At 72.0% G+C, this 57671-nt stretch carries 47 protein-coding genes and 1 pseudogene; 19 read left to right on the plus strand and 29 right to left on the minus strand.

All coding sequences use genetic code 11. From position 1 onward, the window contains the following. Positions 1-206 precede the first annotated feature (206 nt). The 5 genes from FYX01_RS01205 to FYX01_RS01230 form a co-directional block, all read right to left on the minus strand. Positions 207-479, minus strand: coding sequence for a helix-turn-helix domain-containing protein (locus tag FYX01_RS01205; RefSeq protein WP_150236627.1), 273 nt, complete (start codon positions 477-479; stop codon positions 207-209). A 569-nt stretch (positions 480-1048) separates the two neighbouring features. Then, a complete protein-coding gene (locus tag FYX01_RS01210) occupies positions 1049-1684 on the minus strand; it encodes an MBL fold metallo-hydrolase (protein ID WP_150236629.1) in 636 nt (211 codons plus the stop codon). 74 nt (positions 1685-1758) lie between these two features. Next, on the minus strand, positions 1759-2745 hold the full coding sequence (locus FYX01_RS01215; RefSeq protein WP_150236631.1) for an adenylate/guanylate cyclase domain-containing protein: 987 nt from the start codon (positions 2743-2745) through the stop codon (positions 1759-1761). Between the two features lie 146 nt (positions 2746-2891). Next, the gene (locus FYX01_RS01220) at positions 2892-3752 is read right to left on the minus strand and encodes a biotin--[acetyl-CoA-carboxylase] ligase (protein WP_150236633.1); all 861 of its coding nucleotides are present in this window, start codon (positions 3750-3752) and stop codon (positions 2892-2894) included. A gap of 279 nt (positions 3753-4031) precedes the next feature. Further along, on the minus strand, positions 4032-6593 hold the full coding sequence (locus FYX01_RS01230; RefSeq protein WP_150236986.1) for a phosphoenolpyruvate carboxylase: 2562 nt from the start codon (positions 6591-6593) through the stop codon (positions 4032-4034). 336 nt (positions 6594-6929) lie between these two features. On the opposite strand from FYX01_RS01230, the gene FYX01_RS01235 reads away from it, so the two are divergent. The 3 genes from FYX01_RS01235 to FYX01_RS01245 all read left to right on the plus strand — a co-directional run bounded on the left by FYX01_RS01235 (position 6930) and on the right by FYX01_RS01245 (position 10613). Continuing rightward, positions 6930-8540, plus strand: a complete 1611-nt coding sequence (locus tag FYX01_RS01235; protein WP_150236635.1) for an acyl-CoA carboxylase subunit beta — start codon at positions 6930-6932, stop codon at positions 8538-8540. Then, positions 8537-8755, plus strand: a complete 219-nt coding sequence (locus tag FYX01_RS01240) for an acyl-CoA carboxylase subunit epsilon (protein WP_150236637.1) — start codon at positions 8537-8539, stop codon at positions 8753-8755. The genes FYX01_RS01235 and FYX01_RS01240 overlap by 4 nt, the downstream gene beginning before the upstream one ends. A 91-nt stretch (positions 8756-8846) precedes the next feature. Next, the gene (locus FYX01_RS01245) at positions 8847-10613 is read left to right on the plus strand and encodes an acetyl/propionyl/methylcrotonyl-CoA carboxylase subunit alpha (RefSeq protein ID WP_150236639.1); all 1767 of its coding nucleotides are present in this window, start codon (positions 8847-8849) and stop codon (positions 10611-10613) included. A gap of 63 nt (positions 10614-10676) precedes the next feature. Here FYX01_RS01245 and FYX01_RS01250 read toward each other — a convergent pair. Continuing rightward, positions 10677-11290, minus strand: a pseudogene (locus FYX01_RS01250) (Uma2 family endonuclease). 470 nt (positions 11291-11760) lie between these two features. Here FYX01_RS01250 and FYX01_RS01255 point away from each other — a divergent pair. After that, positions 11761-13200, plus strand: coding sequence for a dicarboxylate/amino acid:cation symporter (locus tag FYX01_RS01255; RefSeq protein ID WP_150236641.1), 1440 nt, complete (start codon positions 11761-11763; stop codon positions 13198-13200). 182 nt (positions 13201-13382) lie between these two features. Next, positions 13383-14627 (plus strand): chemotaxis protein CheA, encoded by a 1245-nt coding sequence (locus tag FYX01_RS01260; protein ID WP_150236988.1) that lies wholly within the window; start codon positions 13383-13385, stop codon positions 14625-14627. Between the two features lie 118 nt (positions 14628-14745). On the opposite strand, the gene FYX01_RS01265 is transcribed toward FYX01_RS01260, so the two are convergent. The 3 genes from FYX01_RS01265 to FYX01_RS01275 form a co-directional block, all read right to left on the minus strand. Then, positions 14746-15387, minus strand: coding sequence for an AAA family ATPase (locus FYX01_RS01265; RefSeq protein WP_150236643.1), 642 nt, complete (start codon positions 15385-15387; stop codon positions 14746-14748). A gap of 43 nt (positions 15388-15430) precedes the next feature. After that, a complete protein-coding gene (locus tag FYX01_RS01270) occupies positions 15431-15787 on the minus strand; it encodes a TFIIB-type zinc ribbon-containing protein (RefSeq protein ID WP_223830257.1) in 357 nt (118 codons plus the stop codon). A gap of 119 nt (positions 15788-15906) precedes the next feature. Beyond that, a complete protein-coding gene (locus FYX01_RS01275) occupies positions 15907-17286 on the minus strand; it encodes an NAD(P)H-quinone dehydrogenase (RefSeq protein WP_150236647.1) in 1380 nt (459 codons plus the stop codon). A 157-nt stretch (positions 17287-17443) separates the two neighbouring features. On the opposite strand from FYX01_RS01275, the gene FYX01_RS01280 reads away from it, so the two are divergent. Both FYX01_RS01280 and FYX01_RS01285 read left to right on the plus strand, forming a co-directional pair. Next, positions 17444-18004: a gamma-glutamylcyclotransferase family protein gene (locus FYX01_RS01280; RefSeq protein WP_150236649.1), complete on the plus strand. Its 561-nt coding sequence runs from the start codon at positions 17444-17446 to the stop codon at positions 18002-18004. A 94-nt stretch (positions 18005-18098) separates the two neighbouring features. After that, positions 18099-18920: a purine-nucleoside phosphorylase gene (locus FYX01_RS01285; RefSeq protein WP_394350423.1), complete on the plus strand. Its 822-nt coding sequence runs from the start codon at positions 18099-18101 to the stop codon at positions 18918-18920. Between the two features lie 448 nt (positions 18921-19368). Here FYX01_RS01285 and FYX01_RS01290 read toward each other — a convergent pair whose 3' ends face one another. The 5 genes from FYX01_RS01290 to FYX01_RS01310 all read right to left on the minus strand — a co-directional run bounded on the left by FYX01_RS01290 (position 19369) and on the right by FYX01_RS01310 (position 24961). Next, the gene (locus tag FYX01_RS01290; RefSeq protein ID WP_190394139.1) at positions 19369-19998 is read right to left on the minus strand and encodes a PH domain-containing protein; all 630 of its coding nucleotides are present in this window, start codon (positions 19996-19998) and stop codon (positions 19369-19371) included. After that, positions 19998-21095: an adenosine deaminase gene (locus FYX01_RS01295; protein ID WP_150236654.1), complete on the minus strand. Its 1098-nt coding sequence runs from the start codon at positions 21093-21095 to the stop codon at positions 19998-20000. Before FYX01_RS01295 ends, FYX01_RS01290 begins: the two co-directional genes overlap by 1 nt. Positions 21096-21233: 138 nt before the next feature. Continuing rightward, complete coding sequence (locus FYX01_RS01300; RefSeq protein ID WP_150236656.1) at positions 21234-22472, minus strand: M20 family metallopeptidase; 1239 nt, start codon at positions 22470-22472, stop codon at positions 21234-21236. A gap of 24 nt (positions 22473-22496) precedes the next feature. Then, positions 22497-23669, minus strand: coding sequence for a glutamate--cysteine ligase (locus FYX01_RS01305; protein WP_150236658.1), 1173 nt, complete (start codon positions 23667-23669; stop codon positions 22497-22499). A gap of 188 nt (positions 23670-23857) precedes the next feature. Continuing rightward, positions 23858-24961, minus strand: coding sequence for a YihY/virulence factor BrkB family protein (locus tag FYX01_RS01310; RefSeq protein ID WP_223830268.1), 1104 nt, complete (start codon positions 24959-24961; stop codon positions 23858-23860). A gap of 247 nt (positions 24962-25208) precedes the next feature. On the opposite strand from FYX01_RS01310, the gene FYX01_RS01315 reads away from it, so the two are divergent. Then, positions 25209-26330: a galactokinase family protein gene (locus tag FYX01_RS01315; RefSeq protein ID WP_150236663.1), complete on the plus strand. Its 1122-nt coding sequence runs from the start codon at positions 25209-25211 to the stop codon at positions 26328-26330. A gap of 144 nt (positions 26331-26474) precedes the next feature. Beyond that, positions 26475-27734 carry an LCP family protein gene (locus FYX01_RS01320; protein ID WP_150236665.1) on the plus strand — a complete coding sequence of 420 codons (1260 nt, stop codon included), beginning with the start codon at positions 26475-26477 and terminating at the stop codon, positions 27732-27734. A 569-nt stretch (positions 27735-28303) separates the two neighbouring features. On the opposite strand, the gene FYX01_RS01325 is transcribed toward FYX01_RS01320, so the two are convergent. Both FYX01_RS01325 and FYX01_RS01330 read right to left on the minus strand, forming a co-directional pair. After that, positions 28304-29521: an NADP-dependent isocitrate dehydrogenase gene (locus FYX01_RS01325; protein WP_150236667.1), complete on the minus strand. Its 1218-nt coding sequence runs from the start codon at positions 29519-29521 to the stop codon at positions 28304-28306. A gap of 182 nt (positions 29522-29703) precedes the next feature. Beyond that, positions 29704-30153, minus strand: a complete 450-nt coding sequence (locus FYX01_RS01330) for a DUF3017 domain-containing protein (RefSeq protein WP_150236990.1) — start codon at positions 30151-30153, stop codon at positions 29704-29706. Positions 30154-30672: 519 nt separating this feature from the next. Here FYX01_RS01330 and FYX01_RS01335 point away from each other — a divergent pair. After that, complete coding sequence (locus tag FYX01_RS01335; protein ID WP_150236670.1) at positions 30673-31278, plus strand: FHA domain-containing protein; 606 nt, start codon at positions 30673-30675, stop codon at positions 31276-31278. Between the two features lie 252 nt (positions 31279-31530). Here FYX01_RS01335 and FYX01_RS01340 read toward each other — a convergent pair whose 3' ends face one another. From FYX01_RS01340 to purN, 3 genes are read right to left on the minus strand one after another with little or no spacing between them, the layout of a single operon-like run. Then, the gene (locus FYX01_RS01340; protein WP_150236672.1) at positions 31531-32388 is read right to left on the minus strand and encodes a bifunctional methylenetetrahydrofolate dehydrogenase/methenyltetrahydrofolate cyclohydrolase; all 858 of its coding nucleotides are present in this window, start codon (positions 32386-32388) and stop codon (positions 31531-31533) included. Between the two features lie 14 nt (positions 32389-32402). Further along, positions 32403-33971, minus strand: coding sequence for a bifunctional phosphoribosylaminoimidazolecarboxamide formyltransferase/IMP cyclohydrolase (purH, locus tag FYX01_RS01345; protein WP_150236674.1), 1569 nt, complete (start codon positions 33969-33971; stop codon positions 32403-32405). Further along, positions 33968-34603, minus strand: coding sequence for a phosphoribosylglycinamide formyltransferase (gene purN, locus FYX01_RS01350; RefSeq protein ID WP_150236992.1), 636 nt, complete (start codon positions 34601-34603; stop codon positions 33968-33970). The genes purH and purN overlap by 4 nt, the downstream gene beginning before the upstream one ends. 378 nt (positions 34604-34981) lie before the next feature. Between purN and FYX01_RS01355 the strand changes: the two genes are divergently transcribed. From FYX01_RS01355 to FYX01_RS01390, 8 genes are all read left to right on the plus strand, one after another. Next, positions 34982-35374, plus strand: coding sequence for a DUF4190 domain-containing protein (locus tag FYX01_RS01355; protein WP_150236677.1), 393 nt, complete (start codon positions 34982-34984; stop codon positions 35372-35374). Positions 35375-35615: 241 nt separating this feature from the next. After that, on the plus strand, positions 35616-37598 hold the full coding sequence (locus FYX01_RS01360; protein WP_150236679.1) for a lipopolysaccharide biosynthesis protein: 1983 nt from the start codon (positions 35616-35618) through the stop codon (positions 37596-37598). Next, positions 37598-39034, plus strand: a complete 1437-nt coding sequence (locus tag FYX01_RS01365) for a ligase (RefSeq protein ID WP_394350420.1) — start codon at positions 37598-37600, stop codon at positions 39032-39034. The genes FYX01_RS01360 and FYX01_RS01365 overlap by 1 nt, the downstream gene beginning before the upstream one ends. Continuing rightward, on the plus strand, positions 39031-40254 hold the full coding sequence (locus FYX01_RS01370) for a phosphotransferase (RefSeq protein ID WP_150236681.1): 1224 nt from the start codon (positions 39031-39033) through the stop codon (positions 40252-40254). The genes FYX01_RS01365 and FYX01_RS01370 overlap by 4 nt, the downstream gene beginning before the upstream one ends. A gap of 28 nt (positions 40255-40282) precedes the next feature. Beyond that, positions 40283-41164, plus strand: coding sequence for a sulfotransferase domain-containing protein (locus FYX01_RS01375; RefSeq protein ID WP_150236683.1), 882 nt, complete (start codon positions 40283-40285; stop codon positions 41162-41164). Next, entirely contained in the window at positions 41134-42663 is a 1530-nt protein-coding gene (locus FYX01_RS01380; protein WP_150236685.1) for a lipopolysaccharide biosynthesis protein, read from the plus strand. The genes FYX01_RS01375 and FYX01_RS01380 overlap by 31 nt, the downstream gene beginning before the upstream one ends. 155 nt (positions 42664-42818) lie before the next feature. Next, the gene (locus tag FYX01_RS01385) at positions 42819-43277 is read left to right on the plus strand and encodes a glycosyltransferase family 28 protein (protein WP_150236687.1); all 459 of its coding nucleotides are present in this window, start codon (positions 42819-42821) and stop codon (positions 43275-43277) included. Then, a complete protein-coding gene (locus FYX01_RS01390; protein ID WP_150236689.1) occupies positions 43274-44800 on the plus strand; it encodes a glycosyltransferase in 1527 nt (508 codons plus the stop codon). The genes FYX01_RS01385 and FYX01_RS01390 overlap by 4 nt, the downstream gene beginning before the upstream one ends. On the opposite strand, the gene FYX01_RS01395 is transcribed toward FYX01_RS01390, so the two are convergent. The 9 genes from FYX01_RS01395 to FYX01_RS01435 form a co-directional block, all read right to left on the minus strand. After that, positions 44797-45981 carry a glycoside hydrolase family 26 protein gene (locus FYX01_RS01395; RefSeq protein WP_190394140.1) on the minus strand — a complete coding sequence of 395 codons (1185 nt, stop codon included), beginning with the start codon at positions 45979-45981 and terminating at the stop codon, positions 44797-44799. The two genes, FYX01_RS01390 and FYX01_RS01395, sit on opposite strands and share 4 nt — an antisense overlap. 136 nt (positions 45982-46117) lie before the next feature. Beyond that, a complete protein-coding gene (locus FYX01_RS01400; protein ID WP_150236996.1) occupies positions 46118-47008 on the minus strand; it encodes a sulfotransferase in 891 nt (296 codons plus the stop codon). A 118-nt stretch (positions 47009-47126) separates the two neighbouring features. Beyond that, on the minus strand, positions 47127-48395 hold the full coding sequence (gene cysN / locus FYX01_RS01405; RefSeq protein WP_150236693.1) for a sulfate adenylyltransferase subunit CysN: 1269 nt from the start codon (positions 48393-48395) through the stop codon (positions 47127-47129). Positions 48396-48573: 178 nt separating this feature from the next. Further along, positions 48574-49506 carry a sulfate adenylyltransferase subunit CysD gene (gene cysD, locus FYX01_RS01410; RefSeq protein ID WP_150236695.1) on the minus strand — a complete coding sequence of 311 codons (933 nt, stop codon included), beginning with the start codon at positions 49504-49506 and terminating at the stop codon, positions 48574-48576. 51 nt (positions 49507-49557) lie between these two features. Next, positions 49558-50349 (minus strand): 3'(2'),5'-bisphosphate nucleotidase CysQ, encoded by a 792-nt coding sequence (locus tag FYX01_RS01415; RefSeq protein WP_150236697.1) that lies wholly within the window; start codon positions 50347-50349, stop codon positions 49558-49560. Between the two features lie 3 nt (positions 50350-50352). Next, a complete protein-coding gene (locus FYX01_RS01420; RefSeq protein ID WP_150236699.1) occupies positions 50353-51876 on the minus strand; it encodes a sugar transferase in 1524 nt (507 codons plus the stop codon). Positions 51877-52299: 423 nt separating this feature from the next. Beyond that, the gene (locus tag FYX01_RS01425) at positions 52300-53607 is read right to left on the minus strand and encodes an SGNH/GDSL hydrolase family protein (RefSeq protein WP_150236701.1); all 1308 of its coding nucleotides are present in this window, start codon (positions 53605-53607) and stop codon (positions 52300-52302) included. A gap of 23 nt (positions 53608-53630) precedes the next feature. After that, positions 53631-54395 (minus strand): polysaccharide deacetylase family protein, encoded by a 765-nt coding sequence (locus tag FYX01_RS01430; RefSeq protein WP_150236703.1) that lies wholly within the window; start codon positions 54393-54395, stop codon positions 53631-53633. 139 nt (positions 54396-54534) lie between these two features. Beyond that, the gene (locus FYX01_RS01435; RefSeq protein WP_150236705.1) at positions 54535-55551 is read right to left on the minus strand and encodes a LacI family DNA-binding transcriptional regulator; all 1017 of its coding nucleotides are present in this window, start codon (positions 55549-55551) and stop codon (positions 54535-54537) included. Between the two features lie 164 nt (positions 55552-55715). Between FYX01_RS01435 and FYX01_RS01440 the strand changes: the two genes are divergently transcribed. Beyond that, positions 55716-56891, plus strand: a complete 1176-nt coding sequence (locus FYX01_RS01440) for an endo-1,4-beta-xylanase (RefSeq protein WP_150236707.1) — start codon at positions 55716-55718, stop codon at positions 56889-56891. Positions 56892-56987: 96 nt separating this feature from the next. Here the strand turns inward: FYX01_RS01440 and pth are convergent, their stop codons facing one another. Then, a complete protein-coding gene (pth, locus tag FYX01_RS01445; RefSeq protein ID WP_150236709.1) occupies positions 56988-57650 on the minus strand; it encodes an aminoacyl-tRNA hydrolase in 663 nt (220 codons plus the stop codon). Positions 57651-57671 lie beyond the last annotated feature (21 nt).

Consider the following 57671-nt stretch of genomic DNA (forward strand, 5'->3'; position numbering starts at 1 on the left):
CTGCTCGTAGGTGTAGCCCTCAGACCACAGCGTCTGGATCTGGACCCGCTCATCTCGATTCAGTCGCTTCCCTGCCACAACCCTCTCCCCTGACCAGGAACGTTGCAACAAACACTAGAAACCACCCGCTCCAACCTTGCTATAAGTACAAGATCATCCGGGGGTGGAGCACTCCAGTCACACCGGGAACGTATCCGGTCGGCCCACTAACGTGCGGCGGCGTGTACCAGAGCGGCCCACTCCGCGCGGTCGAAGGTCAGGTGTCCGGCCTCGCGGTCCTGGGTGGCCAGCAGCTTTCCGCTCGCTCCCAACTCGGCGTCCAGCATTTCCGCCATGGGAGGTCGGGGCAGCGCGTGCCCGTTCGTCCATCGGGAATCCGGCGCCGCGGACGCGTTGACACGGCGCGCGAGCTGCTTCTGGGAAATCCCGTTCAGCTCCCGGAACCTGGTGAGCGCATCGGGGAAAGGGGGTTCCGCCATGCGCGAAAGGTTACGCCCGGATTCCTCGCCGAGTCAGGTGTTCGCCGAGGCCCCGCAGATGGTGGAGGGATCCGTTTCCGAAGTCACATGCTGATTCCGTGACGGGTCGCGGCGACCGAACGCCCTTCGGCGAACCCGGACGTGAGCAGAGGGAGAACGGTGAGCGCAGTCGTGACTGCTGTGGAGCCGGGTGTGCCGCTGCGGGTCGGAATCATCACCACCAACGGCCTCGGCGTGGAGAAGAGAAGCGGTCATCAACCCGTTCGTGCGCGCCAGTGCGCGCCAACGCCCGGCCGCACCAGTGGTTCGTTGGGATACGCCCTGACGAGGACCGGCTCAGAGCGGTGCTCGGCGCCGCCGAGGCGTGGGCACATCACCGTGACGCTTGGTGAACGTTCAGGTCCTTGGCTCTGGTGGCGTGAAGAGGCCCCGGAGCTCGAACCCGGGGCCTCTTCGACGCCGGTCGGGTCGGTTGCCCCACAGAGACCGCTTACCAGGTCCCCGGGTTCGCCGACGAGGTCGCGGAACGGTTCGCCCACGGCCTTTCGACGCGGGGCGGTGGGGCCGGGTCAGAACCCCCGTGCCGCCCAGTCGTCGAGGTGCTCGGCGGCCTCGGCGACGGTGGTGGACTCGCCGTGGCCGGGGTGGACGACCGTGTCGCCCGGCAGAGCCACGAGGCGGTCGCGGATCGAGGCGATGATCGTCGGGAAGTCCGAGAAGGGCTGACCTGTGGCACCGGGGCCGTCGGCGGAGAGGGTGTCCCCGGTGAGGACCACCCCGAGCCCGGGTGCGTACAGGCACACGCCGCCGGGGGTGTGCCCCGGTGTGTGCAGGATGTCCAGCTCCACACCGCCGACCACGAGCGCCTCACCGTGGAGCAGCGGGGCGTCGGGCTCCTGGTACGGATACACGCGGTGCCACAGCTCGGCGTCGTCGGGGTGCAGCAGGATCGGGCAGTCGGCGAGGTCGGCCAGGGCGACGGCCGCGTTGACGTGGTCGCTGTGCCCGTGCGTGGACACGATCGCCATCAGCTCACGGTCGCCCAGGGCCCGGGCGATCGCCTCGTGGTCGTGCGCGGCGTCGACGACGATCGCGCTGTCCTCGTCTCCGACGATCCACACGTTGTTCTCGACACCGAACTCGCCTCCCTCCAGGCTGACGACTCCAGAGGTACGCAGGCGCTGGACGGGGGAAGGAACGCTCACGGTTCACCACCTGGTCTCTCGTGGGCTGGTCCGACGTCTCCGAGCCTATCCCGCACACGCGTGCCGGACGCGGTTCAGCCCCCGGGCTCGAAGTTGCGGCGCAGCGCGTAGGGCTGGATGAGCCCGAGTCCGTGCGCGTGGCGGGCGCGCACCCTGACCACCTGCAGGCCCTCCTCGTCGGCGAGGCTCTCGGCGAGGTTGTCGTCGATCAGGACCGTGCCGGGGCGGGCGAAGGAGGTCAGACGGCTGGAGCGGTTGACGGTCGTGCCGAACACGTCGCCGTGCAGGGTCAGGACCGGGCCGGAGGCCAGGCCCACCCGGACGTCGGGCACCTCCACGTGGGTCTTGACACCCGAGGCCAGGCGCAGCGCGATGTCGGCGGCCTCGGCCGGGGAGTCGGCCACGTAGAGGACCTCGTCGCCGAGGGTCTTGACGACGCGGCCGCCCCCGGAGGCGACGATGTCGGCGGCGGTGGCCTCGAAGCCCTCGACCACCCCGGCCAGCTCGACCTCGTCCAGTTCGCGGCTCAGCGTGGTGAAGGAGACCAGGTCGGCGAACCCCACGATCAGCGGGTAGTAGTTGGGCACGCTGTCCTGGCCGTTGGACATCACCGCGAGGGTGCGGGCCGCGGAGGCGGAGAGCTGTCGGCGCCAGATGTGCAGCAGGAGCCGTTCGACGTCCGGCAGCAACTCCTTGACCCGGCCCATCAGCGGACTGACGGAGTCCTCGCCCTCCCGGAAGATGAGCGTGCTCAGGATGCTGGTCTGCCAGTCGGCCAGGCGCGCCATGGTCTGGCCCATCGCGCGGGCGAAGCGGACCACGCCCTCCTCGTCCAGGATCCCCTCCTGGAGCAGGCTGTTGGCGATGCGCAGCGACTCGACGTCGCTCTCGGCGAAGACGATCGTCTCGTCGCCCTGGCTGGGAAAGCCGAGGGCGCGCCAGATACGTCCGGCCAGCTCGGCGTCGGCACCGGCGAGTTCGACCGCCTGCTCCCTGGTGTAGACCGCCTCACCGCCGAGCAGGGCGGACTCGATCGCTTTCGGGTCGGGACGCGACGACATACGTTCTCTTTCACGGGCCATCCCCGCCGGAACGGGGAACAGTCACTTCGTCACCGGCCGATGGCACGGCACTGGGTTCCCCTCCAGCTTACGCCCGCGTCCGCCTCCCTGGAGGGGCGGGCGGTCGTCCGCTTCGTACGGGCCGGTCAGGAGCCGGGACGTACGTGCACGACGTCGCCCGCGCTCAGGGCCCGTTCTCCTTCGGGGCCCTCCACCAGGAGCCGGGCCCCGGAGTCGACACCGGTCGCGGTGCCCTCCAGGAACCGCTCACCGGGCAGGTGCACCCGCACACGGCGGCCGATGGTGGCGCACATACCCCGGTAGAGGGCGGCCAGGCCGCTGGCCTCGGCGTCCCCGCCGGCGGCGGTCCACACCGTGTACAGCTCCTCGAACCGGTCCAGGACGGAGGCGAGAAGGGCGCCCCGGTCCAGGCCGCCGACGCCCTCACCGCGCAGGGAGACGGCGGTGTCCACGGGCAGTTCGGCCCGGTCCTGGGAGACGTTGATCCCGATCCCCACGACCACGCCCGCCGTGCCCGAGGAGAAGTCGATCTCGGCCAGGATCCCGGCGAGCTTGCCGTCGGCCGGTCCCGGCTCGGCGCGCAGGTGCGCGGGGACGATGACGTCGTTGGGCCACTTGAGGGCCGCCTCGGCCCCCGGCACCCGGCGCACCGCGTCGACGGCGGCCACGCCCATGAGCGCGGACAGCCAGCCCAGCCTCGCGGTGGGCACCCCGGGCCGGACCAGGAGGGAGAAGGTGAGTGCGGCGCGCGGCGGGGTGGAGAAGCCGCGTCCGAGACGGCCGCGCCCCGCGGTCTGGTGCTCGGTGACCAGCACGCTCCCGTGCGGGGCGCCCCGCCGGGCCCGTCCGGCCAGCTCGGTGTTGGTGGACCCGGCCTCGGGGAGCACCTCGATCCGGTGCCACATGCCGCCCGGGCGGACGAGGGCGGCGTCGAGCGCCGCGGTGTCGAGCGGAGGGCGCGGGAAGGGGTCGGTCGTGCTGGCCATACCTCCCATTACAGCAGCGCCGAGACCCCGTTCGGGAACCCGTGTGCCCGACCGTTCCCCCGACCGCTCCGCGGCTGACGCTCTCCTCCGATCCCAGGAACGGTGCGTACACCCGGATGACGAAACCGCCGTTCGGCAAGGAGATCCACCTCCCCGAACCGTTCGGCCCCACGCTCGACGCCTCCGGCTTCCCGGCCTGACCGGCCTGACCGGCAAGGCACCGAACGCACGGCGCCCCGCACCGGGAAGGGTGCGGGGCGCCGTCGCGCGCGGGCGGGGTCAGCCGGTGTTCTGCAGACCGGCGGCCACACCGTTGACCGAGAGCAGCAGCAGCCGCTCCAGGTGCTGCTGGTCCTGCTCGGACAGCGCGTCGGCCTCCTCGCCCCGCAGGGCTTCGAGGGCGCGCAACTGCAGGTGGGACAGCGCGTCCACGTACGGGTTGCGCAGGTCGACCGCCCGGGAGAGCACCGCGCGGTTCTCCAGCAGGCGGCTGTGCCCGGTCACCTTCAGCACCAGTTCCCGGGTGCGGTCGTACTCGGCGAGCACCAGCTCGGTCAGCTCCGGCCGACCGCCCAGGGCCAGGTAGCGCTCGGCGATGGTGCGGTCGGTCTTGGCCAGGCTCATCTCGGCGTTGTCCAGCAGGGACGAGAACATGGGCCACTCGCGGTAGGCGGCCTGGAGCACGCCCAGGTCCTCCACGGCGGCCAGGCCCGTGCCGAGTCCGAACCAGCCGGGCAGGTTGACCCGCGTCTGGGTCCAGGCGAACACCCACGGGATCGCGCGCAGGTCACCCAGCCCCCGGGCCGCGCCGCGCCGCGCGGGGCGCGAGCCCAGACGCAGTTCGCCCAGCTCCTCCAGCGGGCTGACCCGGGAGAACCACACCGCGAAGTCCTCGGTGTTGATCAGTTCCAGGTAGGCCTCCTGGGCGGCGCCGGCGATGGCGTCGGCGTACTCCCGGTACCTGCGCTCGGCGGAGCGCTCGCGCTCCTGGACGGCGTCGGTGGAGGCCATCAGCACCGCGTGGCCGACCTGCTCGATGTGGCGGCGGGCGATCGCGGACTGCCCGTAGCGGGCGAAGATGACCTCGCCCTGCTCGGTGACCTTGAACCGGCCGCCGACCGAGCCGGGCGCCTGGGCCAGCAGGGCGCGGCTGGCCGGTCCGCCGCCGCGGCCGAGCGAGCCGCCGCGGCCGTGGAACAGGGTCAGGCGCACGTCGTGCTCGCGCGCCCACGCGGCCAGGCGGGCCTGGGCGTCGTACAGGCGCAGGGTGGCGCTGACCGGGCCGACGTCCTTGGCCGAGTCGCTGTAGCCGAGCATGACCTCCACACGGCGCCCGGTCTCCTCCAGCCGCCTCTGCATCGGGGGCAGCTTCAGCATGCCGTCGAGCACGTGGGGCGAGGCGTCCAGGTCGGCGCCGGTCTCGAACAGCGGGATGACGTCGAGGACGGGCACGCGCTCGGGCGGCAGCGCGTGCGAGGCCAGCTCGTACACGGCCGCGATGTCCTCGGCCGAGCGGGTGAAGCTGACGATGTAGCGGCGGCAGGCCTCCACGCCGAAGCGCTCCTGGATCCAGGCGATGACCCGGATGGTGGCCAGGACCTCCTCGGTGCGCTCGGAGGGTGTCCTGCCCTCGCGCAGCTCGGCGAGCGCCGCGGCGTGCACCTCGCTGTGCTGGCGGATCTCCAGCTCGGCGAGGTGGAAGCCGAAGCTCTCCGCCTGCCAGACCAGGTGCTGCAGCTCGCCGTAGGCCTGGCGGAGGGCGCCGGCGGCGACCAGGGACCCCTGCACGGTACGCAGGTCGGCCAGGAAGGTGTCTGCGTCGGGGTAGGCCAGGTCGGCGTCGCGCTCGCGCGTGGCACGCAGGCGGGCGGTGGCCAGCATCAGCATCTGGCGGTGCGGCTCGTTGGGCGAGCGCTTCTCGACCTCCGCCGTCAGCGTGGGATGCCCGGCCTTGGCCACGGAGATCGCGTCGAGCAGCGCGGGGCTGGCGGGGGTGAGGTTGGAGTAGGCGGTCAGGGTGCGGGCCACCTTGTCGCAAGCCGTCTCCAGGCCGCGCAGCACGTGCTCGGACTGGATGATCATGGCCTCGCGGGTCACGTCGTGGGTGACGTAGGGGTTGCCGTCGCGGTCGCCGCCGATCCAGCTGCCGTAACGGACGAAGGGCTTGGCGCGGGGCGGGCGCGCACCGGTGCCCTCGGGGTCGATGGCCGTGTCCAGGCTCCGGTAGACCTGCGGGATGACGGAGAAGATCGTCTCGTCGAAGGCGGCCAGCGCGGTGCGCACCTCGTCGAGCGGGTCGAGCTTGGTGTAGCGCAGCTGGGAGGTGCGCCAGAGCAGGTCGACCTCCTCCATCAGGCGGCGGTGCGCCTCGGCGGCGGTGCTGCTGCCCTCGTGGGAGGTGTGCCAGGCGTCCAGCTGGGCGCTGATGCGCAGGATGGAGGTGGAGACGGCACGGCGGCGGGCCTCCGTGGGGTGCGCGGTGAGCACGGGGTGGAACTCCATGCCCGCGACCAGCTCGTTGAGGCGCTCCTCGCCGCCGTCGGCCTCGCGGATGGCGCGCACGGCCGCCGCGAGGGACTCACGGGGCGGGTTGGCGGCGTCGTCGCGCTCGCGCAGGGCCCGCATCCGCTGGTGCTCCTCGGCCAGGTTGGCCAGGTGGAAGTAGACGGTGAAGGCGCGGGCCACCTGCTTGGCCCGCTCCAGCGGCCACGCGGCGACGATCGCGGTGATCTCCTCCCCCGTGACGGATCCGTCGCGGGCGCCGATCACCGCGCGCCTGAGCTTCTCGACATCGGCGAGCAGGTCCTCGCCGCCGCTTTCGGCGAGGACCGTTCCGAGCATCTCGCCGAGCAGTTTGACGTCATTCCTGAGTTGTTCGGGAACTTCCTGCCGGGCACTGTCACGTTCTGCGCTTACCGCTGTCATGGCCCCGACCCTACAGAGATCGCACCGGCCGCCAGGTGCGCGGGGGCACATTTCCGATGTTTTGCCCGAGCGTTAAGAATTGTTGCTCCAAGGAAAGGAGTGCACATTCCCTCACGCCGTTTCCCCGGAGTCCGCCCCTTCGTTTCGCGCGCCGCGCCGGCTCGGGGGCCGGCCGCGCCGAAGCCACCTACCAGCGAGTAACACAGGGCTCGGTTCCCTGCCGCGGGCGGCGCGCGGTTAACCTGCGTAGTTATGGCCACCGAAGCCCCTGAACCACTGTCCCCGGACGAGATCGACATCCACACGACCGCGGGCAAGCTCGCCGACCTGCGGCGGCGCCGCTACGAGGCCGTGCACGCGGGATCGGCCCGAGCCGTCGAGAAGCAGCACGCCAAAGGCAAGATGACCGCCCGCGAGCGGATCGACGCACTGCTCGATCCCGGCTCGTTCGTGGAGTTCGACGCCCTGGCCCGACACCGCTCCACCAGCTTCGGGCTGGAGAGCAACCGCCCCTACGGCGACGGCGTCGTCACCGGCCACGGCACGGTCGACGGACGCCCCGTCGCCGTGTTCAGCCAGGACGTCACCGTCTTCGGCGGGTCGCTGGGCGAGGTCTACGGCGAGAAGATCGTCAAGGTCCTCGACCACGCCCTCACCAACGGGTGCCCCGTCGTGGGCATCAACGAGGGCGGCGGAGCGCGCATCCAGGAGGGCGTGGTCGCGCTGGGCCTGTACGCCGAGATCTTCAAGCGCAACACCCACGCCTCGGGCGTCATCCCCCAGATCTCCCTGATCATGGGTGCCGCCGCGGGCGGCCACGTCTACTCCCCCGCCCTCACCGACTTCATCGTGATGGTCGACGAGACCTCGCAGATGTTCATCACCGGTCCCGACGTGATCAAGACCGTCACCGGCGAGGACGTCTCCATGGAGGAGCTGGGCGGCGCCCGCACCCACAACACCAGGTCTGGCGTGGCGCACTACATGGGCGCCGACGAGCAGGACGCGATCGAATACGTGAAGACGCTGCTCTCGCACCTGCCCGACAACAACCTGGAGGAGGCGCCGGTCCTGCCGCCCGAGGACGCCCCGGGCGACGAGGCCACCGACGCCGACCTGGCCCTGGACTCCTTCATCCCGGACTCGGCCAACCAGCCCTACGACATGAGGACGGTCGTCGAGAGCGTCCTGGACGACGGCGACTTCCTGGAGGTCCACTCCCAGTTCGCCACCAACATCGTGGTGGGCTACGGCCGCGTGGACGGCCGTTCCGTCGGCGTCGTGGCCAACCAGCCCATGAGCTTCGCGGGCTGCCTGGACATCGACGCCTCCGAGAAGGCCGCGCGCTTCGTGCGCACCTGCGACGCCTTCAACGTCCCGGTGCTGACCTTCGTGGACGTGCCCGGCTTCCTGCCCGGCACCGACCAGGAGTGGGACGGCATCATCCGCCGCGGCGCCAAGCTGCTGTACGCCTACGCCGAGGCCACTGTCCCCCTGATCACCGTGATCACGCGCAAGGCCTTCGGCGGCGCCTACGACGTCATGGGCTCCAAGCACCTGGGCGCGGACGTCAACCTGGCCTGGCCCACCGCGCAGATCGCGGTCATGGGCGCCCAGGGCGCGGTGAACATCCTGCACCGGCGCACCCTGGCCGCGGCCGACGACGTCGAGGCCGAGCGCACCCGGCTCATCGGCGAGTACGAGGACACGCTCCTCAACCCCTACTCCGCCGCCGAGCGGGGGTACGTGGACGGCGTCATCATGCCCTCCGAGACCCGTGTCCAGGTCGCCAAGGCCCTCAGGGCGCTGCGGAACAAGCGCAAGCAGCTGCCGCCCAAGAAGCACGGGAACATCCCGCTGTGAGCGCGCCGAAGGACCCAGCGCACCTGGCCGTGGTGCGCGGTGAGCCGACCGCCGAGGAGATCGCGGTCCTCACCGCGGTGCTCAGCGCGCGCGCCGCCGCCCGTTCCGCCGAGAGGCCGGAGCCGGAGCGCCCGCCCGGGTGGCGGGACCGCTCGCGGGCGCTGAGCGCCCCCCTGCGGCCCGGCCCCGGTGCCTGGCGGATGAGCATGAGATGACCCCGGTGCCTCCCCGTTCCCAGTTCCCAGACTCCTCACGGCGCGGCCGGCGCGCTGTCCGCCCCACGCCACAGCAGAAGGACTTCCCACCGTGCGTAAAGTACTGATCGCCAACCGCGGCGAGATCGCCGTGCGCATCGCCCGCGCCTGTCGCGACGCGGGGATCGAAAGCGTCGCCGTCTACGCCGAGCCCGACCTGGACGCCCTGCACGTCAAGGTCGCCGACCAGGCCCACGCCCTGGGCGGTACCACCCCGGCCGACTCCTACCTGGACATCGCCAAGCTCCTGGACGTGGCCCGCCGCACGGGCGCGGACGCCGTGCACCCCGGGTACGGGTTCCTGGCCGAGAACGCCGGCTTCGCCCAGGCCGTCATCGACGCCGGCCTCACCTGGATCGGCCCCCCGCCCGCGGCGATCACCGCCCTGGGCGACAAGGTCCAGGCCCGCCACATCGCGCAGAAGGTCGGTGCCCCGCTGGTGGCGGGCACCCCCGACCCGGTCGGGTCGGCCGAGGAGGTCGTGGCCTTCGCCGAGGAGCACGGCCTGCCCATCGCGATCAAGGCCGCCTTCGGCGGCGGCGGGCGCGGCCTCAAGGTCGCCCACACCCTGGAGGAGGTGCCCGACGCCTACGAGTCCGCGGTGCGCGAGGCCGTCACCGCGTTCGGGCGCGGGGAGTGCTTCGTGGAGCGCTACCTGGACCGGCCCCGCCACGTGGAGACCCAGTGCCTGGCCGACACCCACGGCAACGTCGTGGTCGTCTCCACCCGCGACTGCTCGCTGCAGCGGCGCCACCAGAAGCTCGTGGAGGAGGCCCCGGCCCCGTTCCTGAGCCAGGACCAGATGGATCGGCTCCGCTCCTCCTCCAAGGCCATCCTGGCCGAGGCCGACTACGTGGGCGCCGGTACGTGCGAGTTCCTCGTCGGCGTCGACGGCACCATCTCCTTCCTGGAGGTCAACACCCGCCTGCAGGTCGAACACCCGGTGAGCGAGGAGGTCACCGGTATCGACCTGGTCCGTGAGATGTTCCGGATCGCCGACGGCGAGGAACTGGGCTACGGCGATCCGGCCGTGCGCGGGCACTCCTTCGAGTTCCGGATCAACGCCGAGGACGCGGGCCGGGGCTTCATGCCCGCCCCGGGCACCATCACCGGGCTGAGGCTGCCCACCGGTCCGGGCGTGCGCGTGGACACCGGCTGCGAAGCGGGGTTCACCGTCCCGCAGGCCTTCGACTCCATGGTCGCCAAGCTGATCGTGACCGGCCGTACCCGCACCGAGGCGTTGCAGCGCTCGCGGCGGGCGCTGGCCGAATTCGAGGTGGGCGGGATGCCCACGGTCATCCCCTTCCACGAGGCCGTGGTGGAGGATCCGGCGTTCGCCCCGGCCGACCCGGCCCGGGAGTTCGGGGTCCACACCCGGTGGATCGAGACCGAGTTCGACAACCGGATCGAGCCCTGGTCGGGCGTCCCCGGCGAGGCCGGGGAGGCCGAGCGGGAGACCGTGACCGTGGAGGTGGGCGGCAAGCGCGTCGACGTGGTGCTGCCCGCCGGCCTGGGCGCCTCGGCCGCCGCCCCCGCGGCGGGTGGCGGCAGCAGGAGGAAGCGTGCCTCGCGTAGGGGCGGCGGGGCCGCGGTGGCCGGTGGTGACGCGTTGGTCTCACCGATGCAGGGGACCGTGGTCAAGCTGGTGGCCGAGGAGGGCGCCCAGGTCGCCGAGGGCGACACGGTGGTCGTGATCGAGGCGATGAAGATGGAGCAGCCGCTGAACGCGCACAAGGCGGGCACGGTCACCGGCCTGAAGGTCGCCGCGGGCGAGACCGTGGGCAACGGCGCGGTGGTCTGCGAGATCAAGGACGCCTGACGTCCGCACCGCGCGGGTGGGGGAGGTACCGGCGACCGGTGCCTCCCCCTCACGCATACGCGGTCAGCGGTGCAGGACGTCGGTCAGGTCGGACTCCAGATCAAGGGGTGCGGAGACCGTGAGCTTCTTGCGGTGCGCAGCCGGTCGGCAGTAGTCACCGGAAGGACTGGCCGGATCCCTCTCGTACTCGTAGACCACCGCGTCGTCCCCCTCCTGCTCGACTCGCCAGAAGAAGGGGACACCGGCACGGGCATAGAGCTGAGGTTTGCGCTCCCGGTCCCTGATCACCGACTCCGGCGAGACGACCTCGACCGCGAGTTCCACCGCTTCAGGGGGAACCATGCCTGTTCCAGCCTCGCGAAGGCGTCTGCGCGGACCGGCGTCAAGTCCGGTTCCGGACGCTGTCGCTCACCGAGTCTGACCGAGAACTCCCTGGCCACCCGGAGACCGCTGGGGAGGTGCGCCTTCAGCGCGTCCCCCAACAGTTCAAGAACCAGCGTGTGGAACAGCTTCTGGGGGCTCACCAGTACCAGGCTTCCGTCGATGAGTTCGGTGTGCGGCGGAAGATCCGGGATGCGGTCGAGGTCATCAGCGGTGAATCCCTGCGGAGGGGGCATCGGGATCGTCACCTCACCGAACTCCGGGACCGGGCGTCCTGCCACGGACGGAACAGACATGTCACTGCCTCCGGTCGTCGGATCGCTCTCGTCGCCCACAGTAGCCATCACTGTCACCCCGTAACGGTGTTCTCAACACATCGTCCCACCCCACCCCGGCCGCAGGGTGATCCTCACCGCACCCTCACCCGGGAAGGCGCACCGCAACGCCCGTGGAGTGGACGATGTGGCCTCAGGGACAGGAAGTTGTCCACGTTCGTGCATGGAATAGGTAAGGAACGAACGTTATTGTCCTTGTTTGTGACGAACATCTGGGGACTGACGCGGCGGTGGCACATCGACCTGTGCCGCCGCAGCTCCCAAGCGTGTAGCTAGGTCCACGCGCGCCCGTCCGGGCAGCGCGCCGCACACCCTCCCCCGTCACCGCCCCCTGGTGGTCACCGCCATTCCCCGAGCCGGAGCCCCGCGACGCCGAACGCGCCGCAGGGTGCGCTTCCGGTTGCCTTCACCGTCCTCTGGAGTCCCAACCCGTGTCCGCACAGAGCACAGGCACTTCCAGCAAGCGCAGAACGCTTCGCTTCCCGTTCGCGGCCCAGGTCCTCACCGGCCTGGTCCTGGGCGTCGTCCTGGGCGTCGTCGCCCTCCAGATCGGCCCGGTCGGCGACGACCAGCCGAACTGGCTCGCCGTCACCCTCGACACCATCGGCTCGACCTTCGTCACGCTGCTGCGGACGATCGTGCCGCCGCTGATCGTCCTCGCCGTCATCTCCTCCATCGCCAACCTGCGCAACGTCACCAACGCGGCGCGGCTGGCCTGGAAGACCCTGCTGTGGTTCGGCGCCACCGCCCTGATCGCGGTGGCCATCGGCATCACGCTCGGTCTGACCCTCCGGCCCGGCGTCAACAGCGCCGTGGACGCCACCACCGCCGGGGAGCCCTCGGGCACCGGCTCCTGGCTGGCGTTCATCGAGAGCATCGTCCCCGCCAACTTCCTGGGCCTGGGCGCGAACGTCTCCGCCGCCGACGACGGGAGCCTCAGCGCCGGACTGAGCTTCAACGTGCTGCAGCTGATCGTCATCGCCATCGTCCTGGGCATCGCGGCGGTGAAGGTCGGCAAGGCCGCCGAGCCGTTCATCACCTTCACCGACTCCGCGCTGCAGGTCGTGCTCAAGGCCCTGTGGTGGGTCATCCGCCTGGCCCCGATCGGCACCGTCGGCCTGCTGGGCAACGCCGTGTACAGCTACGGCTGGACCACCATCGGCGCCCTCGGCAAGTTCGCGCTGACCGTCTACGTCGGCCTGGCCCTGGTGCTGTTCGTCGTCTACCCGGTGCTCATCCGCCTCAACGGCCTGTCCCCGGCGAAGTACTTCAGCGGCGTGTGGCCCGCGGTCCAGCTGGCCTTCGTGTCCCGCTCCTCGATGGGCACCATGCCCGTCACCCAGCGGGTCACCGAGCAGAACCTGGGCGTCCCGCGCTACTACTCCGCGTTCGCCGTGCCGTTCGGCGCCACCACCAAGATGGACGGCTGCGCCGCCATCTACCCGGCGATCTCGGCGATCTTCATCGCCCAGTTCTTCCCGGGGGTCAGCCTCGGCGTCACCGACTACCTGCTGATCGTGTTCGTGTCGGTGATCGGTTCGGCCGCGACCGCCGGAACCACCGGCGCGACCGTCATGCTGACGCTGACCCTGTCCACCCTGGGCCTGCCCCTGGAGGGCGTGGGCCTGCTGCTGGCCGTCGACCCGATCCTGGACATGGGCCGTACGGCGGTCAACGTCGCCGGTCAGGCGCTGGTCCCGACCATCGTCGCCAAGCGCGAGGGCATCATGGACCTGGCCCGCTACAACGCGACGCGCGACGCCTCCGGCTTCGTGCCGCTGGACGAGGCCCACGCCGACGCCGGAACCGAGGCGGCCGAGGACGACCCGGACGTACGGAAGGTTCCCGCCGGAGCCGCCGGACAGAGCTGAGGCACCTCCCCCACGCCCACCGCCCCACGTCCACCGCGGCCCGCCGGAGCCCTCCGGCGGGCCGCGCCGCCTCCCGCACCCGTGAGAACGGGCACACCGGGAACCGGCAGGGGGTGTCCGTTCGTCCTTGGGGTGAGGGAGGCGAGAGGAACGATATGTTGCGCCGCTTGGTAACACCCACAGTGCTGACCGCCGGACTCGCGGCTGCGTTGGTGAGCGCCGCCGCGGTGCCCGCCTCGGCCGACACGCAGCCACGACCACCGGAGTCCCAGGCCGTCGTCGAGGAGCTCGAAGGCGACGGCGTCTTCATCGACCCGAGTATCGACGCGATCCCCGAGGCCGAGGAGAACGCCCTGGAGTCGTCCGCCGCCGAGGCGGACACACCCGTCTACTACGTACTCCTGCCCTCCGACAGCGTCGCCTCCCAGACCGGGATGGACTCCCTGATGAACCCGGTCATGGAGGAGGTCGGCGACGGGCTCTACGGGGTCGTCGTGGGCGACCAGGTCTTCCAGGTCATGTCCCCGAACGTCGAGGACACCGAGACCATCCGCGAGACGGCCCTGCAGCAGGGCGGCAGCAACCAGGTCGACACCCTGGTCGCCGTCCCCGAGGCCGCGGCCGAGGCCCAGGAGGCCGAGGAGGCCGGAGCCGTCTCCGGTCTGGTGCTGCTGGGCCTGCTGCTGGCGATCATCGCAGCGGGCGCCTGGTTCGTTCACAGCAGCCGCAAGAAGCGCGAGGCCGAGAAGGCCAGGCAGCTCGAGGAGATCAGGCAGATGGCCACCGAGGACGTCGTCCGGCTCGGTGAGGACGTCGCCCGCCTGGAGATCGACGTGTCCAAGGTCGACGAGGCCACCCGCGACGACTACACCCAGGCCATGGACGCCTACGACCAGGCCAAGGCCCTGCTGGACACCATCAAGGAGCCCGACCAGGTCCGGCTCGTCACCAGCGCCCTGGAGGACGGCCGCTACTACATGACCGCGACCCGGGCCCGCATGAACGGCGACCCGGTGCCCGAGCGGCGCGGCCCCTGCTTCTTCAACCCGCAGCACGGCCCGTCCGTGGAGGACGTCACCTGGGCCCCGCCCGGCGGCGCGCCCCGCGAGGTCACCGCCTGTGCCGCCTGCGCCCAGGCGGTACGCACCGGCGGGCAGCCCGACGTCCGCCTGGTCGAGGTGGGCGGTGAGCGCCGCCCGTACTACGACGCCGGTCCGGCCTACTCGCCCTACGCCAGCGGCTACTTCGGCATGAACATGATGGCGGGCATGTTCACCGGCATGATGATGGGCTCCATGATGGGGTCGATGATGGGCATGGGAATGGGCATGGGCGCCGGAGACGTCGGCGCCGGGGGTGACATGGGCGGAGGCGGCGATTTCGGAGGCGACTTCGGCGGCGGAGACTTCGGCGGCTTCGACTTCTGACCCTCGCCCGCCACGACCGCCAGGGGCCCCGAGCAGCCGCTCGGGGCCCCTCTCCGTGGGGCACGCGGACACGCACGGTGCGGGGCCGGCCACCGCCGACGTCGCTCGTGCCACCATCTCAGGAGGCGACGGCCGCCGCGTGCAGGTCCTCGATCCACCGGCATACGGACACGGCCGTGTCCGCGGGTTCGGCGCGGGTGGTGTCGACCAGGGTGACCGGGGGGCGCATGCGCTCGGCCTCGGCCTCCACCCAGGCGGCGTACTCCAGGTTCTCCCGGATCCGCTCCTCGTCCCACCCGCGCCAGGCGGGACGTGCCCGCAGGCGTGCGGCCAGGGCCTCGGGCTCACAGGTCAGCGCGAGGTAGTGGACGTCGCTGAACAGGGCGCGCTCGGGCAGGGGCTCGAACTCCGGCGGCACCACGGTCCCGCACAGCACGACGGGGCGCCCGTTCTGCTGGACCATGGCGGCGGTGCGCAGCCAGGTGGAGCGGAACAGGCGGTGGTGGCCGGAGGGGTCGCGGAGCCCGCCGACCCACAGCAGGTCCTGTTCGAGGACGACGAAGCGGTCCCGGAGCCTCTCCAGCAGCGTTCCGGCGATGGTGGACTTGCCGGTGCCGCTGGGCCCCGACACGCAGTACAGGGGCAGGCGCAGGAACGGCCGGGTGCGCCGGCAGGACGCACAGCGCAGCACGGAGACCCCCGCGGCGGTGTCGGGGGTCTCGTCCAGCTCCCCGCAGTGGTCGCAGATCAGCGGGTGCACGGATTTCCTCGGTTGGTTCGCGAAGGGCCTTCGACCGCTCGGGTCAGTCGAAGAGTCCCTCCAGGAAGCTCTTCTTACGGCGGCCGCGGTAGGGGCCGGGCGAGTCCCGGTAGCCGCCGTATCCGCGCGGCGAGTCCCGGTAACCACCCGGGGAGTCCGGGTAGCCGCCGCGGGGGTAGCCGACGGGCGGCGGGGCCTGGGGGTAGGGGTGCGGCGGCCGGCCATGCGGGTCCGGCGGGGGCGGGGGCGGCGCCACGCCGTAGTGACGCTGCTCGGCGTCCACGACGCGTTCCAGCTCACCGCGGTCCAGGAAGATGCCCTGGCAGCCGTCACACCGGTCGATGTGGACGCCCTGGCGGTCGAATGTGCGCATGGTGCTTTGACACTTGGGACAGATCACACCAAGACAGTACTTGATCGGGGCCAAAAACAGGTAAGGGCGCAGGACGCAACGGGTGCCCGGGACCCGCCGCGACGGCCGTGGCCGGACGCGCGGCGAGCCCATGGCGGAGGCGTCCCCTACTCCGGGGAGGCCAGCATGAGGGAGCGGGCGGCCTCGGTGACACTGCCCGACAACGACGGGTACACCGAGAAGGTGTGCGCGATGTCGTCCACGGTCAGGCGCTGCTGGACGGCGATGGACACGCCCAGGATGAGCTCGCTGGCGCGCGGGCCGACGATGACCCCGCCCAGCACGATGCCGGTGTGCTGGCGGCAGATCAGCTTGACGAAGCCGTCGTTGAGCTCGTCCATCTTGGCGCGCGGGTTGGTGTTCAGCGGCAGGGTGACCGACCGCCCGTCGATCCGGCCGCTGCGCACGTCGTCCTCGCTGGCGCCCACCGCCGCCAACTCGGGGTGGGTGAACACGGTGGAGGCCACGGTGGACAGCTTGAGCGGGGCCACCGCCTCGCCGAGCGCGTGCCACATGGCGATGCGTCCCTGCATCGCGGCCACGGAGGCGAGCATGTTGACCCCGGTGCAGTCACCGGCGGCGTACACGCCCGAGACGGTGGTGCGCGAGACCCGGTCGACCTCGACGAAGCCGCCGCCGCCCAGGCGGACACCGGCCTCCTCCAGTCCCAGGTTCTCGGTGTTGGGAATCATGCCGACCGTCATCAGGCAGTGGCTGCCCTCCACCGTGCGGCCGTCGGAGAGGGTGACGAGCACGCCGTTCTCGGTGCGCACCACCGACTCGGCGCGGGTCTTGCTGAGGACGGTCATGCCGCGGCGCATGAAGACCTGCTCCAGCACCTCGGCGGCGTCGGGGTCCTGGGTGGGCATGACGCGCTCGCGGGAGGAGACGAGGGTGACCTCGGAACCGAGGGACTGGTAGGCGCTGGCGAACTCGGCGCCGGTGACGCCGGAGCCGACCACGATGAGCTTCTCCGGCAGCTCCTCCATGTCGTAGAGGTGGCGCCAGGTGAGGATGCGCTCGCCGTCGGGCTTGGCGGTGGGCAGCTCGCGGGGATGGGCGCCCGTGGCGACGAGGACGACGTCGGCGCGCAGGCGCTGGTCGCCGATGGCGACGATGTGCGGGTCGACCAGGCGGGCCTCTCCGCTGATCACCTCCACGCCCTCCTTGACCAGGCGGGCGCGGGTGTCCTCGGACTGCGCCCGGGCCAGGCGTTTGATCCGGGAGTTCACCCGGTCGGTGTCCACCCCGACCGCTGCCTTGTCGTCGGTGCCGTGGATGTGGACGCCCAGGCTGGGTGACTCGCGTACGTACGTCCTGCGGGTGGACGTGGCGATCAGGCTCTTGGAGGGGACGCAGTCGGTGAGGACGCACGCGCCGCCGATGCCGTCGCGTTCCACCACCGTCACGTCCGCGCCGAGCTGCGCTGCGACCAGTGCCGCCTCGTAGCCCCCGGGACCGCCACCGATGATCACGACCTTCGTCACGCTGCCTCACTCCCTCTGCGGATGGTCCGCCACGCGCGTTGCCGGTCCGGGCGATATGCGGGCATGGCGGGGCACCACCTGGTTTTCTCGCTTCCTCCCATTGTCGGCCATGCCGACCGGGGGAAATAGCAGGCACCCCGGGCCGACCGGTCCTACGATGTTGCCCGTGTCCGTCTACGCCGCGTATGGAACGAACCTCGACCCCGGGCAGATGGCCCGGCGTGCTCCGCGCTCGCCCCTGTTGGCCACGGGCTGGCTGGAGGGATGGCGCCTGACCTTCGGTGAGTGCCTTCCCGCGCCGGGGGGCGCGCTGACGACCCTGGCCGAGGACTCCGGTCAACGGGTCTTCGTGGCGCTGTACGACCTCATGGAATGGGACGAACCCCACCTGGACTCCTGGGAGGGGGCCCTGGAGGAGCCGCGCAGAGGGCGTCCGTTGAGGGCGGTGGCGGGCGACGGAGAGGGGGAACCGCGCCGCAGGCGTCCGTTGAGGGCGGTGGCGGGCGACGGGCGGGCGTACAGGAGGATGACCGTGCGCGCCCGGACGGCCGACAGGGGCGTGGTGACGGCGTGGGCCTACGTGCTGGACGGCTACGAGGGCGGGATGCCCTCGGCCATACAGCTGGGCCAGCTCGCGGCCGCCGCCGAGAAGGCCGGGGCGCCCGACTGGTACGTGTCGGACCTGCTCGCCCGGGACTGCCTGCCCTCCGACCTGTGAATCCGGTGAGTTCGCGCGCGAGTTCCGCGAAGCGGGACACACGCACCCGTGTTCCGGATCATTCCGCCTACCCGGCTGTAGCATCCGTCGTGTGATGGAAAGAGAGCAGCGGCCGGAAACGACCGCCGAGGCGAAGGAGCTGGCATCCGGCTCCGCTCGCGAGCTGCTGTCCCGTGCCGGGGCTGACAGCTTCGACGCGCTGATGGTGCTCGGCTCGGGTTGGGCGGGCGCGGTGGACACGTTGGGCTCGTACGACATCGAGCTCGACGTGGCCGAGCTGCCCGGTTTCCACGTACCCACCGCCAGGGGTCACTCCCCCAAGGTCCGCAGCATGTGGGTGGGAGAGAAGCGGGTGGCCGTGTTCATGGGACGCGTTCACCTCTACGAGGGCTACGACCCCATGGAGGTCACCCACGCGGTGCGCACGGGCGTGGCCGCGGGAGCGGCGACCGTGGTGCTGACGGGCTCGGCCGGGTCGCTGCGCACCGACTTCGCCCCGGGGCAGCCCGTGGTGATCCGCGACCACATCAACCTGACCGCCCGGTCGCCGCTGACCGGCCCCTCGTTCGTGGACCTGACGGAGGCCTACAGCCCCAGGCTGCGGCAGGTCGTCCACGAGGTGGACGCGTCGCTGGCCGAGGGTGTGTACGTGTCCACGGTCGGACCGCAGATGCAGACCCCGTCGGAGCTGAAGGTGCTGCACCAGGCGGGCGCGGACCTGGTGGGCCGGTCGATCGCCCTGGAGGCCATCGCGGCCGTGGAGATGGAGGCCGAGGTGCTGGGACTGGCGATCATCAGCAACGACGCCGTGGGCGCGGTCTTCGAGCCCTTCGAGGCCGAACGCGCCCTGGACGTCGTCACACAGCGGGCGCGCAGGCTGGGCGAGTTGCTCAACAGGGTGCTCGACCAGGCCTGATTCCGCCCCTGTCTTCGTCTTCCCGCGCCTCGATGCGGCACCTCGTGCCGCGCGTCCCGTGTTGGGGCGCCTCCGACCGGACCACGCCGGTACCGGCGTGGCGAGCGTACACCCCGAGGCCATGGGGTGGACGGTACCGACAGCGGTCCGGCCGGAGGCAGTGCTTGCCCCGGTGTCCCACGTCGCGCGGAATCCCCGCAGATCCCGTTGGACTCGCGACCAGGACACCTTCTTCTTCTCGTTATTCAGTTGGACCGCGCGCGTCGCCCTCGGGGGAGGTTCCGGGTGGACGACCATCCGCGCGAAGTCCGTCCCGCCCGGAACCTTTCCCTTAGGCATGCCTTACCTAAGCAGAAGTCCGGGAGCGCGTCAACCCCCGCCCCGGAAACAGCGGACCCGGCCGCGCACACGAGGGGTGGGGCCGGGTCGGGTCCGGGGGAAACGGCGCTCAGGCCAGCAGGAACACCGCCACGAGGAGCACCGCGGTCGCGGCGATGACCACGATCACCTCCACGGGCACCATGGTCTGCGGCTCGTCCTCCGCACCCAGCGCGGCGGGCCCCGCCTCGTCCACGTCCCTGATCGGCCCGCTGAGCGGACGCGTCTTGTACCGCTCGGCGTCCTGGCGCAACTGCCGGGCGGCCAGGTCCACCGGCCGTGTCCCGGCCGGACCGTCGTCGCTGTCCGGGTCGAGGTAGCCCGAGTCGCGCCGCATGTTGTCGCGGACCCTCTGGCGCTTGGTCTCGCGCAGCGGCCAGGAGCGCACGATCTGCCCTGGGGTGTGCACCCGCAGGACGTCGGTGACGTCCACCCAGAGCACCGCGGCCCACGGCACGAACGTCTCGCGCAGGGGGTTGACCACCCTCAGGCCGCGCTCGGTGGAGACCACCCGCGGGCGCAGCCACACGAGGTAGACGACGGAGACCGTCGCGGCCAGCAGCGCGCCGGCGATCCAGGCCTGGCGGCCCTCGCCGCGCCAGGCCACGTCCAGCAGGAGCAGGGCCGCGACGACGATCCACACGATCGCCGCCACCCGTGTGGGGGTGGAGTAGTGGGCGGTGGGATTCGGACCGTCCATCAGGCGGTCGCCCACTTCAACCGCGCGAATCCGGGCTTGATGATCCCGTTGATCAGCGCCAGGCGCTCGTCGAAGGGCAGGAAGGCCGACTTCATGGCGTTGACCGTGAACCACTGCAGGTCGTCCCAGCCGTACCCGAAGGCCTCGGAGAGCCGGGCGAACTCCTCGGACAGGCTGGTGCCGCTCTGCAGGCGGTTGTCGGTGTTGACGGTGACGCGGAAGCGCAGGTCGTGCAGGAGCCCGATGGGGTGCCCCGCGATCGACTCGGTGGCCCCGGTCTGCACGTTGGAGCTGGGGCACATCTCCAGCGGTACCCGCTTGTCGCGCACGTACTGGGCCAGGCGTCCCAGTCGGGGCGCGCCGTTCTCCTCCACGGTGATGTCGTCGATGATGCGCACGCCGTGGCCCAGGCGGTCGCACCCGCACCACTGGAGGGCCTCCCAGATGGACGGGAGCCCGAACGCCTCACCCGCGTGGATGGTGAAGTGGAAGTTCTCGCGGCGCAGGTACTCGAACGCGTCCAGGTGGCGGGTGGGCGGGTTTCCCGCCTCGGCGCCCGCGATGTCGAACCCGGACACGCCCTCGTCGCGGTAGCGGACCGCCAGCTCGGCGATCTCCGACGAGCGCGCGGCGTGCCGCATGGCGGTGACCAGTTGCCCGGTACGAATGGCGTGTCCCCGGTCGGAGGCGCGCTTCTCGCCCAGCTCCAGGCCCTCCTGGACGGCCTCGACGACCTCCTCCAGGGTGAGCCCGGACTCCAGGTGCTGTTCGGGGGCGTAGCGCTGCTCGGCGTAGACCACACCGTCGGCGGCCAGGTCCTCGGCGGCCTCGGCGGCGACCCGCACGAGGGCGTCACGGGTCTGCATGACCGCCGTGGTGTGCGTGAACGTCTCCAGGTAGCGCTCCAGCGAGCCGGAGTCGGAGGCCTCGCGGAACCACCGGCCCAGCTCCTCCGGGTCGTAGGTGGGAAGGCCGGTGTACCCGGTCTCCCTGGCCAGTTCCACGACGGTGGCGGGACGCAGTCCGCCGTCGAGGTGGTCGTGCAGGAGCACCTTCGGCGCCCGCCGGATCTGTTCGGCTGTGAGTGGCTGGTTCATGGATTCAGGATGCCACCAGCCCGGGAGGAGCCCCGCCACGCCGGAGCGAAGTTGCCGAAAATCCGGTAGGTGCCGGTCAGGGCGCGCACGGTTCGGCGGCGTGGAGCCTCCCCGGCCCCGGGGGCGGGTGCGGCCGGTTCAGGCCAGCGCCTCCTCGCCGTCCCTGCGGCCGTCACGGCGGAGGCCCTCCCACAGCGCCGTCAGGGCGGTGGTGGCCATGAAGCGGGTGCCCGTACCGATGGCGCGCTCGTCCACGTCGAAGGTGCCCCGGTGCAGGTCCAGCATGGGGCCGCTCCAGTCCGGGGAGTGGGTGCCCAGGCGGGCCAGCGCACCGGGGACGTGCTCCAGGTACCAGGCGAAGTCCTCACCGCCCAGGCTCTGCGGGGTGGAGGCCGCCGCCTCGGAGCCCAGGGCCAGGGTGACCGCCTCGCGCATGAGGTCGACGCTGGACGACTCGTTGATGGTGGGTGGAACGCCCCGGCGGTAGGTCACCTCGGCCTCGGCTCCGTAGGCGGAGGCCACCGACTCCACCAGGCCCTTGACGATGTCGGGGGCCGAGTGCCAGGCCTCGTCCTCCAGGCAGCGCACGGTGCCCTCGGCGACGGCGTCGTCGGGGATGACGTTGGGCGCCGACCCCGCGCTGATGCGCCCCCACACCAGGCTGAACCCGGCCCGGGGATCGATCCGCCGGGACAGCGCGGCGGGCAGTTCGGTGACGACCTTGCCCAGGGCGTAGACGAGGTCGGAGGTCAGGTGCGGACGGGCGGTGTGCCCTCCCGGACCCGACAAGCGCACCATGAGCTGGTCGCAGGCGGCGGTGATGCCGCCCGTGCGCAGCCCGACCCGGCCGACCATCAGACGGGGGTCGCAGTGCAGGGCGAAGATGCGGTCCACCCCCTCCAGGGCCCCCGCGTTGACCACCTCCACGGCGCCGCCCGGCAGTTCCTCGGCCGGCTGGAAGATGAGCCGGACCCGGCCGGGCAGCGCGCCCGCCCGCTCCAGCTGGGCGAGGAAGACCCCCGTCGCCAGCAGGACCGTGGTGTGCACGTCGTGTCCGCAGGCGTGTGCGACCCCGGGCACGGTGGAGCGGTAGGGGACGTCCTTCTCGTCGGTCAGGGGCAGGGCGTCGATGTCGGCGCGCAGGGCGACCACGGGACCGGCTCCGGAACCGATGTCGCAGACCAGGCCGGTGCCCTGTGGCAGCTCCTGGGGTTTCAGGCCGACGTCGCGTAGGCGCTCGGCGATGCGCCCGGTGGTGCGGTGCTCGGCGAAGGCGAGTTCGGGGTGCATGTGGAGGTCCCGGCGGAAGCCGCTCAGATCCCGCCCATGGCGCGCCAGGAAAGCGGTCAACTGCTCTGGCAGGTCATGTCCCTGCATGCGAGGGTCCCCTCTTCTCCACGTCTACCGCGCGCCGGCTCCGTCGCCGACGCCGACCTGCGCGCGGGTGGGACCGCCGTGGAGCTCGGCGGCGAGCATGTCCACGACGTCGTCGAGGGAACCGCCCTCGGCGATGACCGCGCGCTGACGTTCGTAGGAGGCACCCTTGTCCAGGATCTCGGAGATCAGGTCAAGGTCCTCGGCACAACCCAGGCGGGCCGCGACCGGTCCCAGCTCGCGGACCAGCTCGTACAGGTCGTCACGCAGCGGAACGGTGGTTCCGTGCGAGTCCGTGATGACACGAGCGTCGAGTCCGTAGCGGGTGGCACGCCACTTGTTGTCCTTCACCACCCAGGACGGCGGGCTGGGCAGCCCGTACCCGCGGTCGAGTTGGTGATCGAACAACTCCACCAGGCTCTGGGAGAGAGCGGCGGCCATTCCCACCTCGCGCAGGGTGGGAATCCCGTCGAACATCCGGATCTCGATGGTGCCGAAATCAGGGTGCGGACGGATGTCCCACCACACTTCCTTGATAGAGGCGATGGTACCCGCCCTGAGAAGCGTTTCGAGGTATTCCTCGAAAGCCGCCCAGTGCGGCAGGTTCGGCGGCGGCCCGGAGGTGGGGAGGGCACCGAAGACGACGGACCGGGTGGAGGCCAGCCCGGTGTCGTGGCCGCCCCAGAAGGGGCTGGAAGCGGTCAGGGCCAGGAAGTGCGGCAGGTACCTCGTCAGGGCGTTGACCATCGGCATGGCCTTGTCCCTGTTCCGCACCCCCACGTGGACGTGGACGCCGCAGGTCAGGATGCGCCGGGCCAGCCACTGCATCTGCTCGACCAGCTCCCCGTAGCGCTTTCCGGGGCTGAGCTCCTGGTCCCGCCAGTCGTCGATGGGATGGGTTCCGGAGCAGGTCAGCGTGGTCCCCCAGGGCGCCAGGACCTCACGCATCCGGTCGACGTTGCCGCTCAGGTCGTTCCTGGCCTCCTCGACGGTCTCGCAGATCCCGGTCACGACCTCCACCTGGGACTGCATGAGTTCGTGGCGCAGCGGAGGAGCCGACCCCTGCGCACTGAGCCCGGGCAGTTCGGAGAGGAGTTTCTGCGCCTCCTGCCTCAAGTGCCGACTGCGCTGGTCGACGAGCTGGAGCTCCCACTCCACGCCGATCGTCGCACGCTCGGACGAGTTGAACGCAATTCCCATCTGCCCTCCGAGGGGTGTTTGCCGACCGCCGCGGCCGACGCACCGTCGCGCCCCGGAGAACCGGCTAACCGGCTAACCGGGACAGAGAAGGACTACCCGCCACGCACTACGCACATACGGGGTAATCGCCTCGCATAAGGCGAATTCCATGGAAATAATTTCTGTTTACGCGCCACCGGCCGGGCCGGTCACCCGCGGCCGCCGGTGCGGCGGCGCAGCGCCCACGCCACGGCGCCGGCCGCGCCCGCCGCTCCCAGCAGGGAGAACGTCCCGGCGAGCGCGCGTCCGGCCCACAGGTGCCCGGCCCGCTCCCGCCCGGGGGCGGGCGGGGGCGGTACGGGCCGGGTCCAGTCCATCCCGGTCTCCTCCGGCAGCGGAATCGAGCCGGTGTAGGGCGGCGGCATCGGCAGCCAGGTGGCCGTCCACGCCGCGCTGAACAGGACCAGGCGCATCACCAGGTTGATCCACACCAGCAGCCCCACCAGGACGGCGAAGGAGGCGTAGACGGGGTTGGTGAGCGTCCCGGCCAGCAGCACCGCGGCCACGGCCTTGAGGACCTCGAAGCCGACCGCGCCCAGCAGGGAGCCCCGCCACATCATCCGGGTCGGCCGGCCGCTGCCCGACAACAGCGTGAAGGCCAGCATGAAGATCCCCATGTTGACGCACACGGCGATCACCAGGGCCAGGGCGCGCAGGGACAGGTTGGCCAGGAGGGAGTCGTCCAGGCCCACCAGCGACAGCAGCCACTGCGTGGCGGCCTGCGCGACGCTGGTGAGGGCCACGGTGACGAGCAGGGCCACGCCCAGGCCCAGCATGACCAGCAGGTCCACCGCCTTGCGCAGAAAGACGTTCGGGCCCTCGCGGAGGCTCTTCAGCCAGATGGAGTGCAGGGCCTCGCGCAGCGACGACACCGCGTTCAGACCCGCGTAGAGCAGGCCGAGCAGGCCGAGGACGCTCGCGCCCACGCGCGCCTGGGAGATCTGTTCGACGGGCAACTGGTCGGACAGTCCGGGCAGTACGTCGTCCAGTGCCTGCTGGAGGTAGTCGCCGGCCTCGACCTGCACGGCCGCCAGGTAGCCGACCGCGGCGAAGGCCAGCGCCAGCATCGGGAAGAAGGACAGGAAGGCGAAGTAGGTGACCGCGCCGGCGAGCTGGTTGCCGTTGCGGTCGGCGTAGCGCGCGTAGGCGCGCACCACGTGGTCGAGGGAGGGGCTGCGCCGACGCAGCTCCCAGTACACGTCCATGGCCATGTTCTGGTAGTGCCGGGCCGTGTCCCCGGCCCGGTCCAGCACTGTGGCCAAGACCACTCCCCCGTTCTGCCTGTCGCGTGTCCCGCCCGAGGGCCGCCGGGCGGCCCCGGAACCGTCGTCGGTGGACCGCAACCCTAGCCGCGCCGCGATCCGCCTACGAAACCTCCACGCCGAGCGCTTTCCGGGCCCTCACGGACCAGGGCGAAGCCCTACACGGGGGGTGATCCCGGGCACGCCCCGGGCTTGGGCACACTTGGGGAAGCGGAGTCATCCGGGGAGGGGGACGTCGGTGGGTGGCACGGGGGTGCGGCTGCGTGCCGTGTTGGGCGTGCGTTCGGCGGGTCCTCGGGGGGCGTGGCCCCGACGGGAACCGGACGCCGACGCCCTGCGCCGGGGTTTCCGGACGCGGTTCGGCGTACCGCCCGCCGGGGTGTGGCACGCGCCCGGGCGGCTGGCGGTCATGGGCGAGCACACCGTGGCCAGCGGAGGTGCCGGGCTGTACGTCGCCCTGCCGTGGGGCGTGACGGCGGCCGTCGGCCCCGCGCCGGACCCCGGCGTGCACGTGGCGACGCTCAACGGCCCGCTGCGCCCCCGGGAGACGGCGGCGCGGGCCGTCGCGCGGGCCGTGTCCGAGGCCCGCCGGGCGGGCGTCCTGGGGGCCGGCACGGGGATGCGCGTCGTCCTGGGCGCGAACCTGCCCGAACACGCCTCCCTCGGCTACACGGCCGCCGTGGGGGCCGCGGTGGCGCTGGCCCTCACCGACCTGGACGGCGCTCCCCCGCCGGAGGGCCGCACCGCCGACGAGCGGGTGTCCCTGGCGGCCAGGCCCGGATGCGCGGTCCGGGTGAACCTGAGGAGCATGCGCACCACCGTGCTGCCGTTCGACCTCGCCGGGGAGGGGCTGCGGCTGGTGGTGGTGGACACCGGCGCCCTGCCCCGACGCGACCTGCGCACGGTCCGCTCGGCCGAGCTGGAGCGCGCCCAGGAGGTCCTGGGGCCGTTGCGCTCGGTCCAGGACCTGCCCGGATCGCTGCGGAGGCTGCCGGATCCCGTACTGCGCCGCAGGGTGGAGTACGCGGTCACCGAGGTGCACAGGCTCAACGCGGCGGTCGGGCTGCTGCGTGCCGGGCGGCCCGGGGAGACCGGCCCCGTACTGTCCGCGTCCCACCTGTCCCTGCGCCGGTTCGGACTGCCCACACGTGAGGCGGAGCTGGCCGTGGAGACCGCCGCGCGGGCCGGGGCGCGCGGGGTACGGATGTCCGGCTGGGCGGGCACGGTGCTGGCCCTGGCCGCCGAGGAGCGGGTGGACGGCATCGGGGAGGCCCTCGCCACGGAGTTCGGCGCCATGGGCTGGGTGCCGCCGCGGGTACGCACCGCCGTGCCCTCCGCGGGCGCCCACCGGCTGCGCTGAGCCCCGCCCCCGTCGGCCGCCCCGTTCCCGCCGCCTCAGGGGTCCGAACCGGGACATACCTTGAACCTCGCTACCCTTTTCGCGATCACACCGGGTGGAAGTAGCGACGAGGCGATCCACGGCGCTGAACAGATGGGCGATGCGATGGCTGACCGACGGGACCGGGGGAGGACCGGCCGCACCGGTGAACACGACAGACAGGGCGTGTTCCGGCGCGGTGGCTCCCCGGGCCGACCCGACGAGTTCGAGAGGCTCTACCGTTCGCGTGAGTCGGAGCGGCGGACGGTCGGTGAGACGCGCCGGCTCCCCAACGCCGGAGACGCGCCCCCGTCCCGGCCGCACAGGCCCCGGCGGCGCACCCACAGCGCCGGACGCGAGTACGACGGGCGCGGTATCGGGCGCCGTCAGAAGGAGCGCCGCCGCAGACGGGCCACCACGGTCCTGGTGACCGTGCTGGTGCTGCTCCTGGTGCTCCCCCTCGGGTTCTACCTGTACGCGGACTCGCGCCTGCAGCGGGTGGAGGCCCTGCTGGACTACGAGGGGCGTCCGGACGGGCAGCCCGGCACGACCTACATGGTCGTCGGCTCCGACAGCCGCGACGGTCTGGACGAGGACCAGATGCGGGAACTGGCCACCGGCTACGCCGAGGGCCGCCGGACCGACACCATCATGGTGCTCTACGTCCCCGACGACGGCGACCCCACCATCGTCAGCGTCCCCCGCGACTCCTACGTGCCCCTCGCCGTCCCCGGCTACGCCGACAACAAGATCAACGCCGCCTTCGCCGGTGCCGTGTGCGGCGCGGACGAGGCGGGCGAGGAGGTCTGCGGCGGCCCCGCTCCCCTCGTGGAGACCTTCGAGCGCGCGTCCGGCGTGCACATCGACCACTACGTGGAGATCGGCATGGGCGGTTTCGTCGACATCGTGGACGCGATCGGCGGCGTCGAACTGTGCCCCGAGGAGCCCATGGCCGACCCCAAGGCCGGGCTGGACATCGAGGCGGGCTGCCAGCGGATGGACGGCGGCACCGCCCTGGGCTACGTGCGCACCCGCGCCACCCCCCGCGCCGACCTGGACCGCATCGCGCGCCAGCGCGAGTTCTTCTCCGCACTGGTCCAGGAGGCCAGCGCGCCCTCCACGCTGTTCAACCCCTTCCAGTCCGTCCCGCTGGTGCTCGCGGGCACCGACACGTTCATGGTGGACGAGGGCGACAAGCTGCGGCACCTGGCCGGCATGCTCCTGGCGATGCGCGGCGGCACCCGGACCACCGCGATCCCCGTGGGCGGCACCCCGACCCTGGACGGCGTCGGATCGGTGGTGGTCTGGGACGAGGCCCGCTCCGAGGAGATGTTCGCCGCCATGCGCGCCGGGGAGCCGATCCCCGACAGCGCCTTCCAGGAGTAGGCCCGAGGACGCCGCACCGGGAAGGTGGTGCCCCGCCGTTCGGGCGGGGCGCCACCGCGGCGCACGCGGGCGGAGGGGCCCGGACAAAGTCGAAGGGCCCGTCGCCGAAGCGACGGGCCCTTCTTCGTGACGTTCCGTACTGTGCGCGCCTACCCCCCAGCGGGCGCACGGCCGGCACGTCGGTCCTTGTGGCAGAGGGGCGGGAAACCCGCTCTGGCCTGCCGGTTCTCACCGGCACTTCTCCACAATAGGTCAAAGTTCTCTTAAGGTGCGAATCCAACCCACGTGGTCTATGTCGCACCCGTGGACCACACCGGTCATCCGGTCTTGTCATCCTCCCACCACCGTCCCGCGTATGTACGCCGAACACGGTGAACACGCCGGAAAACTTCGTGGGTCGCGATCGCCCAAAACCCCACGAACAAGGCGTTCCAGGCTTCTCACCCCTCCGTTCGGGCCGGACACGACGACGCCCGGGCGCCTCCTCGCGAAGACGCCCGGGCGTGGCTCACGTCTGACCGGACCGTCGGCTCAGGGTGACCAGGGCCACCCGGATCGGGCCGCGGGACTCAGCCCAGGCGCTTGGAGAGGTTCTCGTCCAGGGCGGCGAGGAACTGCTCGGTGGTCAGCCACTCCTGGTCACCGCCGACCAGCAGCGCGAGGTCCTTGGTCATCTGACCGCCCTCGACGGTCTTGACGACGACGTCCTCCAGGGTGTTGGCGAACTCGACGACCTTCGGGGTGTTGTCCAGCTTGCCCCGGTGCTCCAGGCCGCGGGTCCACGCGTAGATGGAGGCGATCGGGTTGGTCGAGGTGGGCTTGCCCTGCTGGTGCTGGCGGTAGTGACGGGTCACCGTGCCGTGGGCGGCCTCGGCCTCGACCGCGCTGCCGTCGGCGGTGCGCAGGACGGAGGTCATCAGGCCCAGGGAGCCGAAGCCCTGCGCGACCGTGTCGGACTGCACGTCGCCGTCGTAGTTCTTGCAGGCCCAGACGTAGCCGCCCTCCCACTTGAGCGCGGCGGCGACCATGTCGTCGATGAGGCGGTGCTCGTAGGTCAGGCCCGCGGCGTCGAAGCGCTCCTTGAACTCGGCGTCGAAGATCTCCTGGAACACGTCCTTGAACATGCCGTCGTAGGACTTGAGGATCGTGTTCTTGGTGGACATGTAGACCGGGTAGTTGCGGTCCAGGCCGTAGTTCAGGCTCGCGCGCGCGAAGTCCTCGATGGACTTGCGGAAGTTGTACATGCCCATCGCGACGCCTCCCTCCTCGGGGAAGTTCGCGACCTCGAACTCGACCGGCTCGCTGCCGTCGGCCGGGGTGTAGGTCATGGTGACCGTGCCCGGGCCGGGCACCTTGAAGTCGGTGGCCTTGTACTGGTCACCGTGGGCGTGACGGCCGATGATGATCGGCTGGGTCCAGCCGGGGACCAGGCGGGGCACGTTCTCGCAGATGATGGGCTCGCGGAAGACGACACCGCCGAGGATGTTGCGGATGGTGCCGTTGGGCGAGCGCCACATCTTCTTGAGGCCGAACTCCTCGACCCGGGCCTCGTCCGGGGTGATGGTGGCGCACTTGACGCCGACGCCGTACTCCTTGATGGCGTTGGCGGCGTCGACGGTGATCTGGTCGTCGGTGCGGTCGCGCTCCTCGATGCCCAGGTCGTAGTACTTCAGGTCGATGTCGAGGTAGGGGAGGATCAGACGGTCCTTGATGAAGGACCAGATGATCCGGGTCATCTCGTCACCGTCGAGTTCGACTACGGGGTTCTCGACCTTGATCTTGGCCATGGCTGTGTGGCTGTCCCTTCAGTCTTCGCTACCGCCTCGTGCGGCGGAGACCGGCGGCCGGTTCGTGGCCGGAGCCGGTCCGCACGCGCGGCAATCACCTGGTCCCGCCCGGGGTCCGTGCTCCCCGGGGAGGCGGTGGCTGGTCAGTGTCGCGATATCTCGACGTCAAGCTTATTCGACGCCTAGGAGGAGAGTTGCGGCGCCACCCATGCCAGCACGATCAGCAGGACCGCGAGGGCGACCAGGGTGAGCAGATCGATCCAGCGGCGGCGCACGGCGAGCATGCCGATCCAGTCCTTGGGCAGGAAGAGCCGGAAGACCGCCGCCAGCAGCAACGCGCCCGCGATGATCGCCGGGCCGCGCTTGAAGTGGGCCGCGGCGACGACCACGATCCCCGCTGCGAGCGCCGACATGACGAGGAGGTACGGCACCTGGGAGAGCCAGTACGGCACCTTCGGCCGCACCGGGTGCTCTCCGGTGCCCGTGTCGTCCACGGTCCCGGCCGGTTCCCTGTCCTCCTCGCCGCGGCCCTCGTCGGACCCATGCCCGTCGTGGACCGCCCCCTCCGGAGTCCTCTCCTCCGAAGCGCCCTCGTCCGCGTCCGCCAAATCCGCCTGCTCCGCCTTGTCCACCGCGTCCCGACCCGTTCGGTTACGAATTGCTTGGCCGCCTCGCGGCTCGTTCACGATCTTTCCCGGAACTGGCACAGACCGGCCACCCGTTGAAGACGGACCGTCCGAAACCGAACACCGCTCCGGAGGCTCATGTCCTGAGGGTTTTCGGCGCCGCACGGGGAGCGTGGGCCGCCCGTCCGGGAGAGACGCGCCCATTGTAATGATCCCTGTCGCCGAAGCCCCAGGGCTCACAGAAACGGACCCGCCCTTAGCCGGACCCACGGGCGACCGTTTCCCGTTTCCGGTGCGGCCACAGAGCCGTATTCCTGCGTCTTGTCCCCCTAACTCCGGAGTAAGCGCGTAGAACGCGTACCACCCGGGTAACCAAGCTGGAGATGAGTGCACCGGTGAGCGAGGACCACCCCCATGAAGCCCACTCGACGCGCAGACCGATCCGCCACCCCCCGACAGCCGTCCCTCCACCACCGTCGCCCGCACCCCCACCGGCAGCGCCACCCCAGCCCGGGAGGAACCACCGTGGACGGGCCCTACCTCCGGATAGAAGAGACCGGGGACATCCGCCAGCTCGCCGGTGAGGTCACCACGATCGGCCGTGGAGAGGGCGCGGACATCCGGCTCGGCGATCCGAGCGTCTCCCAGCTGCACGCCGAACTGGTCCGCCGCGGCCCCTACGTCTACGTGGTCGACCTGGGACTGTCCCGCAACGGGACCCGGGTGAACGGCCGCCCCATAGCCCGCCGTGTCCTGGAGGAGGGCGACGTGGTGACCTTCGGCACCGCCCGCTGCCGGGCCGGCGGACTCCCCCGGGAGCAGATCAGCCCCGACATCGAGCTGCGCCGCGGCTCCGCCCCCGAACTCACCCGCCGCGAGCTGGACGTGCTCACCGCGCTGTGCCAGCCCGCGCTGTCGGAGGAGGCCTTCGTCGCCCCCGCCACCGCCCGCGACATCGCGGAGGCGCTGGTGGTCACGGAGGCGGCGGTCAAACAGCACCTGCTGCGGCTGTACCAGAAGTTCCGCATCCCCGAGGGACAGAACCGCAGGACCCGGCTGGCCAACGAGGTCGTGGCCCTGGGCCTGGTCCGGCCGATGCCGCTGGGCGGATCGGCCCGCAAGGCCAGCTGAGCGGACGGACCGGGCGGAGCGCGCGGCCCCGCCGGCGGAGGGAGGGGTAGGCGGTACGGGGACTCCCGTGCCGCCCGCCATGCCCCAGCGTGCCCGCTCCGGGACCGTCCGCCGCCCCGGGGCGGGCCGGGGGCGTTGCCGGTGTGAACCAGGAGGTCCTCCTCGCGATGATCCTGCCCCCGGCGGCGCTGCCGGCGGTCGAGAGTGCCGCCAGGAGCGGGATCATCCGGTGAGGGTCCCCGGTCGGTGCCCCTAGCGGGCGGCGGCCTGGCGTTCGGCGGCCTCCACCACGTTGACCAGGAGCATCGCCCGGGTCATCGGACCCACGCCGCCGGGGTTCGGGGACAGGTGCCCGGCCACCTCGGCCACGTCGGGCACGACGTCGCCGACCAGCCCGGACTCGGTACGGGAGACACCGACGTCCAGGACGGCCGCACCCGGCTTGACCATGTCCCTGGTGACCAGCCCGGGCACACCGGCACCGGCGACGATGATGTCGGCGCGGCGCGTGTGCTCGGCGAGGTCGCGGGTGCCCGTGTGGCACAGGGTGACGGTGGCGTTCTCCGACCGGCGGGTCAGGAGCAGGCCGAGGGGGCGGCCCACGGTCACGCCGCGCCCGAGCACGACCACCTCGGCGCCCTTGAGCGGCACGTCGTAGCGGGTGAGCAGCTCCACGATGCCGCGCGGGGTGCACGGCAGCGGAGCATCCTGCATCAGCACCAGCCTGCCGAGGTTGGAGGGCTGGAGGCCGTCGGCGTCCTTGCCGGGGTCGATCAGGCCCAGCACCCGGTTCTCGTCCAGGCCCCTCGGCAGCGGCAGCTGCACGATGTAGCCGGTGCAGGCCGGGTCCTCGTTCAGCTCGTGGACGGCCCGCTCCACGTCCTCCTGCGTGGCGTCGGCGGGCAGGTCACGGCGTATGCTCGCGATGCCCACCTGCGCGCAGTCGCGGTGCTTCCCGCGCACGTAGGTGTGGCTGCCCGGGTCGTCGCCGACCAGCACCGTGCCCAGGCCGGGGGCGACCCCCTGGTCGTGCAGTTTCGCCACCCGCTCGGAGAGCTCCTCGCGGATGGACTTCGCGACGGCCTTGCCGTCCAGAACGGTCGCGCTCATTCTCTGCTCCTCGCTCAGTGGAAGAAGTGCCGGGTGCCGGTGAGGTACATGGTCACCCCGGCGGCCTTGGCCGCGGCGGTGACCTCCTCGTCGCGGACCGACCCGCCGGGCTGGACGACGGCGCGGACTCCCGCCTCGGTGAGGATCTCCAGACCGTCCGGGAAGGGGAAGAAGGCGTCGCTGGCCGCGACGGAGCCGGTGACCCTCTCGCCCGCGCGCGTGACCGCCAGGCGCGCGGAGTCCACGCGGTTGACCTGGCCCATGCCCACGCCCACGGTGGCGCCGCCGGAGGCCAGCAGGACGGCGTTGGACTTGACCGCGCGCACGGCCCTCCAGGCGAAGGCCAGGTCGGCCAGGGTGGCCTCGTCGGCGGCCTCGCCGGTGGCCAGGGTCCAGGTGGAGGGGTCGTCGCCGGGGGCGTCGATCGCGTCACGGGACTGCACCAGCAGACCGCCGCTGATCTGGTGGTCCTCCATGCGCGTGTCGGATCCGGAGCCCCCGGCCACGAGCAGGCGGATGTTCTTCTTGCGGCTGAGGACCTCCACGGCCGCGGGTTCGAAGGCGGGGGCGACGACGACCTCGGTGAAGATCTCCGCGATCTGCCCCGCGAGCTCCTCGCCGACCGGGCGGTTGGTGGCGATCACCCCGCCGAAGGCCGACACCGGGTCGCAGGCGTGCGCCCTGCGGTGGGCCTCAGCGTTGTCCGCGCCGACCGCGATCCCGCACGGGTTGGCGTGCTTGACGATGGCCACGCACGGCTCGTCGAAGTCGTGGGCGGCGCGCAGCGCGGCGTCGGCGTCCACGTAGTTGTTGTAGGACATGGCCTTGCCGTGCAGCTGCTCGGCTCCGGCGAGGCCGGTCTCCGGTGCGTCCGCCAGGGTGTACAGCGCCGCCTTCTGGTGCGGGTTCTCGCCGTAGCGCAGGACGTCCTTACGGCTGTAGGCGACGCCGACGAAGCCGGGCCAGCCCGACTCGGCGGCCTCCTCGTCGGGGGCGTAGAGGGCCGAGAACCAGCCGGCGACGGCCGCGTCGTAGGCGGCGGTGTGCCGGAAGGCGAGCCCGGCCAGGCGCTTGCGCTGCTCCAGGGTGAACCCGCCGTCGCGGACCGCCTCCAGGACGGCGTCGTAGCCGCCCGGGTCGACCACGACCGCGACGCTGCCGTGGTTCTTGGCCGAGGCACGCACCATGGCGGGGCCGCCGATGTCGATCTTCTCGATGCAGTCGGCCTCGGAGGCGCCCGAGGCGACGGTGTCCCGGAAGGGGTAGAGGTTGACCACGACCAGGTCGAAGGGGGCGATGCCCAGCTCCTTGATCCTGGCGACGTGCTCGGGGTTGCCCTGGTCCGCGAGGAGTCCGGCGTGCACGGAGGGGTGCAGGGTCTTGACCCGGCCCTCCATGATCTCGGGGAAGCCGGTGACGTCCTCCACGGGGGTGACGGGGATGTCGGCGGCGCGCAGCCGCGCCGCGGTGGATCCGGTGGAGACGACCTCCACCCCGGCCTCGGCCAGGCCGATGCCCAGCTCCTCCAGGCCGGTCTTGTCGTAGACGCTGATCAACGCACGCCTGATGGCCTGCTGGGTCACCGGTTCTCCTTCGTGTCGGTCGCGTCGGCGACGCTCTGCTCGGTGCGGCCGAACCGCACCTGTCTGCCGTCGATGGTCCAGCCCTCGCGGGCGAGCCTGCCGACCGTGTCGACCAGCATCCTCCGCTCCACGCCCTTGATGCGCTCGTGGAGGCTGGACTCGTCATCGTCGTCCTCGACGGGGACCGCCACCTGGTCGATGATCGGCCCGGAGTCGACGCCCTCGTCGAGGAAGTGGATGGTGGTGCCGGTGATGCGGACACCATGGGCGAGCGCGTCGCGGACGGCGTGCGCGCCGGGGAAGGAGGGCAGCAGGGCCGGGTGGATGTTGACCGCCGGGTGGCTGCCGATGACGGCGGGGCCGAGGATGCGCATGAACCCCGCGGAGACCACCAGGTCGGGGCGGTGCTCGCTGATGCGGTCGGCCATGGCCGCGTTCCACCGGGAGCGGTCGGTGTAGTCGCGGAAGGGGACGACGAACGTGGGCACCCCGGCCTCCTCGGCCAGTTCGACGCCGCGGGTCCCCTCGCGGTCGGAGCCGACGGCGACGACGCCCGCCCCGTATCCGGGGTCCTTGGACGCCTCCAGCAGGGCGGCCATGTTGCTGCCCGTGCCCGATATGAGGACCACCACTCGCGCGGACAATGCTTCTCCCATGTGTAGAGAACGGTGCGGGAGACCTCTCCCGCGTCCGGGGGCGCCGGGGGACGGCGCAGCATCCGGATCTCGCCTACGCCCGGTTCGGGCCCCGGGCTCGTGCCGGGCCGCGCCGAAGGCGTCGCTTGGGCAAGCGGCGGACGGGATGCTCGGCCCGTCCGCGTTCTCACCCTATCGGGCCAGGTAACGTCTACCCACGGGGAGTGGGGGTTTGTCCCGCCTGTGACGGGGGTCTCGGTGGCCTGCGCCGGCGGGCCCCGGTGGGCCTCCACCGGCCCCGAGACGACGGACACCGGGTACCCTCCGCGGAAGCGGACCACGGCGCCCCGGCGGGGCGTCCCGAAGGAGTGAGACTTGACCGACAACAGCCCGGAGCCGCGAGCCGACGGCCAGCCGCCCAGAGCCGAACGGGGCGGCCTGTGGGGCCTGTTCCTCGGCGCGGCCGGCCTGCTACTCCCTCCGTACGGGGTCGTGCTGTCCGTGTTCGGCGTCGTGCAGGGCTTTCGCGCGCGGCGGACCGCGCGGGCCAACCGGACCGACGCGCCAGGCGCGCTGTTGAGCATGGCCGTGGGCGTGCTGGGGATCGTGGTGTCGCTGGCGCTGGTCTCGGTCGCCGTGGTGTACCAGGAGCAGATGGCGCAGTACCGGGACTGCTCGGCCCGCGCGCACACGGTGTCCAGCCAGGAGGAGTGCGACGAGGCGTGGGAGTCCTCCACCGGGCTTCCGCCCACGGTGGTCCTCAGCTGACGGGGCCCGTCCGGGGGGCCTGGTCCCCCGGCGGCGTGTGAGGGGCGGTGGGAGTTCTCCCGCCGCCCCTTCGGCGTGTCCGCGGAGGGCTCCTGACGGGAGCGGATGTGGCGCTGGTTTTCCGGTCACCTCCCGGACGGGGGAACGGCTGTTTCACAAGGGTCGAACGCGCCCCAAGGGACTACACTTGGTATGCAATCAATTACTAAAGGTATGGCATCGTCTGCGCGGAGAGGACTCGATGGACACCGACACCCCCGGCTCGTCCGGACCGGAACTCAGGGAGTACACGGCACTGCTGCGTCGCCGCTGGCGGCTGGTCGGCGCCGGTGCGCTCGGTGGCCTGGTCCTCTCCACCGCCGCGGTGCTCGGTCTCCCCTCCACCTACACCTCCGTCACCGCCGTCCAGGTCCAGCCCAGCGGGATGGGCGAGTTCACCGGCGAGCGCTCCGGGCGCCTGTCGGGGGACGTCAACCTGGACACCGAGGCGCAGGTCCTGGTGTCGGACCGGGTGTCGTCCGTCGTGGCCGAGGAGCTGTCCGGGAGGGGGCCCGCGCCCGACACCGGCGAGTTGCGCGAGCACGTGGACGTGAGCGTGCCCCCCAACAGCAACGTGCTGGAGATCGGCTACTCCGCCGGAACCCCGGAGGACGCCCGCGCGGGCGCGCGGGCCTACGCCGACGCCTACCTCGACATGCGCCGGGCCCGGGTCGAGGACCTGATCGACAGCCGGCTGGAGGCACTGCGCGGCGAGCAGGAGAACCGCTACGAGGCCCTGGCCGAGGCCGCCTCCGAGGAAGGCTCCGGGGACGGCCCCTCCCCTGGGGCGAGCGCGCGGGTCGAGGCGCTGCGACAGGAGCTCACCGAACTGGGCAACGAGGTCGGCCCGCTCAGCGCGCTGCGGGAGACCGTCCGGCCCGGACGGGTCATCACCCCGGCCGGCCTCCCGGAGCGCGCCAGCAGCCCGGTACCCGCCCTGTGGCTGGTCGGCGGCGCCGCGCTGGGACTGGTGGCGGGTCTGCTCGCGGCCGTGGTCCGCGACCGCCTGGACCCGCGCCTGCACGACACCGAGGACACCGCCCGGACCAGCGCGCTCCCGGTGCTGCTCGACCTGTCCGTCCGCGTACGGCCGGGTGACCGCTCCCCCGGGCTGCTGGACGACGGCGACGCGCGGGGCCAGCGGGTCAACGAGTTCGCGCACCTGGTGCGCGCCCGCCTCCGCTCCGGGCCCGCCCCCGCGACGCCGGGGGCCGCCGGGGCCTCCGGAGGGGCCGGGGCGCCGGGGGACGCCGAGGAGGAGTCCGCCGGCCGCGTCCTGCTCGTCACCGCGACCACCCCGGGCCGCGCCGGCGCCGCGGCCGCCGTGAACCTGTCAGCCGCCCTGGCGCGCACGGGGTCGGAGGTGCTGCTGGTGTGCGCGGACCCGCGCGCCGACGCCGTCGGCGAGCTGTTGGGCCTGCCTGAGGGGCCCGGCCTGGCCGAGGCGCTGCTGGAGGGTGAGGACCCCGCGGACCTGGAGGTGCGCCCCGACGCGGCGCCCCGCCTGCGGGTCCTGCGGTACGGGGCCCCGGGGCTGAACGCGCCGGTGCAGGGCACCGCCATGCCGGGACTGCTGCGGCTGCTGCGCGCGAACGTCGAGTACGTGGTGGTCTCCGCCGCCCCGGCGAGCGAGCGCGCCGACGTGCACGCCCTGGCCGGGGCGGCCGACACGCTGCTGCCGGTGGTCGAACTGGGCCGTACCCGCCGCACCGACCTGGCCGGGCTGCTCACCCTCGCCGACCGGTTCGGCGTGCCCGTCCCGGGCACGGCCGTCCTGCCGCGCCAGCCCCTGGCCGGACCCGCACCGGTGACCGCGCCCTCCGCCGCGGACCGGTCCCCCCTTCCCGGACACGAGGCCGGGTCCCCCTCCGTGACCTCCGGCGCCGCCGGGGCGGGCAGGGACGTCGAGACCGCAGGGGACGGAAAGGCCGCGGGGTCCGCTGATCCCGGCGATCACGCTGAGAACGAAGAGCACGCCGAAGCCGGTGAGGAGCCCGAGACCACCGATGCCGCTGAGGCGGCGGGGACTCCAGGACCGAACGAGGGCGCCGAGACGGCCGAGGACGCCGACACCGGCACCGGCACCGGCACGGCCGAGGAGACCGACACGATCGGGGACGCCGACGGGGCCGGCGAACGGGAAGAGCCCGCGTCCGCCGACGCGGCCTCCGGAGCCCGGAACTGATGGCCCGAGGCGCGCCCGCCCACGGTCCCCGGCCGCTCCCGGCCGGGGCCACGGCCTCCTGGACGACCGAGGGTGCGTCCGTCCGGTCGGCCGTGGCCGACCGCTCCCCCGTCACCGGCCGTCCGCTGGTCTGGCTGCTCGCCGGGTACCCGCTGTGGTGGGCCGCGGGGCTGGGCCAGTTCGCGTACTGGCTGTTCGCGGTGCCGATGGCGGCCGAGCTGGTACGCCGCCACCGCACCGTCGGGCTCCGGGTCCCCCCGGGGTTCTGGCTGTGGGCACTGTTCCTGCTGTGGACCGTGCTGGGCCTGTCCCTGGCCCCGCTGGAGGTACCGGGCACGGTGCCGGACAGCGGCGGGTACGGCGGCGCCCTGCTCCGGGTGGCCGGCTACCTGGTGCTGACCGTCCTGCTGCTCTACGTCGGCAACCTGTCCGAGCGGGAACTCCCCACCCTCACGGTCGTGCGTGCGCTGGCCGTACTGTGCCTGGCCACGATCGCGGGCGGCTACCTGGGCATGCTCGCTCCCCGGTTCGGGTTCACGGCGCCGACGGAGTACCTGCTGCCCGCCCACCTGGCCTCCGACGCCTATGTGCAGGCCCTCATCCACCCGGCGTCCGCGCAGATCATGGACGTCTTCGGGTACGAGACGGCCCGTCCCAAGGCGCCGTGGGAGTACACCAACATCTGGGGGTACATGCTCTCCCTGCTGCTGGTGTGGCTGGTGGTGGGCTGGGTGGTCCAGGGGGCGGGCTGGGTGCGCTGGGGCGCGCTGACCGCCGCCGCGCTGTCCGTGGTGCCCGCCGTGTACTCGCTCAACCGGGCTCTGTGGGCGGGGCTGGCGCTGTCCCTGGCCTACACCGCCGCGGTGGCCCTGCGCCGGGGCCGGGTGCTCCTGGTGGGGGCCTGCTCGGCCGCGGTCCTGGTCGCGCTGCTGGCCCTGGCCGCGTCGCCGCTGGCCGACGTGGTGCGGGCGCGGGTCGACAACCCGCACAGCGACGACGGGCGGGCCTCCAGCAACGCGGCGTCCCTGGAGGCCGCCGGACTGTCACCGGTCATGGGATGGGGCACCACCAGGGAGAGCATGGGCAGCTCGGACTCGATCGCGGTCGGCCCCACCCCCGAGTGCCCCGACTGCGGTCAGCACGTCATCGGCAACGCCGGACAGCTGTGGATGACCCTGATCTCCAGCGGCTGGGTGGGCACCGCCTTCCTGCTCGCCTTCTTCGCGCGGATCGTGTGGCGCTACCGGTCGACGTCCTCGGCGGCGGGCCAGGGCGCCCTCCTGACCGTGCTGCTGCTGTTCTGGTACATGTTCTTCTACGTCGCGCTGATGTCCCCGTTGGCCGTCACCCTGGTCGCCACCGCCCTGTTGTGGCGGGGTGAGGAGCCGGTGCTCCGACGGCGGGCCGCCGCGCGCACCCGCGGGGGGCTCCGGTGAACAGCGAGACGACCTACCTGACCGACCTCGCCGCGGTGCTGTGGCCGTGCGGCGGGCTGCTCGGCCCCGGCGACCGCGGTACGCGGCGGCTGGTCCGCCGCGACCGGGGCAACCAGTACCTGCCGGTGCCCAACGCGCGGAACCCCCGGGTGATCCTGCCCGCCCACGACCGGGCGGCGGCCACCCGGGGCATCGCCTCCTTCGCGCAGGGGCACTCCTTCCGGGAGAGGGTGCGCACGCTGCTGCTGACGGGGGCGTTCTCCACCGGGCTGGCCCCGCTGCTGCTGCGCGACCGGCTGTACGTGGGAGCGGGTCCCGGTATAGAACACGCGCTCACGTCGGCCCTGGACCGCGAGTTGGCCGTCGCCATACACGTGGGCCCGCCCAGGGCCAACCGCAAGCCGGTGCTCCTGCTGCTCACGCCCGGCGGCCGGACGATCGGCTACGCCAAGGTGGGCGTCAACGACCTGACCTCGCGCCTGGTGCGCTCCGAGACGCGGGCCCTGCGCCACCTGGCCGACTCACGCCTGCGGGACGTGACCGTTCCCCGGCTGCTGTACGAGGGCGAGTGGAACGGCCACCCGCTGCTGGTGCAGGAGGCACTGCCGGTCGGCGACCAGACCGACCGGCCCACCCGGCGCCAGCTGCTGCGGTGCGTGACGCAGATCGTCGGGCTGGCCCGGGTGCGGCGGCGCAGGCTGTCCGACAGCCCCTACCGGCGGACGCTGGAGGAGCGGATCCTGAGGTTGGGGGCGCGCCCCGAGGCGTCGCCGCTGCGCGCGGCGCTGCGCCGCCTGCCGGACGTGCACGTTCCGTTCGGCGCCTGGCACGGGGACCTGACCAGGTGGAACATCGCCAGCACCGCGCGGCGCGCGTTCGTGTGGGACTGGGAGCGGCTCGCCATGGACGCGCCGGCGGGCTTCGACGCCCTGCACTACGACCTCAACGAGTGCGTGCAGACCGGTGTCCACCCGGGGGTGCACCGGTGGCTGGAGAGCGGCTCACGGCTGCTGCGCGACCCGCTGATGTCCGAGACCGGGGTGCGCTCGCACACGGTGTCCACGGTGATGGCGCTGTACCTGATCGACCTGGCGACCCGGTACCTGCACGACCGGCAGGACGAGAGCGGAGGCCACCTGGCGGCCGTGGACGACTGGCTGCTCCCCGCTCTGGAGGGCCTCCAGGAGAGAGCGGCCCACGAGGCCGCCCACAGGGGCTGACGACCGATCCCGAGAGAAGGACCACGCGATGTCCCGGAGCACCCTTCCTGTCCTTTTCCACCGCCTGGCCGTCCCGGCGCGCCGGGCCCTGCTGCCCCTCGCGGACGGCCTGGGCGGGGTCACCAGCGCCGCCCGGACGCTGCCCGACTTCCTCGTGTGCGGGGCCCAGCGCTCGGGCACCACCTCGCTGTTCAGGTCGCTGTGCCGGCACCCGGCCGTCACCGGCCCCACTCTGCGCAAGGGGGTGCACTTCTTCGACACCGGGTACCACCACGACCTGGACTGGTACCGGGCGCACTTCCCGACGCGCGCGGCGCTGCGGGCACGCCGGGGGCGCCCCCGGGTGCGGGTGGTCGAGTCCAGCCCGTACTACCTGTTCCATCCGCTGGCCGCCGAGCGCATCGCCCGCGACCTGCCGGACGTGCGGGTGGTGGTGGTCCTGCGCGACCCGGTGGAGCGGGCCTACTCGGCGCACGCGCACGAGAGCGCGCGGGGGTTCGAGACCGAGCCGTTCGCGCGGGCCGTGGAGCTGGAGCCGCGGCGGCTGGCCGGTGAGGAGGAGCGGATACTGGCCGACCCGGGGTACCTCTCGTACTCCCACCAGCACCACGGGTACGTGGCGCGCGGCCACTACGTGGACCAGCTGGTACGGCTGGAGAAGCACCTGGGGCGGGACCGTGTGCACGTGGTGGACCACGCCGACCTGTTCGACGGCACGGCGCGGGCACTGGCCGGGATCGAGCGGTTCCTGGGGCTTCCGCCCGGTCCCGGAACCGTTCCGGGACGGCACAACGCGCGCGCCCGGTCGGAGATGCCGGAGGGACTGCGCGCGGAGTTGGCGGCCGGGTTCGCCGACAGCGACGCGCGGCTGGCGGCCTGGTGGGGGCGTACGCCCTCGTGGTGTGCGTGACCGCCACCGCGGAGGGGGAGGGGACGGGGCTGCGCCGCGTGCTGCGCGGCGGGGCGGTCAACATGGCGGGGGCCGTGGTCGGCGCCGGGCTGAACCTCGCTCTGGTCGTGGCGATCACCCGGGCGTTCTCCCAGGAGACGGCGGGACTGCTGTTCTCGGCGACGTCGGTGTTCCTGATCGCGGCGGCGGTGGCGAACCTGGGCGTGTCGGACGGGCTGGTGTACTTCGTCGCCCGGATGCGCGTGCTCGGAGGGCCGGGGGGCGTGCCCCGGCTGCTGCGACTGGCCACGGGTCCGGCGGTGATGGTGGCGTGCGCCCTGGCCGCGCTGCTGCTGGTGTTCGCCGATCCGCTGGCGGAGGCGCTGGGCGGCGGGGAGGCGGACGTCTACCTGCGGCTGCTCGCGGTGTTCCTGCCGTTCGCGGTGCTGACCGAGACGGCCCTGGCGGCGACACGGGCCCACCACGACATGGCCGTGACCGTGCTAGTGGACAAGGTGGGCCGGCCCCTGGCCCAGCTGGCGCTGGTGGGGGCGATCGCGGTCACCGGCTCGGCGGGGCTGCTGGCGCTGGCGTGGGCGGGGCCGTACCTGCCCGCGGCGGTACTGGCGTGGTTCTGGCTGGGCCGGGTCATGCGCCGGGCCGCCTCCGGGGCCGACGGGACGCCGTCGGCCGACGGGCCCGGGGAGCGGGTGGACCCGCGGACGTTCTGGTCGTTCGCGCTGCCCCGTGCGGCGGCCGGGGCCGCGCAGTTGGGGGTGCAGCGCGGCGGCGTGGTGCTCGTGGCGCTGCTGGGCGGGCTGACCGGCGCGGCGGTGTTCACGGCGGCCACGCGGATCATGGTGGTCGGCCAGTTCGGCACGCAGGCGGTGCTGTACGCGGCCCAGCCCCGGTTCGCCGAGCAACTGGCGACGGACGACCACGCGGGGGTCCGGAACCTGTACCAGGCGGGGGCGGCCTGGCTGGTGTGCCTGACGTGGCCGCTGTACCTGTCGGCGCTGGTGTTCGCCCCGGAGGTGATGCTGCTGTTCGGGGCGGACTACACGGCGGGCGCCGCGGCGCTGGCCGTGGTGTGCGCCGGACAGCTGCTGGCCGCGGCGCTGGGAACGAGCGATCTGATCCTGGCGATGACCGGGCGGACCGGGCTGAACCTGCTGAACAACGTGCTGTCGCTGGTGGTGAACGTACTGGTGTGCGTGCTGTTGGTGCCCGTGGCCGGTGCGACCGGGGCGGCCGTGGCACTGGTGGCCGCGATGCTGGTGCGCAAGGTGCTGCCGCTGTGGCAACTGCGGTCCCGCGTGGTGCTGCACCCGTTCAGCCGACCGGTGGCGGTCGCGACGGCCGGCGCGCTGGTGTGGTTCGGCGCCCTGCCGCTGCTGGCGGAGGCGGTGCTGGGCGGCGGGCTCGTGGCCCTGGTGGCGGCGGTGTCGGCGGGCGCCGCGGGACATCTGGTGACGGTGTGGTCGCTGCGCGGCCCGCTGGGCCTGGACCTGCGCCGCTGAGGGGCCCCGGGTGCCGGACGCGCGGCGGTGGGCGCCTCCCATGCCCGTGGACGACCGGGGACACGACCTTCGAACCCCCGGAGCGGAACGCAACACGGCGTCCGGCGGCTCCGGTGGTCACCTTTGACTACCGTGGGTTATGAAATGATGGCCACATGTCTCCACGACCGGTTCTCCTGGTGGCCTCCAGCGGGGGACACCTCGCCCAGCTGTGTTCCCTACGCCCCTGGTGGCAGGGCCGAGAGCGCCTGTGGGTGACCTTCCGGACCCCCGACGCCGAGGCCGCCCTCGACGGAGAGCGGGTCCGGTGGGCCTTCCACCCCACCACCCGCCATGTCGGCAACCTGCTGCGCAACACCCGTCTGGCCGCCCGTGTCCTCCGTGAGCGGCGCCCCTCCGCGGTCGTCACCACCGGCGCCGGTGTGGCCCTGCCGTTCTTCGTCCTGGCCTGGCTGCTGCGGATCCCGACCGTCTACATCGAGGTCTACGACCGCATCGACACCCCCACCCTCACCGCACGTCTGTGCCGCCCCTTCACCCGTCTGTTCCTCGCCCAGTGGGAGGAGCAGAGAGTCTTCATGCCGACCGCCATCACGGTAGGACCGCTTCTGTGACCGAACAGACCACCCGTCCCGTTCCGCGCTCCCACGACAGCGACCACCCCGACGTGGTGGTCAGCCTCGGTACCGACCACCACGCCTTCGACCGGCTGGTCCGCTGGGTCGACGACTGCGCACGCCGCCGCCGCGACCTGCGCTTCCTGGTCCAGCACGGGCACAGCGCCGCGCCCGCGGTGGCCGAGGGCACCCCGTTCCTGAGCGGTGAGGACCTCGGTGGGTACATGCGCCGGGCCCAGGTGGTCATCACCCACGGCGGGCCGGGCAGCATCGTCCAGGCCCGCGGGTCCGGCCACCTTCCCATCGTCGTTCCCCGGGATCCCGAGCTGGACGAGCACGTCGACGACCACCAGCTCCTGTTCGTCCGGCGTCTGGAGGAGGCGGACCGGGTGCGCTCCTGCGTCAGCCCCCAGCAGCTGTCCGCGCTCGTCGACAAGGCGCTCGCCTCACCCGACGGCTTCCGGGTGCGCCCCTCCGACGACGACGGCGCCGAGCGGGCCGCGCTGCGCGCCGGGGAGCTCATCGACCTGCTCACGAGTACCGACGGCGTCGCCGAAGGCGCCACCGCGGCCACCACCGCGACCGCCACCGCCGGGGACCGCACCGTCGACACCTGGCCCGAGGTGACCGTGGTGGTGCCCACCCGGGACCGGCCCGAACTGCTGCGCCGCACCCTGCGCGCGGTCGCCGGGCAGGACTACCCGGGCCGCATCACCACGATCGTGGTCTTCGACAACGACCAGCCCGACCCCTCACTGGCCCACTCCGGAGGCGACCGGCCCGTGCGGGTGGTCACCAACACCCTCACGCCAGGCCTGGCCGGGGCCCGCAACACCGGGGTGCTCGCCGCCGACACCGAGCTCGTCGCCTTCTGCGACGACGACGACATCTGGCTGCCAGGCAAGCTCAGCGCGCAGGTCGCGGTCATGCTCGACGAACCCGGCACCGAGATGGTGTGCTGCGGTATCCGGGTGGTCTACGACAGGACCGAGGCGGTCCGCACCCTGGACAGCACCAGCGTCACCTTCGGCGACCTCCTGGGGTCGCGGCTGGCCGAGCTGCACCCGTCCACGTTCCTCATCCGGCGTCGGGCCATGATCGGCGGCTGCGGAACGGTCAGCGAGGAGATCCCCGGCAGCTACGCCGAGGACTACGAACTGCTGCTGCGCCTGGCCCGGCGCGGCCCCATCCGCAACATCCCCGAACCGGGTGTGCGGGTGCTGTGGCACCACCGTTCGCACTTCTCGGGGCGCTGGCGGACCGTCTCCACCGCCCTGCGCTGGCTGCTGGACCGCTACCCCGAGTTCGCTCTGGTGCCGCGGGGCTACGCCCGGGTGGCCGGGCAGATCGCCTTCGCGGAGGCCTCGGCCGGGCGCCGTGGCGCGGCTCTGCGCTGGATCCGCGCCACGGTCCGGAACCGGCCCGCCGAGGGGCGCGCCTACCTGGCCCTGATGGTGGTGTGCGGGGTGCCCGCCGGGTGGATCATCCGCATGCTCCACCTACGCGGCAGGGGTGTCTAGGGCGTGTTCGGCGGGTGCTGCCCGGCGCTCCGCCGCTCGGCGTACTCGACCAGGCGGCGCACCCGCTCGGGCAGCTTCACGTACGGGTCGTGCCCGGCCGCCTCGAAGCCCTTCCGTGCGTGCTGGTTGGCCCGGATCCGGAAGTCGCAGCCGGAGGAGACCCGGTTGTCCCACACCTTGACCGCGCGGACCCGCTCGTAGCGGCGCAGCACGTCGGGGATCTCGGAGTACCACTCCAGGGTCTCCCGCTCCCCGATGTGGGTGGTTCCCATCTCGCCGATCATCACCGGTTTGCCCGGGTCGATACCGTGCTCGGGTCCCTCGGTCTGGATCCACTCGTAGGCCGGGCGCAGCGTGTCCTCGAAGGAGTACACCTCGGTCCAGTGCGGATGGATGTCGCAGCCGGTCATGTTGTACGCCTCCCAGCTGAGCCAGTCGACGTAGTCGTTGCCCGGCCACAGCCCCGGCAGGCGTTCGAGGTTGCCCTTCCAGCCGGTCACGTTCCACACCCATACGGCGTTGTCGGCGCCCTCCTCCCGGTACAGGTCCACGATGTGCCGCCAGGCCCGCACGAACTCCTCGGGCGTGCCGCGCGTGTTGTAGCGCTTGTTCGCGTCGGCCTCGTGGTCGAAGGTGACGAAGTAGGGCACCTCCAGCTCCGCGATGGCGCGGGCCTGCGAACGCAGCGACCGGTCGAACCCACCGTCGATGACGGACTCGTAGGAGACGGGCGGGTGCCCGGACCTCGTGAACCGGCGGGCCTCGATGTTGGTGTGCACGAACCGCCCCTCGGCGACCAGCCTCTTCTCCCTGTCGCCGGGGATGTGCGCCTGGTCGATGCCACGCCAGGTGTAGACGATGTCCATGCGCCGGTCGACCGCCTCCTCCAGCGGCTCGACCCGGTCCTGGTAGGGGCTGGCGCCCCACCAGACCCCGCAGGAGGGTTCGAGGATCTCCGAGACCGCGCACTCCTCGGGGGCGTACCCGTCCTCGGGGCCGTACCCGTCGGGAAGGGGCTGCGCGGCGTCGGAGGGCGCGTCCTCGGGGCCGTACCCCTCGGGAAGGGGCTGCGCGGCGTCGGATCCGTCCGGCGGGTCCTGCCGTGCGGAGGGGGAGGCGGCGGGGGCGTTCCCCGCCCCCGCCAGCGCCAGGGCGAGGACCACCGCCCCCGTCGTCGTCATTGCCCGTACCGGTCCCCTGTCCACGGCAAGCTCCCTCCAGACTCCAGAATATGACCTAGCGTGTTCAGATGAACACCATACGTCATATTTGGGGTGGACAACAGCGCCGAGCTGGCATAACGGACACCCTCGGGCGTCAGTACCCGTAGCGCCCGCGGAACGGTGTCGTCGCCGCAGCCACCAGGTGCTGCCGCCAGGGGGGCATCGCATCGCGCCAGCCGTGGTCGGCGCGCACACCGATCCGCCCCGTCGTGAACCGCATCGGATTGCCCGACACCGCGTGTCCCTCCGACAGCTCCACCCGCCCCTCCGCCACGTCCAGCGGGTCGCCGGTGTACCCCGCGAACTCCGAGATCCGGGCGAACTCACCGCCCGGGTCGGCGACGAAGTCCTCGTAGCGCACCCGCAGGGTCGGGGTGCCGCGCCGGGCCAGGGCGTCGAAACACGCGTTCTGGACCATCCACTGCACCGCCGCGCGCCCCGCCGAGTAGCGGGCCATCTCCGGCTCGCTGCTACCCGGGGAGGCGTCCGGACGGGCCACCCGCTTGGCCCAGGCGTGGGCCACCGCCCTCGGGTCGCGCACCACGTGCAGCAGGCGCATGCGGGCGCCGTAGCGCCAGCGCAGGCAGGCGGCCAGGGAGGCGTGCTTGCTGGCGTCGACGACCACGCGGGCACCGCTGACCAGGGAGACCGCCGAGTACAGCCGGTGGTAGAGCTCGGTGTAGCGCTCACAGCGGGAGGCGATCCGGCCCTCGTGCGCGCCGCTGAGCAGCATCGGCAGGAAGCGGGTGCGGTCGACGCCGTCCTTGAGCCGCGACACCTGCCCGGCGTCCAGGCGGCCCCACCCCCCGAAGGCCTCCTCGCCCACCTCGGTCCAGAACCCGCATCCGGAGAACGGTCGGCCGCAGCCGCACCGTTCGTCCTCCACCAGTCCGCGCCGCCACAGGTGCACGGTCTCGCCGACCGAGCAGAACCCGGGCAGCTCTCCGAGGAGCCGCTCGACCAGGGTCGAGCCGGAGCGGCCCATCCCGCCGACGAACACCAGTCGGTAACCATCATCCACACGGCCAGGCTATTGCCTACGGTGACGCGGAGAACCCAGGGGGTGACGCCCGGGTGTGCCGTCGCGCCCCGGACCGGCGGGATCAGTCGGTCCTGACGACCATCCCCGCGCCGACCGTGGCGTTGGTGGACTCGTCGATGAGGATGAAGCCGCCCGTCTGGCGGTTCTTGGTGTACTCGTCCACGAACAGAGGCTGGGTGGAGCGCAGCCGCACCCGGCCGATCTCGTTCAGCTCCAGGTGCTCGGCCCGCTCGTCACGGTGCAGCGTGTTGACGTCCAGCCGGTACCTCAGGTCCCTGACCATGACCTTGGCGCTGCGGGTCGTGTGCTTGAGGAGGAGCTTGGAGCGCGGCGTGAGCTTGCGCGCGTCCGTCATCCAGCACACCATCGCCTCCAGGTCCTGCGTGACCTCGGGGGCGTTGTGGGGGCGGCAGATCATGTCGCCCCGCGAGATGTCGATGTCGTCCTCCAGAAGGAGGGTGACCGACATCGGAGAGTAGGCCTCGGCCACGTCGCCGTCCGCGGTGACGATCCTGGCGATCCGCGTGTTCAGCCCCGAGGGCAGGTGCGTGACCTCGTCGCCCGGCTTGAGCACACCGCCCGCGAGCTGGCCCGCGTAGCCCCGGTAGTCGTGCAGTTCGGGGTCGGCCGACTTGTGCGGCCGGATCACGTACTGCACGGGGAAGCGCGCGTCGATCAGGTTGCGGTCGGAGGCGATGTGCACGTTCTCCAGGTGGTGGAGCAGGGAGGGCCCGGTGTACCAGGGCATGTTCTCCGAGCGGCTCACCACGTTGTCGCCGTGCAGGGCCGAGATCGGCACGAAGGTCAGGTCGCGCGTGTCCAGCTTGGAGGCGAAGTCGGTGAACTCGGCCTTGATCTCGTCGAAGCGCTCCTGGGAGTAGTCCACCAGGTCCATCTTGTTGATCGCCAGCACCAGGTGCGGCACCTGGAGCAGGGTGGTGAGGAAGGCGTGGCGGCGGCTCTGCTCCTGCAGCCCCTTGCGCGCGTCCACCAGGATGATCGCGAGGTCGGACGTGGAGGCGCCGGTGACCATGTTCCGGGTGTACTGGATGTGCCCGGGGGTGTCGGCGATGATGAAGGTGCGGTTGGGGGTGGCGAAGTAGCGGTACGCCACGTCGATGGTGATGCCCTGCTCGCGCTCGGCGCGCAGGCCGTCGGTGAGCAGCGCCAGGTTGGTCTGCTCCTCACCGCGCGCCACGCTGGTGCGCTCCACCGCGTCGAGCTGGTCCTCGAAGATGGACTTGGAGTCGAACAGCAGTCGGCCGATCAGGGTGCTCTTGCCGTCGTCGACGGAGCCCGCCGTCGCGAACCGCAGAATGTCGTTGCTCATGCTTGCCTGGTCCAATGTGGAGTGGGTGGTCTGCGAGGGCGGGTGCGGCCGGTGGGGCGCAGATGCTCAGCGGGCTTCCGCGGGTCGACGCGGGTGCCGTGCCGTCGGGCCCGCGGGAGGAGCTCCGCCTCCGGGACGGCCGTTCCCGGCCCGGTCGGCCCGTCCGGCGGCAGGGCTGCTAGAAGTAGCCTTCGCGCTTGCGGTCCTCCATGGCGGCCTCGCTCGCGCGGTCGTCGGCCCGCGTCTGTCCGCGCTCGGTCACCCGGGTCGCGGCGATCTCGGTGATGATGTCGTCGATCTCCACCGCCGTGGACTTGACCGCTCCGGTGCAGGTCAGGTCGCCGACCGTGCGGTAGCGGACGGTCTCGGTGAACGGGACCTCGGTCTCGTCGCGGTTGATGATGGGCGAGTTCGCGAGCAGGATGCCGTCGCGCTCGAAGACCTCGCGCTCGTGGGAGAAGTAGATGGAGGGCAGCTCCAGCCGCTCCCGCCTGATGTAGTCCCACACGTCCAGCTCGGTCCAGTTGGAGATCGGGAAGACCCGGATGTGCTCGCCCCGGTCGATGCGGGTGTTGAACACGCTCCACAGCTCGGGGCGCTGGTTCTTGGGGTCCCACTGGCCGAACTCGTCACGGAAGGAGAAGACCCGCTCCTTGGCGCGTGCCTTCTCCTCGTCGCGGCGGGCCCCGCCGAAGGCCGCGTCGAACCCGTGCTCCTCGATGGCCTCCAGCAGGGCGCCGGTCTGGAGGCGGTTACGGCTGGCCCAGCGGCCGGTCGGCTCGGTGACCTTGCCCGCGTCGATCTGCTCCTGCACCGAGGCGACGACCAGGCGGACCCCGGCCTCGGCGACCCGGCGGTCGCGGAACTCGATGACCTCGGGGAAGTTGTGGCCGGTGTCCACGTGCATGACCGGGAACGGAATGGCACCGGGCCAGAATGCCTTCTCGGCGAGGCGGAGCATGACAAGGGAGTCCTTGCCGCCCGAGAAGAGCAGTACCGGCCGCTCGAACTCCGCGGCCACCTCGCGCATGATGAAGATCGCTTCGGCCTCCAGGACGTCCAGCTGTGAGAGCTGGTAGCGCCCGGGTGCCTGCTGACTCGCCTGACCCATGAACCCGCCTTCGTAAGTATCGACAGGGCCGACGGCGGAGGGGTGGTTCGCTCAGCCCCCCGCGTGCGGACCCGCGCTGTCCAGGTCCGCGCCGTCGCGGATGCTTGCCAACAACATACCCGACAATTCCGGTCGACATACAAGGACATCGGGCAGTAGCGGGTCGGACACGTTGTAGCGCAGCGGAGAGCCGTCGATCCTGGAGGTGTGCAGACCAGCGGCCTGGGCCACGGCCACCGGCGCGGCGCTGTCCCACTCGTACTGGCCGCCCGCGTGCACGTAGATGTCGGCGATACCGAGCATCACCGCGCAGATCTTGGCGCCCGCCGAGCCCATGGGGATCACCTCGGCGCCGAGCTGGGTGGCCATCCGCTGCACGAACGCGGGCGGCCGGGTCCGGCTGGCGGTGATGCGCAGCCGCTGGTTCGCGGGCCGCTCCCCGGGCAGCCACGGCGGGTCGACCGTGGACACCGTGCTGCCCTGCGCGGGCAGCGCCACCGCGCCCGCGACCAGGTCGCCGTTCTCCCACAGGGCCACGTGCACCGCCCAGTCCGTGCGTCCGGCCTCGGCGAACTCACGGGTGCCGTCGAGCGGATCGATGATCCACACCCGGCGCGCCCTCAGCCGCGCGGGATCGTCGGCGCCCTCCTCCGAGAGCACGGCGTCGCTGGGCCGCAGCCGCCCGATCGCGGAGAACAGGAACTCGTGGGAGGTGCGGTCGCCCAGGGTACGGAGTACGTCGGGCTCGTCGAAGCCGTGCCGGGCGCGCAGGCGCAGCAGCAGCTGCCCCGCCTCGCTCGCCAGGTCGCGGGCCACCTCATGATCGTTTCGGATGCTCTTCACCGGTTAGTATGCTCCCGCCCCACGGATCACCGCTGACCACGTCTTCCACAGGATCTGGATGTCCAACGTCAGCGACCAGTTTTCCACGTACCGCAGATCGAGACGGACCGATTCCTCCCAAGAGAGATCGGAACGGCCGCTGACCTGCCACAGGCCCGTCATCCCCGGTTTGACCACCAGCCTGCGGCGGACGTCGTCCCCGTACTGGGCGACCTCCTCCGGCAGCGGCGGCCTGGGTCCGACGAGCGACATCTCCCCCCGTACCACGTTGACGAGCTGGGGGAGCTCGTCGAGCGAGTAACGGCGCAGCCATGCCCCCACCGGCGTCACCCTGGGATCGCGACGCATCTTGAACAGCACACCGTCGTGCTCGTTACGGGACCGGAGCATCGTCTTCAACGCCTCGGCCCCGACCACCATCGTACGGAACTTGTAGACGGTGAACTCCCTGCCGCTCCTGCCCACACGCGTCTGGGCGAAGAGGGCGGGACCGCCGCCCTCCGCCCGGACGAGGACGGACAGCACCAGGAACAGCGGGGACAGCAGGGCCAGCGCGAGGGCCGCGGCGCAGCGGTCGAAGGCGCCCTTGAGGACGCGGCGGGCGCCCACCAGCTCCGGGTGCTCCACGTGCAGCAGCGGCAGTCCGGCGACCGGGCGGATGGAGGTGCGCGGCCCCGCCACGTCCATGAGCGCGGAGGCGACGATGAGGTCGGTGTCGGTCTTCTCCAGCCGCCACGCCAGGCGGCGCAGCTCCGCCCCGTCCATCTCCGGGCAGGCCAGGACCGCGACCGTGTCGGCGCCGACGAGGGCGGCGGCGTCCGCGGCGCCGGTGAAGGTGCCCAGGACCGGGCAGCCCTCCACCTCGTCGGCGCCCGGAGCGGCCTCGTCCCCGGGCAGGCACACGCCCACGACGCGCATGCCGTGGTAGACCTCCCCGCGGAACCGGCGGATGAGGTCGCGGGCGGCCACCCGGTAGCCGACGACCACGACTCCGCTCATGCACCGGCCGGAGCGGCGGCTCCGGTGCAGGGCCTTGCGGCGCGCGTACCGCAGACCGAGGCTGACCACGAGGATGAGCGGCAGCGCGACGAGCGCGTAGCCGCGCGCCAGGTCGAACCCGACGGCGTAGGCGCCGACGGCGACCGCCGCGCCCAGCATGAGCCCGGAGGTGGCGACGCGGCGGTACTCCTCGGTGCCCACCCCGAGGAAGCGGCGGGCGTATCCGCCGCCCAGGCAGACGGACAGGACCCACAGCGGAGGCAGCAGGAGGGAGAGCAGGAGGTAGGGAAGGGTGGTGGTCGCGCCGAGGACGGCGTGGAAGCGTACGACCGTGCCGCTGAGGGTCGCCGCGAGGGCGGCGGCCAGGTCGAGGCAGACCAGGCTCACGACGTAGGGGCGGACCCAGGCGCCGGAACGGGCGCCGGGGCCGCCGGCCCCGGCTCCTCCGGTGGTGTCGGAGGGGGCGGAGCCGGCGGTGGTCCGCGCCGACTGCTCGCGGGCGGTCTTCATCCGGCTGGTGGTGACCACATATCCCCCCAGGACCACGGCTCTGGAAGCCTCACTTCGAGTCACCGCCCCGGCACCGGGAAACCCAGGTCTGAGGGTGTGGACGGGGCGTGCGCGTCGAGCACGGGCATGGACTGACGACCCGAACAGTAACCAAAAGTATCTGGAAAGTCGCGTAGCGTTGCGGCTTGTTGGTCAAGAAGACCCGGTCGACCAGAAATGTGTCCCTGCCGGAACCAGGTCCGTCCGCGAAGGAAGCCCCATTAGGGACACCAGTGGTTGAGTAAAGAGGCGGACCGAAACCCGATACGGAGCGTCACGAACCCGCTCGGAGCGCGGACCAGGCCGGAGAGGGCACCGCCTCCGGATCCCTGCGGGAAGTTCCGTCCACGACCGCCGCACCGCCTTCTGGTGGAGGTTCCGCGCCCGGTCCGCCGCTCCCTGTCAGCGGCCTCCCGGTCGGAACAGCCGGGAGGGGACCGCATCGGCCATGGCCGCCATACCGGCGTCGTTGGGGTGCAGGCCGTCACCGCTGTCGTAGTCGGCCCGCAGGCGCAGCGGGTCCTCCGGGTCGCGCAGCGCCTCGTCGAAGTCGATGACGGCGTCGTACTCCCCGCTCGTACGGATCCACTCGTTGACCGCCTGCCGCTTGGCCTCGTTCTCCTCGGTGTAGAAGCCGAACGAGTCGCCCTTGAACGGCAGGATGGTGCCACCGTAGATCCGAAGGCCGGCGGCGTGCGCGCGGGCGATGAGCTGGCGGTGCGCACCGATGATCTCCTCGGCCGTGACGGTCTCCGAGACCGGCGCCGTCGTACCGGGGTGGCCGAGGTCGTTCGCACCGAGCAGGACGACGACGTGGCCCGCGCCCGGCTGTGACAGCACGTCCCGGTCGAAGCGGCGCAGGGCGCTCTGCCCGAAGAAGGCCGCGTAGTCCTCCGCGTCACTGCCCTCGGGCGGGTTGGGACCGTGCAGGAGCCGGTTGCCGGCGACCCCCAGGTTCAGCACGCCGGTGTGCCCCAGGCGTTCGGCGAGCAGGTCGGGCCACCGGTGGTTGGCGTTCACCTCGGTCTCGGAGCCGTTGGTGATGGAGTCCCCCAGAGCCACGGCCGCGTCGGCGACCCTGCCGCGGGCACGCACGCTGACCCCCGAGAGGAAGTGCCACTGGGTGAGCGTCTCGGTCGCCTCGACGGTCCTGTCGCCGGTGACGTCGCCCTCGGCCACGACGTTCTCCTGGTGGGAGAAGGCGTGCAGGGTGGTCACGGGGGTCTCCTCCGGAACGTGGACGCTCACGACCAGGTCGGAGCGCGGGGGCAGCGCCAGCGGCACCGGATCGCTGACCATCGGGGCACCGGCGGGAACAGTCACCGACGTGCGCCCGCCGAAGGTGACGGTGCGGTCGGTGGACGGGTCGGTGTCGGTTCCCGACGCGCCCGACCGGAGCGCCACGTGCACCTCTCCGATCCGCAGCGGCGTCTCGCCGAACTCGTTGGTGAGCCGCAGGCGCAACTGGTCGCCGCCGATGCTGGTGCGGACGACCTGCCGGACGGTCTGGTCGTGCAGGACCGGGGTCGCCGTGGCCGGTGTCGCGGTCGGCACGGACGCCCAGGTGCCGACCCAGTCGTCGCTCCCGCCGGCGGCGGAGGGCTCCGCGGGGGCGGCGGAGGTGGCGGAGGTGGCGGTCCAGCCGGAGAGCAGGACCAGAGCGCCCGCCAGGACGGCGGCGTAGCGCCGCCGGACACGGGTGTGGGGCATGTCATCTCCTCGGTTCGCGGGGGTCACCCGCGCCGGGCGGGGCGGGTGAAGTGCCAGCCGTCGGACTTGAGGGCCGGGATGAGGCGGGCCACGGCCGCGACCGTCTGGCCGCGGTCGCCCCCGCCGTCGTGCAGGAGCACCACCGATCCCGGCGCCACGCCCTCCTCCAGGCGTCGGACGAGTTCGTCGGTTCCGGGCGGCTCCCAGTCCTCGACGGCGAGGCTCCAGCCGAGCGGCTGCATGCCCAGTCCCGCGGCCGTCCCGGGAGTCCGGCCCCAGGCCCCGTAGGGCGCACGGAAGTAGGGGACGCGGGCGTGCGGCACCGCTTCGCGGATCGCGGCGTTGGTTTCCAGCAGGTCCGCGCGGACCTCCTCCGCCGACCAGGTGCTCATGTCGTCGTGGCTCATCGCGTGGTTGCACAGCGTGTGCCCGTCCGCCGCGATCCGCCGGACGATGCCGGGGTGCTGGCGCACGTGGTCGCCCCACAGGCAGAACACGGCCTTGACGTGGTGCTCGCTCAGCACGTCGAGCAGCTGGGACGTGGCGCGGGGGTCGGGCCCGTCGTCGAAGGTGAGGGCCACGGCCCGGCCTCCCCGCCGCGTCGAGTCGACGATGTCGGGAGTGGTGGGCCCGTTGGAGGCGAGGGGCCCTTCGGGGGTGGAGGGGGACGGGGAGGAGGGGCGGAGGAGGGCGTGCGCCGGAGTCGCGGCGCCCAGGGCGGGTCCGAGGGTGAGCAGGGCCGTCAGTAAGCGGCCCCGCGTTCGGGAACGTCCGCGAGTGGCGGTCACACAGGTCTCCTCGGCGGCGGAGATCGGAGGCACCCCGGAAGCTTCCGGAAAGCAAAGGCAGCTTAAAGAGCACCACGGCACGGTGTCAACGAACCCGCGCGAATCGGGCCGCCCTCCCACCACCGCCGCGGTCGGCGGTTCACGGCGGGGGGCCGGTGCTGTCCCGGACGACGAGCTCGGTCGCCAACTCGACCCTCGGGCTCTCGATCGTCTCGTGCTGCACGAGCCGGTGCACGGTGCGCACCGCGAGCCTGCCCATGTCGGACAGCGGCTGGCGCACCGTGGTCAGCGACGGCGACGACCAGCGCGCCTCCGGCAGGTCGTCGAAGCCCACCACGCTGACGTCGCCGGGGACCCGTAGGCCCCGCCGCCGCAGCGCCTCGTAGACGCCGAGGGCCATCTGGTCGCTGGCCGCGAACACGGCCGTGGGCGGCTCCGCGAGGTCGAACAGCCGCTCCCCCGCCCGGAAACCGGACTCGTAGCCGAACTCGCCCGGTACCACCAGTTCGCCGTCGACGGTCATCCCCGCGGTCTCCAGTCCGGCCCGGTACCCGTCGAGCCGGGCGCGGCTGCACCACAGCTCGGGACGGCCCGCGACGAAGGCGATGCGGCGGTGCCCGAGGTGGATCAGGTGCTCGGTGGCGCTCAGCCCCCCGGCCCAGTTGGTGGCGCCGATCGTGGGCGTGGCCAGGTCCGGGACGCCGACCGGGTCGACGACCACGGCGGGTACGTGCAGTTCCCCCAGTTCCGCCTGCAGGGCGGGGTCCAGGTCCGTGGTCACGAGGATGGCGCCGTCGCTGGCGCGTGAGCGGACGTTCTCCAGCCACTGGCGTGTCGAGCTGGCCCGGCGGTGTATGGCCGAGACCACGATGCCGGTGCCCTCCGTGTGCGCGGCGTCCTCCACGCCGCGGATGATCTCGACCGCCCACGGGCTGTCCAGGTCGTTGAAGACCAGGTCGAGCAGGCCGATCCGCTCCCGGGGGCGGCTTCCGCGGCGCCGGTAGCCGTGGACCCGGATCAGGGTTTCGATGCGCTCGCGCGTGGCGGGGGCCACGTCGCCCCGGCCGTTGAGGACGCGCGACACCGTCGGCGCGGACACGCCTGCCTCGGCGGCGATGGCGGAGATGGTGACGTCTCGTGACGGGCTGTCGGCCACTGGTCCTCCCTTGTACTCACTCAGGGTACGAGCACGGACGGTGGACCGGTACACGGATACGGCCGGACCTTGACGCTTCGCACGTCAACAGCCTAGTGTCCATTTCCCACATGTTACGGAATATTCCGGAAGTTCCGTGGATGAGAGAACTGGAGACCCCCCCGATGAAACCGGTCCGCCTCATCACCACCGTGCTCGCCGCGGCGGCGCTGTCGATACCCCTGGCCGCCCCGGCGGCCGCCGGCCCCTCTCCCGACCACTGGCCTCCGAACCACCCCGGGTACGCCAAGCCCGGAACGCTGCGCTGGGCCGCTCCCGAGGGCTTCGTCATCGGCACCGCCGTCGCGGGCGGCGGCCACCACCTGGAGCAGGACTACCCCGACCCCTTCACCTCGGACGGGAAGTACCGCAAGCTCCTGGCGCGCCACTTCAGCTCGGTCTCCCCCGAGAACCAGATGAAGTGGGAGTACATCCACCCCGAGCAGGGTGAGTACGACTTCGAGATGGCCGACGCCATCGTGGAGTTCGCCGAGCGCAACGGCCAGGACGTGCGCGGACACACGCTGCTCTGGCACAGTCAGAACCCCGCGTGGCTGGAGGAGGGCGACTTCTCCGACGAGGAGCTGCGCGGCATCCTGCGCGACCACATCACCACCGTCGTCGGCCGCTACGAGGGCCGGATCGACCAGTGGGACGTGGCCAACGAGATCTTCGACGAAGCGGGCGAGCTGCGCACCGAGGACAACATCTGGATCCGTGAGCTCGGTCCGGGGATCATCGCCGACGCCTTCCGCTGGGCCCACGAGGCCGACCCGTCGGCGGAGCTGTACTTCAACGACTACGGCGTCGAGGACGTCAACGCCAAGAGCGACGCCTACCACGCACTGGTCCAGGACCTGCTCGCCGAGGGCGTGCCGGTGCACGGGTTCTCCGCACAGGTGCACCTGAGCACCCAGTACGGATTCCCCGGGAGCCTTGAGGAGAACCTGCTGCGCTTCGACGACCTGGGCCTGGGCACCGCCCTGACCGAGGTGGACGTGCGCATGCAGCTGCCCGAGAGCGGGGAGCCGACCCCGGAGCAGCTGGAGCAGCAGTCCGGCTACTACGAGCAGGCGCTCTCGGCGTGCCTGAACGTGGAGGGCTGCGACTCCTTCACCATCTGGGGCTTCACCGACAAGTACTCCTGGGTGCCGGTGTTCTTCGAGGGCGAGGGCTCCGCGACGATCATGGACGAGCGGTTCGCGCCCAAGCCCGCCTACTTCGCCCTGAAGTCCACCCTCCTGGAGGCCAGGGGCGGCGGGTGGTGGGGACCCCCGCCGTGGGCCGGCCGCGGCTGGTAGCCGGACGGCTCCCCACCGCGACGCACCGCCGTACCCGCCGTCGGCGGGTACGGCACCGCCCGGACCCGGAGCACCGCACCCTCCGGTCCGGGCGGCTCAGGCGAGGGTGTGGTAGATGTTCTGCGCCCGGCCCAGGCCCTCGGTGAGGACGGTGCGGACCGCGTCGGCGGCGCGCTCGACGTTCAGGTCCAGTTCGGCGCGTTCGGCGGAGGAGAAGTCCTTGAGCACGTACGCGGCCGGATCCGTCCGGCCCGGCGGGCGGCCCACCCCGAAGCGCACCCGGATGTAGTCGGGGCTGGACAGGGACGCGGTCATCGACTTCAGGCCGTTGTGCCCGCCCGGGCCGCCGCCCTGCTTGAGCTTGAGCGCGCCGTAGTCGATGTCCAGCTCGTCGTGCACCACGACGATCCGCTCGACCGGCACCTTGTAGAACCGGGCCAGCCCGGCCACCGGGCCGCCCGACAGGTTCATGAAGCTCCGCGGCTTGGCCAGCACCACCGGCGCACCGTCCAGGCGGGTCTCCACCACCTCGGCGTGCGCCTTGTGCACCTTCCAGCGCTCACCTCCGGCGAGCGCGTCCAGCACCAGGAAACCGGCGTTGTGCCTGTTCCCGGCGTATTTGGGCCCGGGGTTGCCCAGCCCCACGACGAGCCAGCGCTCGGTCTCAGCCATGTCCTCGTTCTTCCCACCGGCGTTCTCACCGCCGGCCTCGCCTCCGCCTGCGCCGCCACCGAACAGCCTGCTCCACCAGTTCCCCATGGGGCACGACCCTACCGACAC

It is taken from the genome of Nocardiopsis quinghaiensis (assembly GCF_008638365.1).
Taxonomy (GTDB): domain Bacteria; phylum Actinomycetota; class Actinomycetes; order Streptosporangiales; family Streptosporangiaceae; genus Nocardiopsis; species Nocardiopsis quinghaiensis.

What these genes read in the sequence shown, in the direction of transcription:
- FYX01_RS01425 (WP_150236701.1), bottom strand. Translation starts at nt 53,607, where the DNA reads ATGCCCCACACCCGTGTCCGGCGGCGCTACGCCGCCGTCCTGGCGGGC.
- FYX01_RS01365 (WP_394350420.1), top strand. Translation starts at nt 37,598, where the DNA reads ATGGCCCGAGGCGCGCCCGCCCACGGTCCCCGGCCGCTCCCGGCCGGG.
- FYX01_RS01220 (WP_150236633.1), bottom strand. Translation starts at nt 3,752, where the DNA reads ATGGCCAGCACGACCGACCCCTTCCCGCGCCCTCCGCTCGACACCGCG.
- FYX01_RS01290 (WP_190394139.1), bottom strand. Translation starts at nt 19,998, where the DNA reads ATGGACGGTCCGAATCCCACCGCCCACTACTCCACCCCCACACGGGTG.
- FYX01_RS01320 (WP_150236665.1), top strand. Translation starts at nt 26,475, where the DNA reads ATGGCTGACCGACGGGACCGGGGGAGGACCGGCCGCACCGGTGAACAC.
- FYX01_RS01400 (WP_150236996.1), bottom strand. Translation starts at nt 47,008, where the DNA reads ATGGGCCGCTCCGGCTCGACCCTGGTCGAGCGGCTCCTCGGAGAGCTG.
- FYX01_RS01215 (WP_150236631.1), bottom strand. Translation starts at nt 2,745, where the DNA reads ATGTCGTCGCGTCCCGACCCGAAAGCGATCGAGTCCGCCCTGCTCGGC.
- FYX01_RS01280 (WP_150236649.1), top strand. Translation starts at nt 17,444, where the DNA reads ATGTTGCCCGTGTCCGTCTACGCCGCGTATGGAACGAACCTCGACCCC.
- FYX01_RS01285 (WP_394350423.1), top strand. Translation starts at nt 18,099, where the DNA reads ATGGAAAGAGAGCAGCGGCCGGAAACGACCGCCGAGGCGAAGGAGCTG.
- FYX01_RS01235 (WP_150236635.1), top strand. Translation starts at nt 6,930, where the DNA reads ATGGCCACCGAAGCCCCTGAACCACTGTCCCCGGACGAGATCGACATC.
- FYX01_RS01360 (WP_150236679.1), top strand. Translation starts at nt 35,616, where the DNA reads ATGGACACCGACACCCCCGGCTCGTCCGGACCGGAACTCAGGGAGTAC.
- FYX01_RS01305 (WP_150236658.1), bottom strand. Translation starts at nt 23,669, where the DNA reads ATGGGAATTGCGTTCAACTCGTCCGAGCGTGCGACGATCGGCGTGGAG.
- cysN (WP_150236693.1), bottom strand. Translation starts at nt 48,395, where the DNA reads ATGAGCAACGACATTCTGCGGTTCGCGACGGCGGGCTCCGTCGACGAC.
- cysD (WP_150236695.1), bottom strand. Translation starts at nt 49,506, where the DNA reads ATGGGTCAGGCGAGTCAGCAGGCACCCGGGCGCTACCAGCTCTCACAG.
- pth (WP_150236709.1), bottom strand. Translation starts at nt 57,650, where the DNA reads ATGGGGAACTGGTGGAGCAGGCTGTTCGGTGGCGGCGCAGGCGGAGGC.
- FYX01_RS01295 (WP_150236654.1), bottom strand. Translation starts at nt 21,095, where the DNA reads ATGAACCAGCCACTCACAGCCGAACAGATCCGGCGGGCGCCGAAGGTG.
- FYX01_RS01375 (WP_150236683.1), top strand. Translation starts at nt 40,283, where the DNA reads ATGTCCCGGAGCACCCTTCCTGTCCTTTTCCACCGCCTGGCCGTCCCG.
- FYX01_RS01440 (WP_150236707.1), top strand. Translation starts at nt 55,716, where the DNA reads ATGAAACCGGTCCGCCTCATCACCACCGTGCTCGCCGCGGCGGCGCTG.
- FYX01_RS01205 (WP_150236627.1), bottom strand. Translation starts at nt 479, where the DNA reads ATGGCGGAACCCCCTTTCCCCGATGCGCTCACCAGGTTCCGGGAGCTG.
- FYX01_RS01395 (WP_190394140.1), bottom strand. Translation starts at nt 45,981, where the DNA reads ATGACGACGACGGGGGCGGTGGTCCTCGCCCTGGCGCTGGCGGGGGCG.
- FYX01_RS01340 (WP_150236672.1), bottom strand. Translation starts at nt 32,388, where the DNA reads ATGAGCGCGACCGTTCTGGACGGCAAGGCCGTCGCGAAGTCCATCCGC.
- FYX01_RS01325 (WP_150236667.1), bottom strand. Translation starts at nt 29,521, where the DNA reads ATGGCCAAGATCAAGGTCGAGAACCCCGTAGTCGAACTCGACGGTGAC.
- FYX01_RS01385 (WP_150236687.1), top strand. Translation starts at nt 42,819, where the DNA reads ATGTCTCCACGACCGGTTCTCCTGGTGGCCTCCAGCGGGGGACACCTC.
- FYX01_RS01230 (WP_150236986.1), bottom strand. Translation starts at nt 6,593, where the DNA reads ATGCTCGGAACGGTCCTCGCCGAAAGCGGCGGCGAGGACCTGCTCGCC.
- FYX01_RS01300 (WP_150236656.1), bottom strand. Translation starts at nt 22,472, where the DNA reads ATGCAGGGACATGACCTGCCAGAGCAGTTGACCGCTTTCCTGGCGCGC.